63 protein-coding genes, 2 pseudogenes and 1 other annotated feature (1 of these 66 running past the window's edge) are annotated in these 57,671 nt (G+C 34.2%); of the genes and pseudogenes, 11 read left to right on the plus strand and 54 right to left on the minus strand.

What is annotated here, in order from left to right:
* Window positions 1-377: 377 nt before the first annotated feature.
* From ACH0B5_RS05730 to ACH0B5_RS05745, 4 genes are all read right to left on the minus strand, one after another.
* On the minus strand, window positions 378-839 hold the full coding sequence (locus ACH0B5_RS05730) for a hypothetical protein (RefSeq protein WP_406927530.1): 462 nt from the start codon (window positions 837-839) through the stop codon (window positions 378-380).
* 134 nt (window positions 840-973) lie between these two features.
* Window positions 974-1,381 (minus strand): hypothetical protein, encoded by a 408-nt coding sequence (locus ACH0B5_RS05735; protein WP_122973108.1) that lies wholly within the window; start codon window positions 1,379-1,381, stop codon window positions 974-976.
* Window positions 1,382-1,545: 164 nt separating this feature from the next.
* Window positions 1,546-2,109: a hypothetical protein gene (locus ACH0B5_RS05740; RefSeq protein ID WP_241559366.1), complete on the minus strand. Its 564-nt coding sequence runs from the start codon at window positions 2,107-2,109 to the stop codon at window positions 1,546-1,548.
* 115 nt (window positions 2,110-2,224) lie between these two features.
* Window positions 2,225-2,692, minus strand: coding sequence for a carboxymuconolactone decarboxylase family protein (locus ACH0B5_RS05745; RefSeq protein ID WP_122973109.1), 468 nt, complete (start codon window positions 2,690-2,692; stop codon window positions 2,225-2,227).
* Window positions 2,693-2,824: 132 nt separating this feature from the next.
* On the opposite strand from ACH0B5_RS05745, the gene ACH0B5_RS05750 reads away from it, so the two are divergent.
* Together ACH0B5_RS05750 and ACH0B5_RS05755 are read left to right on the plus strand one after the other, a co-directional pair.
* Entirely contained in the window at window positions 2,825-3,268 is a 444-nt protein-coding gene (locus tag ACH0B5_RS05750) for an Lrp/AsnC family transcriptional regulator (RefSeq protein ID WP_122973111.1), read from the plus strand.
* Between the two features lie 119 nt (window positions 3,269-3,387).
* Window positions 3,388-3,939 carry a metal-dependent hydrolase gene (locus tag ACH0B5_RS05755; RefSeq protein WP_406927531.1) on the plus strand — a complete coding sequence of 184 codons (552 nt, stop codon included), beginning with the start codon at window positions 3,388-3,390 and terminating at the stop codon, window positions 3,937-3,939.
* Between the two features lie 94 nt (window positions 3,940-4,033).
* On the opposite strand, the gene ACH0B5_RS05760 is transcribed toward ACH0B5_RS05755, so the two are convergent.
* The 14 genes and pseudogenes from ACH0B5_RS05760 to sirA form a co-directional block, all read right to left on the minus strand.
* Window positions 4,034-4,885: an RCC1 domain-containing protein gene (locus ACH0B5_RS05760; protein WP_406927532.1), complete on the minus strand. Its 852-nt coding sequence runs from the start codon at window positions 4,883-4,885 to the stop codon at window positions 4,034-4,036.
* A 148-nt stretch (window positions 4,886-5,033) separates the two neighbouring features.
* The gene (locus ACH0B5_RS05765) at window positions 5,034-5,183 is read right to left on the minus strand and encodes a hypothetical protein (protein WP_158599724.1); all 150 of its coding nucleotides are present in this window, start codon (window positions 5,181-5,183) and stop codon (window positions 5,034-5,036) included.
* Window positions 5,184-5,258: 75 nt separating this feature from the next.
* Window positions 5,259-5,546 (minus strand): hypothetical protein, encoded by a 288-nt coding sequence (locus tag ACH0B5_RS05770; RefSeq protein WP_406927533.1) that lies wholly within the window; start codon window positions 5,544-5,546, stop codon window positions 5,259-5,261.
* A 278-nt stretch (window positions 5,547-5,824) separates the two neighbouring features.
* Window positions 5,825-6,574: an ABC transporter permease gene (locus ACH0B5_RS05775; protein ID WP_341361961.1), complete on the minus strand. Its 750-nt coding sequence runs from the start codon at window positions 6,572-6,574 to the stop codon at window positions 5,825-5,827.
* Window positions 6,575-7,336 (minus strand): ABC transporter ATP-binding protein, encoded by a 762-nt coding sequence (locus ACH0B5_RS05780; RefSeq protein ID WP_406927534.1) that lies wholly within the window; start codon window positions 7,334-7,336, stop codon window positions 6,575-6,577.
* A gap of 348 nt (window positions 7,337-7,684) precedes the next feature.
* Complete coding sequence (locus tag ACH0B5_RS05785; protein WP_406927535.1) at window positions 7,685-8,035, minus strand: DUF1048 domain-containing protein; 351 nt, start codon at window positions 8,033-8,035, stop codon at window positions 7,685-7,687.
* Between the two features lie 11 nt (window positions 8,036-8,046).
* A pseudogene (locus ACH0B5_RS05790) lies at window positions 8,047-8,395 on the minus strand (DUF1048 domain-containing protein).
* 61 nt (window positions 8,396-8,456) lie between these two features.
* Window positions 8,457-8,777, minus strand: a complete 321-nt coding sequence (locus ACH0B5_RS05795; protein WP_122973126.1) for a PadR family transcriptional regulator — start codon at window positions 8,775-8,777, stop codon at window positions 8,457-8,459.
* A 424-nt stretch (window positions 8,778-9,201) separates the two neighbouring features.
* Window positions 9,202-9,507: a hypothetical protein gene (locus tag ACH0B5_RS05800; RefSeq protein ID WP_122973127.1), complete on the minus strand. Its 306-nt coding sequence runs from the start codon at window positions 9,505-9,507 to the stop codon at window positions 9,202-9,204.
* 223 nt (window positions 9,508-9,730) lie between these two features.
* A complete protein-coding gene (gene argS / locus ACH0B5_RS05805) occupies window positions 9,731-11,404 on the minus strand; it encodes an arginine--tRNA ligase (protein WP_122973129.1) in 1,674 nt (557 codons plus the stop codon).
* 41 nt (window positions 11,405-11,445) lie between these two features.
* Window positions 11,446-11,663: a binding site (T-box leader), on the minus strand.
* Between the two features lie 88 nt (window positions 11,664-11,751).
* Window positions 11,752-12,657 carry a TIGR03943 family putative permease subunit gene (locus tag ACH0B5_RS05810; RefSeq protein ID WP_406927536.1) on the minus strand — a complete coding sequence of 302 codons (906 nt, stop codon included), beginning with the start codon at window positions 12,655-12,657 and terminating at the stop codon, window positions 11,752-11,754.
* 10 nt (window positions 12,658-12,667) lie between these two features.
* Complete coding sequence (locus ACH0B5_RS05815; protein WP_122973133.1) at window positions 12,668-13,651, minus strand: permease; 984 nt, start codon at window positions 13,649-13,651, stop codon at window positions 12,668-12,670.
* A gap of 302 nt (window positions 13,652-13,953) precedes the next feature.
* Window positions 13,954-14,175, minus strand: a complete 222-nt coding sequence (locus ACH0B5_RS05820; protein WP_122973135.1) for a YneF family protein — start codon at window positions 14,173-14,175, stop codon at window positions 13,954-13,956.
* Between the two features lie 215 nt (window positions 14,176-14,390).
* Complete coding sequence (gene sirA / locus ACH0B5_RS05825) at window positions 14,391-14,819, minus strand: sporulation inhibitor of replication protein SirA (RefSeq protein ID WP_158599725.1); 429 nt, start codon at window positions 14,817-14,819, stop codon at window positions 14,391-14,393.
* A 230-nt stretch (window positions 14,820-15,049) separates the two neighbouring features.
* Here sirA and ACH0B5_RS05830 point away from each other — a divergent pair, with 230 nt between their 5' ends.
* The 5 genes from ACH0B5_RS05830 (at window position 15,050) to ACH0B5_RS05850 (ending at window position 18,608) form a co-directional block, all read left to right on the plus strand.
* Window positions 15,050-15,403 carry a lmo0954 family membrane protein gene (locus ACH0B5_RS05830; RefSeq protein ID WP_406927537.1) on the plus strand — a complete coding sequence of 118 codons (354 nt, stop codon included), beginning with the start codon at window positions 15,050-15,052 and terminating at the stop codon, window positions 15,401-15,403.
* A gap of 14 nt (window positions 15,404-15,417) precedes the next feature.
* Window positions 15,418-16,074: a PspA/IM30 family protein gene (locus ACH0B5_RS05835; protein WP_122973140.1), complete on the plus strand. Its 657-nt coding sequence runs from the start codon at window positions 15,418-15,420 to the stop codon at window positions 16,072-16,074.
* Between the two features lie 117 nt (window positions 16,075-16,191).
* Complete coding sequence (gene liaF / locus ACH0B5_RS05840) at window positions 16,192-16,869, plus strand: cell wall-active antibiotics response protein LiaF (RefSeq protein ID WP_341361957.1); 678 nt, start codon at window positions 16,192-16,194, stop codon at window positions 16,867-16,869.
* Window positions 16,866-17,945 carry a sensor histidine kinase gene (locus ACH0B5_RS05845; protein ID WP_122973144.1) on the plus strand — a complete coding sequence of 360 codons (1,080 nt, stop codon included), beginning with the start codon at window positions 16,866-16,868 and terminating at the stop codon, window positions 17,943-17,945. Before liaF ends, ACH0B5_RS05845 begins: the two co-directional genes overlap by 4 nt.
* 30 nt (window positions 17,946-17,975) lie before the next feature.
* Window positions 17,976-18,608 (plus strand): response regulator, encoded by a 633-nt coding sequence (locus tag ACH0B5_RS05850; protein WP_406927538.1) that lies wholly within the window; start codon window positions 17,976-17,978, stop codon window positions 18,606-18,608.
* A gap of 216 nt (window positions 18,609-18,824) precedes the next feature.
* Here ACH0B5_RS05850 and ACH0B5_RS05855 read toward each other — a convergent pair whose 3' ends face one another.
* The 8 genes from ACH0B5_RS05855 to yneA all read right to left on the minus strand — a co-directional run bounded on the left by ACH0B5_RS05855 (window position 18,825) and on the right by yneA (window position 25,296).
* Entirely contained in the window at window positions 18,825-19,070 is a 246-nt protein-coding gene (locus tag ACH0B5_RS05855) for a helix-turn-helix domain-containing protein (protein WP_406927539.1), read from the minus strand.
* A 77-nt stretch (window positions 19,071-19,147) separates the two neighbouring features.
* Window positions 19,148-19,804, minus strand: coding sequence for a 3-oxoacid CoA-transferase subunit B (locus ACH0B5_RS05860; RefSeq protein WP_406927540.1), 657 nt, complete (start codon window positions 19,802-19,804; stop codon window positions 19,148-19,150).
* A complete protein-coding gene (locus ACH0B5_RS05865; protein ID WP_406927541.1) occupies window positions 19,804-20,508 on the minus strand; it encodes a CoA transferase subunit A in 705 nt (234 codons plus the stop codon). The genes ACH0B5_RS05860 and ACH0B5_RS05865 overlap by 1 nt, the downstream gene beginning before the upstream one ends.
* Window positions 20,509-20,632: 124 nt before the next feature.
* A complete protein-coding gene (gene tkt, locus ACH0B5_RS05870) occupies window positions 20,633-22,627 on the minus strand; it encodes a transketolase (RefSeq protein WP_406927542.1) in 1,995 nt (664 codons plus the stop codon).
* A gap of 134 nt (window positions 22,628-22,761) precedes the next feature.
* Window positions 22,762-22,992 (minus strand): DUF896 domain-containing protein, encoded by a 231-nt coding sequence (locus ACH0B5_RS05875; RefSeq protein WP_122973155.1) that lies wholly within the window; start codon window positions 22,990-22,992, stop codon window positions 22,762-22,764.
* A 266-nt stretch (window positions 22,993-23,258) separates the two neighbouring features.
* Entirely contained in the window at window positions 23,259-24,125 is an 867-nt protein-coding gene (locus ACH0B5_RS05880; RefSeq protein ID WP_406927579.1) for a M23 family metallopeptidase, read from the minus strand.
* Between the two features lie 176 nt (window positions 24,126-24,301).
* Window positions 24,302-24,961, minus strand: a complete 660-nt coding sequence (locus ACH0B5_RS05885) for a YneB family resolvase-like protein (RefSeq protein WP_122973156.1) — start codon at window positions 24,959-24,961, stop codon at window positions 24,302-24,304.
* Window positions 24,958-25,296, minus strand: a complete 339-nt coding sequence (yneA, locus tag ACH0B5_RS05890) for a cell division suppressor protein YneA (protein WP_341361948.1) — start codon at window positions 25,294-25,296, stop codon at window positions 24,958-24,960. Before yneA ends, ACH0B5_RS05885 begins: the two co-directional genes overlap by 4 nt.
* Before the next feature lie 169 nt (window positions 25,297-25,465).
* On the opposite strand from yneA, the gene lexA reads away from it, so the two are divergent.
* Window positions 25,466-26,086, plus strand: a complete 621-nt coding sequence (lexA, locus tag ACH0B5_RS05895; RefSeq protein WP_122973160.1) for a transcriptional repressor LexA — start codon at window positions 25,466-25,468, stop codon at window positions 26,084-26,086.
* Between the two features lie 85 nt (window positions 26,087-26,171).
* Here lexA and ACH0B5_RS05900 read toward each other — a convergent pair whose 3' ends face one another.
* The 5 genes from ACH0B5_RS05900 to ACH0B5_RS05920 all read right to left on the minus strand — a co-directional run bounded on the left by ACH0B5_RS05900 (window position 26,172) and on the right by ACH0B5_RS05920 (window position 29,551).
* On the minus strand, window positions 26,172-26,879 hold the full coding sequence (locus ACH0B5_RS05900; protein ID WP_406927543.1) for a gamma-glutamyl-gamma-aminobutyrate hydrolase family protein: 708 nt from the start codon (window positions 26,877-26,879) through the stop codon (window positions 26,172-26,174).
* Between the two features lie 252 nt (window positions 26,880-27,131).
* Complete coding sequence (locus ACH0B5_RS05905) at window positions 27,132-27,683, minus strand: hypothetical protein (RefSeq protein WP_122970494.1); 552 nt, start codon at window positions 27,681-27,683, stop codon at window positions 27,132-27,134.
* 15 nt (window positions 27,684-27,698) lie between these two features.
* Complete coding sequence (locus ACH0B5_RS05910) at window positions 27,699-28,019, minus strand: hypothetical protein (protein WP_406927544.1); 321 nt, start codon at window positions 28,017-28,019, stop codon at window positions 27,699-27,701.
* Window positions 28,020-28,075: 56 nt separating this feature from the next.
* A complete protein-coding gene (locus ACH0B5_RS05915; protein WP_406927545.1) occupies window positions 28,076-28,435 on the minus strand; it encodes a hypothetical protein in 360 nt (119 codons plus the stop codon).
* A gap of 354 nt (window positions 28,436-28,789) precedes the next feature.
* Complete coding sequence (locus tag ACH0B5_RS05920; protein ID WP_122970491.1) at window positions 28,790-29,551, minus strand: prepilin peptidase; 762 nt, start codon at window positions 29,549-29,551, stop codon at window positions 28,790-28,792.
* Window positions 29,552-29,672: 121 nt separating this feature from the next.
* On the opposite strand from ACH0B5_RS05920, the gene ACH0B5_RS05925 reads away from it, so the two are divergent.
* Window positions 29,673-29,999 carry a hypothetical protein gene (locus tag ACH0B5_RS05925; RefSeq protein ID WP_122970490.1) on the plus strand — a complete coding sequence of 109 codons (327 nt, stop codon included), beginning with the start codon at window positions 29,673-29,675 and terminating at the stop codon, window positions 29,997-29,999.
* A gap of 118 nt (window positions 30,000-30,117) precedes the next feature.
* On the opposite strand, the gene glnA is transcribed toward ACH0B5_RS05925, so the two are convergent.
* The 5 genes from glnA to ACH0B5_RS05950 all read right to left on the minus strand — a co-directional run bounded on the left by glnA (window position 30,118) and on the right by ACH0B5_RS05950 (window position 34,628).
* Window positions 30,118-31,452, minus strand: coding sequence for a type I glutamate--ammonia ligase (gene glnA, locus ACH0B5_RS05930; protein ID WP_122970489.1), 1,335 nt, complete (start codon window positions 31,450-31,452; stop codon window positions 30,118-30,120).
* A gap of 64 nt (window positions 31,453-31,516) precedes the next feature.
* On the minus strand, window positions 31,517-31,918 hold the full coding sequence (locus tag ACH0B5_RS05935; RefSeq protein WP_122970488.1) for a MerR family transcriptional regulator: 402 nt from the start codon (window positions 31,916-31,918) through the stop codon (window positions 31,517-31,519).
* Between the two features lie 320 nt (window positions 31,919-32,238).
* Window positions 32,239-32,856 (minus strand): hypothetical protein, encoded by a 618-nt coding sequence (locus tag ACH0B5_RS05940; RefSeq protein ID WP_341361945.1) that lies wholly within the window; start codon window positions 32,854-32,856, stop codon window positions 32,239-32,241.
* Window positions 32,857-33,037: 181 nt separating this feature from the next.
* On the minus strand, window positions 33,038-34,285 hold the full coding sequence (locus tag ACH0B5_RS05945) for a methionine gamma-lyase family protein (protein ID WP_406927546.1): 1,248 nt from the start codon (window positions 34,283-34,285) through the stop codon (window positions 33,038-33,040).
* 139 nt (window positions 34,286-34,424) lie between these two features.
* Entirely contained in the window at window positions 34,425-34,628 is a 204-nt protein-coding gene (locus ACH0B5_RS05950; protein ID WP_122970485.1) for a zinc ribbon domain-containing protein, read from the minus strand.
* A gap of 228 nt (window positions 34,629-34,856) precedes the next feature.
* Between ACH0B5_RS05950 and ACH0B5_RS05955 the strand changes: the two genes are divergently transcribed.
* Window positions 34,857-35,510: a trimeric intracellular cation channel family protein gene (locus ACH0B5_RS05955; RefSeq protein WP_122970484.1), complete on the plus strand. Its 654-nt coding sequence runs from the start codon at window positions 34,857-34,859 to the stop codon at window positions 35,508-35,510.
* A gap of 83 nt (window positions 35,511-35,593) precedes the next feature.
* On the opposite strand, the gene ACH0B5_RS05960 is transcribed toward ACH0B5_RS05955, so the two are convergent.
* The 18 genes and pseudogenes from ACH0B5_RS05960 to ACH0B5_RS06045 form a co-directional block, all read right to left on the minus strand.
* Window positions 35,594-35,896 carry a rhodanese-like domain-containing protein gene (locus ACH0B5_RS05960; RefSeq protein ID WP_406927547.1) on the minus strand — a complete coding sequence of 101 codons (303 nt, stop codon included), beginning with the start codon at window positions 35,894-35,896 and terminating at the stop codon, window positions 35,594-35,596.
* Window positions 35,897-36,022: 126 nt separating this feature from the next.
* Complete coding sequence (hfq, locus tag ACH0B5_RS05965; protein WP_122970482.1) at window positions 36,023-36,259, minus strand: RNA chaperone Hfq; 237 nt, start codon at window positions 36,257-36,259, stop codon at window positions 36,023-36,025.
* A 65-nt stretch (window positions 36,260-36,324) separates the two neighbouring features.
* Window positions 36,325-37,254, minus strand: a complete 930-nt coding sequence (gene miaA, locus ACH0B5_RS05970) for a tRNA (adenosine(37)-N6)-dimethylallyltransferase MiaA (RefSeq protein WP_406927548.1) — start codon at window positions 37,252-37,254, stop codon at window positions 36,325-36,327.
* A complete protein-coding gene (locus ACH0B5_RS05975; RefSeq protein ID WP_241559243.1) occupies window positions 37,251-38,165 on the minus strand; it encodes an alpha/beta fold hydrolase in 915 nt (304 codons plus the stop codon). The genes miaA and ACH0B5_RS05975 overlap by 4 nt, the downstream gene beginning before the upstream one ends.
* 12 nt (window positions 38,166-38,177) lie before the next feature.
* Window positions 38,178-39,815: a glycerol-3-phosphate dehydrogenase/oxidase gene (locus ACH0B5_RS05980; RefSeq protein WP_122970480.1), complete on the minus strand. Its 1,638-nt coding sequence runs from the start codon at window positions 39,813-39,815 to the stop codon at window positions 38,178-38,180.
* 135 nt (window positions 39,816-39,950) lie between these two features.
* Entirely contained in the window at window positions 39,951-41,831 is a 1,881-nt protein-coding gene (mutL, locus tag ACH0B5_RS05985; protein WP_122970479.1) for a DNA mismatch repair endonuclease MutL, read from the minus strand.
* Window positions 41,832-41,887: 56 nt separating this feature from the next.
* Window positions 41,888-44,497: a DNA mismatch repair protein MutS gene (gene mutS / locus ACH0B5_RS05990; protein ID WP_406927549.1), complete on the minus strand. Its 2,610-nt coding sequence runs from the start codon at window positions 44,495-44,497 to the stop codon at window positions 41,888-41,890.
* Between the two features lie 291 nt (window positions 44,498-44,788).
* The gene (cotE, locus tag ACH0B5_RS05995; protein WP_122970477.1) at window positions 44,789-45,373 is read right to left on the minus strand and encodes an outer spore coat protein CotE; all 585 of its coding nucleotides are present in this window, start codon (window positions 45,371-45,373) and stop codon (window positions 44,789-44,791) included.
* Between the two features lie 402 nt (window positions 45,374-45,775).
* Window positions 45,776-46,213: a YlbF/YmcA family competence regulator gene (locus tag ACH0B5_RS06000; RefSeq protein WP_122970476.1), complete on the minus strand. Its 438-nt coding sequence runs from the start codon at window positions 46,211-46,213 to the stop codon at window positions 45,776-45,778.
* A complete protein-coding gene (gene miaB / locus ACH0B5_RS06005; protein ID WP_406927550.1) occupies window positions 46,213-47,760 on the minus strand; it encodes a tRNA (N6-isopentenyl adenosine(37)-C2)-methylthiotransferase MiaB in 1,548 nt (515 codons plus the stop codon). The genes ACH0B5_RS06000 and miaB overlap by 1 nt, the downstream gene beginning before the upstream one ends.
* A 198-nt stretch (window positions 47,761-47,958) precedes the next feature.
* Complete coding sequence (locus ACH0B5_RS06010; RefSeq protein ID WP_406927551.1) at window positions 47,959-48,315, minus strand: hypothetical protein; 357 nt, start codon at window positions 48,313-48,315, stop codon at window positions 47,959-47,961.
* 124 nt (window positions 48,316-48,439) lie between these two features.
* Window positions 48,440-49,609 (minus strand): annotated as a pseudogene (locus ACH0B5_RS06015) (CDP-glycerol glycerophosphotransferase family protein); the annotation flags it as partial.
* A gap of 69 nt (window positions 49,610-49,678) precedes the next feature.
* Window positions 49,679-50,845 (minus strand): CDP-glycerol glycerophosphotransferase family protein, encoded by a 1,167-nt coding sequence (locus tag ACH0B5_RS06020; RefSeq protein ID WP_406927552.1) that lies wholly within the window; start codon window positions 50,843-50,845, stop codon window positions 49,679-49,681.
* The gene (gene tagD, locus ACH0B5_RS06025) at window positions 50,838-51,236 is read right to left on the minus strand and encodes a glycerol-3-phosphate cytidylyltransferase (protein ID WP_406927553.1); all 399 of its coding nucleotides are present in this window, start codon (window positions 51,234-51,236) and stop codon (window positions 50,838-50,840) included. The genes ACH0B5_RS06020 and tagD overlap by 8 nt, the downstream gene beginning before the upstream one ends.
* A gap of 223 nt (window positions 51,237-51,459) precedes the next feature.
* The gene (gene tagH / locus ACH0B5_RS06030) at window positions 51,460-52,272 is read right to left on the minus strand and encodes a teichoic acids export ABC transporter ATP-binding subunit TagH (RefSeq protein ID WP_406927554.1); all 813 of its coding nucleotides are present in this window, start codon (window positions 52,270-52,272) and stop codon (window positions 51,460-51,462) included.
* Between the two features lie 15 nt (window positions 52,273-52,287).
* On the minus strand, window positions 52,288-53,115 hold the full coding sequence (locus ACH0B5_RS06035) for an ABC transporter permease (protein WP_406927555.1): 828 nt from the start codon (window positions 53,113-53,115) through the stop codon (window positions 52,288-52,290).
* Between the two features lie 141 nt (window positions 53,116-53,256).
* Window positions 53,257-55,800 (minus strand): CDP-glycerol glycerophosphotransferase family protein, encoded by a 2,544-nt coding sequence (locus ACH0B5_RS06040; RefSeq protein WP_406927556.1) that lies wholly within the window; start codon window positions 55,798-55,800, stop codon window positions 53,257-53,259.
* Between the two features lie 97 nt (window positions 55,801-55,897).
* Window positions 55,898-56,950 (minus strand): acyltransferase, encoded by a 1,053-nt coding sequence (locus ACH0B5_RS06045; protein WP_406927557.1) that lies wholly within the window; start codon window positions 56,948-56,950, stop codon window positions 55,898-55,900.
* A 544-nt stretch (window positions 56,951-57,494) separates the two neighbouring features.
* Between ACH0B5_RS06045 and ACH0B5_RS06050 the strand changes: the two genes are divergently transcribed.
* Window positions 57,495-57,671: the 5' portion of an SH3 domain-containing protein gene (locus ACH0B5_RS06050; protein WP_406927558.1), read on the plus strand. It continues 2,262 nt past the right edge of the window; 177 of the gene's 2,439 nt are visible here — the first part of the coding sequence; the start codon lies at window positions 57,495-57,497; its stop codon lies off the right edge, out of view.

A 57,671-nucleotide genomic window follows, 5' to 3' on the forward strand; every position in this document is an offset into this window, starting at 1 on the left:
AGTTAGGATTATTTTCATATAAAAGTGGCTCACTTTTCAACTGCGATGGTGGCTCAGTTTTAGCTTATCAAATACAATCATGATTACTTTAGGAAAATCAATTCATTATTGGATCATACAAATCTCTACTTTCGAAGTGTTCGGAATTGTTTCAGGAATGACATTTATTTTAAGTTTTTTTAATAATCAATCAAAAATTGAACATCAATAATAAGATTTTATTCTAAGTAGCGTCATAACATTTGAGAGTTTCTGATTTGAAAGAACCTTTAAAAAGGGTTAAAAATAAAAGCACTTAACGGGTTAAAATGTTTAAGTGCTTTTACTCATTTTCCTTCTATTTTGTTTCATATTCTATGGTTAACCTTTTATTTAAATCAATATTTAACAAATGTTGTGACTCCTTGATGGGTTATGTAATTAAGATGGCTTAGTTCTTCTATCCATTTTTTAGGGTTTAGTTGAAAGAAACCGTATACATTTTTATAAGTATATCTTTCTACATTGACCTCTATCGGCTCAGGGTGTTCTTCCATATCACGTCGATACTGTTCAAAATCATTTTTGCTTGGAACATAATAGATTTCGATTACATCCCCTATTTCCATATACTTTGCTAAATAGGTAAGAAATAATTGATTCCCCACTCCATTTGCTTCATAAATATAAGGCAACGAGAATAGCCCCTCAATTGACTTTTTCCATTCATTATCTATTTCTTGAACAGAAAAAAAGAAAACGTCTTCCTCTCGTTCAAATACAGTACGATGATTATATTCTTCAATTTCCTCGGGAATTTTAAACGGTTTCGAAGAAGCTAAAAAGGTAATTTCAGTCAATGATTCATCACATCCTAAAAATGATTTATTGTACTAGTTACCTCCCATTGGTAACCCTCTATCTCCTCTGACTTATTCAGTACTTAGCGGAAGATTCCTCTCAAGATCTTATTCCGTAATCCTTATTCGATAGCTTAATCACTATCACTTTTTCCGCTATAAAAAATACTTAGCATGAATGTTAACCCTGCAACAATTTCAATCATGCCAGAATGTATCACTTTTAGAAACCATACCCCTAGAAACGGTATAGAAATCGAAAAAGACGCTGATATTGGTACAATTAACGAAAAGGTAAAACAAGGAACAAATATGCAAATAAATAAGGGGAAATTAAATTTAATGGACCATTTTTTAATCAAAATGAGTGAAAGGTACATACCCCAAATAAAATAAATGATAAATTTAGACCAATATACAGGTGTAAAATTAAATTGTGAACTATCTTTAATTTGATTTTCAATATCAAAACTAATCATTGTTAATAGTAATAAGCCGATAACCCAAATAATTTTCCAAAAATAAACAGACGATTTTTTCATACATCAAAACCTCCCCTTTTTTCATACGTTTCAAAAGAAGATTAGTTCCAAAATTTTACTTACAAAATACATAAAACAGAGCGTTGACTTATAGATCAACGCCCTGCTAATGAATTATTATCCTATATTATGATGAAATGTATAGCAGTATTTCCTCAATAGAACTAGTACGTTTCAACTTTTGTAGTATAATCAATCGAATTGGCGATTTGAACAAGAACTTCTGGCGGTACTTTATCACCTACATCTGAATCAATACTTAATACATATTGCCAACCATCTCTTTCAAAAACGAATAAATTAAACCCAATACCTAGGCCCACAACATATGAAGCTTCACTTCCATTTTTCAACTTAAAGACTTCTGAAATATGTTTTACAAAAGGAATTTTATACTTGATTGGCCGAACTTCAATTTTGTAATGATGTTGGGGGGATTGATCACTGATCATCGTTAATTCAAAATGGTCGTTCATTTCACCATTCATATTTGAAAATCTTCCAAATTGATGGGTAAAACTAATTGGCGGTACTCTAAGGGGAAGCTTCAGTTCTTTTTTAAAATGTTTCTCAAAATCCTTTGTAGCAGCTTCTACTGTTTTGTACCCTATCTCAGGATAAAACTCTTCCATCGGTTGAGGAGAATCTTTTTTGGAATATACATTTTCATATTTCATTCCAAAAAAGAAGACACCTAATAACAATATAAGAGGAATCGTTTTTCGCAAATTGTATCGCTCCTAAATGATATTATTTAGGAATATTTTCTCCAAAATGGCTCTAACTATCCTCTTAAACTAAGAATATTGTGCAGAGATGGCGTGATCCGTTTATTACAGTTATTTATTTCATTTGCCTTCCATCTAACATTTGAAAAAGTAAGTTATTAAATGAAGAATCTTCTTGCGGTTTTAATTTCATTATTGCGCCAAAATATTGCTGTGCTGTTGTAAAAGTAATAAATGCACATAGTTCGCTAATTTCCTCTTCTGTAAAATATTCCTTCAATATATTAAAGTGGGCATCGGAAATATCACTTTTTTGTTTTAAAAATACTTCAGCAAACCCTACCGCGACCGATGTTTTTTCGTCAAACAAGTGGGGATCAGGTTTTCCTTTCGCTTTGCAATATTCACAGCCATTACTTTGAGCCAATGTTCTTCTAACTTGTTCTTTTAAATTTGCAGATAACAATCCATCCTTTTCTAAAACATCTCCTAATAGAGACCATTTTTCCATCACTTGTTGGTTATGTCCTAAAAGCTTTTGAAATGGGGTTTCCCCAAATTGGGACTCCATAATCCTTGTCATATAACGACCTCCTTGTTATATTAAATATGATTTAATTATAATGAAGAAAAAAATTAAATCACATTCAATTCAAAACAAAAAACAGAAAGGTTTTTTAAAAAATTAATTAATTTTGGAGGTTTTACTTTAAAAATGAAAATTGATGATATGGATAAAAAAATTTTAGATGAATTACTTCAAAACAGTCGTTTATCCATGAGTGAGCTTGGAAGAAGAGTGAATTTGTCTTCCCCATCTGTAACAGAACGAGTTAGACAAATGGAGTCATTCGGAATTATAAAGAAATATACGTTAGAAGTAGACTATGAAAAAATCGGCTTACCGATCCAATGTTTAATAGAAGCAACGATAAAAAATGGTGAATATCAATCTTTTAAACAATATATCGCTTCCCTCTCAAACGTAGAGTTTTGTTATCGGATTGCAGGAAGTGCCTGTTTTATGCTTAAAATGCAATTTGATACTCTTGCGAAAGCAGAAGAATTCATTGATGCAGTCGGTCCCTATGCCCAAACTGTAACCCACTTTATTTTTTCCAACGTTCCAACAAATTTAAAATTTAACTTGAACGAATAGAGCTTATTTGAATACAATGGATACATTGCCTATTAAAGGTGGCGTATATTGTCACCCTTGTTTAATCCTTCTTACCCCTTAGAAGATAAACAGCTATTAAAAGAAGGAGGAACATCAACATGAATAAACCGGCACATCTGATGGGTGGCTTAACAGCAGGAGTAGCTGTTTCAAAATACTTAGAACCAACAATAATAAATAGTGGAGCAGTAGATAGTATCGTAAATATTGGAGTAGTGCTTTGTGGAGCTCTACTAGGTTCCCTTTTGCCAGATATCGATCATCGAAAGAGCTATATTGGAAGAAAGCTTAGAGTTGCCTCTTTTATTATTAGTAAAACCTTAGGTCATCGAAGTATCGTACATACACCTATCGTCATTTTTGCATTTTCCGCATTACTTTACTCCCTTACAACCCAATTCACAGGTATTATTCATAGCTTGTCACGGTTATTTGTTATTGGAATGAGTTATGGGATGTTTAGTCATTTACTTTTGGATATGTTAACTAGAAGAGGTATTCCCTTACTTTATCCTTTCAGTTCGAAAAGTTTTCGTATTGCCAATTTTAAAGGGGGAGGCATCGGCGATTCCCTAACAATGATCATTGGTCCAATTTTAATTGGTTTAATGGTACTAGATTCTATCATTCCTTTTCTTTTCAGAACGTAACTTCAAAAAAAGACGTTACATATTTTCTCAGAAATATGTAATGTCCTTTTTCCACTATATTAATTCCTTTTAAAGGATATTATGGCAAAAGAAACTAAAGTTGAATATCATGCCAGTAGTTTACATCGCATTGACCATATTCATTATCACCTACAGCAACAACCGTGCCGTCCGATTTCAGTCCAACAGTATGGGCACAACTCGCCGATACTGCCACAATATCAATCCAATCACTTACATTACATTGGCCATACCCATTCCAACCTATAGCTACTACAGTACCATCCGATTTAAGCCCGACCGTATGATTACTTCCTACCGCAATTGACACAATATCACGCCAGCCATTTACTTCGCATTGTTCATGTTTATTGAAACCTACAGCCATCACCGTTCCATTTGATTTAAGAGCGATTGTATGAAGATAACCTGCTGCGACGGCTACGATATCATTCCAGTCGTTAACATTGCATTGGCGATAACGATTATTTCCTGTAGCCAATACGGTTCCGTCATTTTTAAGGCCGATTGTATGCCAGTCACCTGCAGCAACCGCCACTATATCATGCCAAGTATTTACATTGCATTCGCCTTCATTTTTTCGACCTACCGCTACTACCGTACCATCTGATTTCAGTCCAACGCTATGACGCCAACCCGTCGCAATCGCCACAATATCATCCCAACTGTTTACATTGCATTGATCATACGTATTCCAACCCACAGCCAACACGGTTCCGTCTGCTTTAAGACCAACTGTATGAACATTTCCCGTGTTCGTCGCCATATGAACATTACCAGCAGCAACCGCCACTATATCGGTCCATTCATTTACATCACATTGGCCCAATTTATTATCACCAACAGCTATTACCGTACCGTCTGATTTCAGTCCAACGGTATGCCGACGCCCTGCCGCAACGGTATCTTTTGGCCATCTTTTCATCTTTAAGATCACCTCTGTTTATGAAGTTACTTTTTTATCTCACCTTTTCCGCTATTCTCTCAAAATTATATAAAAAGCAGCCATCTCCTCAAATGACTGCTCTCCTAATAGATTAAATTAATTCAACTTTTTTGGCTAAGTGCTTTATTTATAAGAATGGATTATTTTGTTTAGATAACTTTTTAATTTCTTCTTCAGTTAATTTTCTAACTGTACCAGGTTGAGATGCCATTTTATCTATTAAATCCATTAATGATTCTTCATCCATTTTTTCCTCATTAATTTTTTCATCACGCATGACACCCTCTTAGATAAATAGTACTTTATGTAATAAATCAAAATTATTTCATTGCTTATACAAGAATATATAATATTATTGTAGAATTTTAAGTAAATTGTTATAAATTGTGTTATCGTATGATAACGAATATTCAGTAACGAAATTTGCCTCTCCTTCTACATCAAGTAAGTTAGTGTCATCAATACTAATAATACTTTCATTGTTAATTCTACTTTCTTCAAGTGCATCTTCACTATCTTGAATAGCATAATCAATATCATTACCTTTTAAATAATCAAGTACTATTAAAATAGACTTACCGGGAAAAACATTTCGATTTTTTAGTTCTCCATTCCTAAAAACATTAATAGTTACAGACATATATATCCCCCTTTATTACTATAATAAGTAAATTTCTATGATTTGTCTGTAATATATTTTTGATATAAAAAACGCACAACTCAATCGAATCATAACTTATTACATTATCTTATTCTATCAATTTACTACGTTTGTTTGTGAACTCGTCGCGACAATATAAACCGTCTGTAGTATCTTCCCACGATTAAACATTAGGTTAATAAATCAAAAAGGCACGAAAAAATTCTCCGTGCCTTCAAAACATCTAGTTACCCCTGGATACTGGGCAAATGGTGCAGTTACCCTAGCTGACGTTTAAATGCTCTATTTGCAAAAAAGTAAGCGATGATCATGATACCGACGCACCATGCAAGTGCAATCCAAATATCGTTGCCGACAGGGCCTTCATACAAGAGGGCACGAATCGCATTTACGATTGACGTTACCGGCTGGTTTTCAGCGAAAAGGCGGATAAGTTTTGGCATTGTTTCCGTCGGGACAAAAGCTGAACTGATAAACGGTAGGAAAATTAGCGGGTACGAGTAAGCTGTAGCTCCTTCCATCGACTTTGCTGTCAACCCTGGTATAACCGCCAACCATGTCAGTGCTAGCGTGAACAGACCGATTATTCCTGCTACAGCAAGCCAATCCAAGAAATTAGCGCTAGAACGAAAACCCATTAAAAGGGCTACAAGAATAACTACCACAAGCGTTAACCCATTGGAAACAAGAGAGGTCAAGACGTGAGCCCACATAATCGAGGAACGTTTAATGGGCATCGTAATGAAACGGGCCATTAATCCACTCTTTACATCTGTAAATAACCGCAAGGATGTGTAAGCGACACCGGATGCGATTCCCATCAATAAAATTCCCGGTAATAAATAATTAACGTAATTATCTGTCCCTGTTTCTATTGCGCCACCAAAAACGTAGACAAATAACAGCATCATCATAATCGGTGTAATTGCCACCGTAATAATCGTATCTGGACTACGCATGATATTACGCATTAAACGACCAAGTAAAACCCCTGTTCTATTTTTCATTTACATTTCCTCCTTTTTACCTATAATCGCGAGGAAAATATCCTCTAACGTCGGTTGGTTTTCGATGTACTCAACTTTTGCTGGTGGGAACATCTCTTTCAATTCCGTTAGGGTACCTGTTGTGATGATTTTCCCTTCATGTAAAATGGCGATTCGGTCCGCCAGATGTTCAGCTTCTTCTAAATATTGAGTCGTCAATAAAATCGTCGTACCACCATCTGCAAGCTCTTTAACGGTTTCCCACACTTCAATCCGTGCCTCTGGATCTAACCCTGTCGTTGGTTCATCGAGAAAAATGACTGCTGGAGTACCAATTAGACTCATGGCAATATCAAGCCGACGCTTCATCCCACCTGAATATTGGTCTGCCCGACGATTGGCCGCATCCGTCAAACTAAACCTTGTCAGTAGATTGTCAGCGACTTGAGTAGGATTGGAAACTCCCCGTAACTTGGCAATCATGATCAGATTTTCTCTACCAGTGAGCATGCCATCTAAAGCTGCGAACTGTCCTGTCAGACTAATGCTCTCGCGAACATAATCTGGTTGATGTTGAACGTCAAAGCCACAAATATTTACTTTACCACCATCAGATTTCATCAATGTCGAGAGGATGTTGATTGTCGTCGTCTTGCCTGCTCCATTTGAACCTAGCAAAGCGAAAATTTCACCACGCCGTACATCAAAATCCACTCCCTTTAATACTTCCTTGTCTTTATAAGATTTCTTTAACCCTTTTACTGATATCGCTACATTGCTCATATTTTTTCCTCCTTATATTAAGTGTAGAAAGATTGCTTTCGAAATCGAAAATTTCCTAGCTTAGTCTGAAAAGAGAGGTAGATACTCGTATACAGACAAAGCAGTATAAATATCCGATTAACGGCCTTAATTCTAGATTGCCAATACTCCCCTATTAAGTCTGACTTATAATAAGTATTACTTAGTACCAAGTCAAAAAATAACTGAATAGTGAAGGTGATAATTCACATTGGTTACCCACTATTCAGAACGGGATTATTGCTTCTACTTAATCGATTCTTGAACCTCTTATCCATCCTCAATATACTCGCTTTACCTCATATACATTTTCCTTCTCGGTACCTATTTTTACTTCTTTTTATCTGTAATCTTTTTCATTGCCTTAGCAACTTCTTTGTCTACAGATTCTTGGTAGATGTCAGCGTATGTTTTTGAATCTTTGATTAAATCGTCGCAGAAAGCTGCCACGTCATTACCTGTCACTTCGAGTACACCTTTCCCGGAGGCAGCACCTTCTTCAAAAAGATCAATAATTCCCGAAAGTAAACCAGTCCCTTCGGTTAACTCGACAGGGCCGACCTTAAAAAAATATTTTTGAATCTCCTTGTAAACAACACGATAATCTTGTGGGAGGGCTTTGACACGCGCCATGTGTGCTCTCCACTCTTTTTTACCCTCAATAATGTCTTGTATGCTCATTTTTATCCTCCTTATTTACCCAGTTTTTTAGCAACATTTCTGTTTAGTTGCTCACGCCACTTATCGCGATAAGATTTTGCTTCCTCTTCACCGCACAATGCCGAACAGAAGCCTTGAATATCATCGCCCAAAACCTCTTGAACACGCTGACCTTCCGCTGCCGTTTCTTCAAGTAGACCAAGTACACCGTCAAGAATTGGCATGAGGTTGCGACCAGTGAAATCTGAGTGCGACCAAAGATTAGCTTTAATTTTTTCCCATGCCGTTTGATAATCAGATGGCAATTTTTTGGCACGGGATTCAAAATTTTTCATTTCTTTCGTCATGTCACTACCTGTAATTTTTTTCCCAAAACCTCATTACTTTTCCTCCTTTTTTTATAAAGCTGAACCAAAAACACTGGACGATACAATTTATGAAACTAGATTGACTTTAAAGCATTAATTTTTGAAGATAAAAAATCCCATTTTTCCCAAAACAATTCAAGTTCCTGGCGCCCAGCTTCATTAAGTGTGTAAAACTTGCGGGGTGGACCCATATCTGACGGTTTCTTTTCTACATTAACTAGTTTTTTCTTTTCTAATCGTACTAGGATAGTGTATACAGTTCCTTCCACAACTTCAGTAAACCCAAGTTGGTTTAGGCGACGGGTAATTTCATAGCCATAGGTTTCATGACGACTAATAATTTCCAACACACACCCTTCCAGCGAACCCTTCAGCATCTCAGTTAAATTTTCCAAGTTCAGCGCCCCCCTATTCTGTCTGACTTATATTCTGTATTACTTAGTACCGAGAAAAAATTTTACTTAATAGCTTTGTGTAAAAAGGCTATTAAGTAATACTAACTACATCTATAATGTAGCACTAAGTAGTGAGGGTGTCAATTAAAATTTAGAAACTTTTTCAAAATTCACTACTAAGCACTACAAGTATCAAGTAACACTTACTACAAGTACATCGTAACACTAAGTAGATTGACTGTCAATTGGAATTTATAATTTTTTTTAATTCTTTTAATTCTGCTCATTATTTTTGAAATTATTAATTGTCCATATTTTATCCTTTGGATTACACACATAAAGAAAGAGCACAACTTCTACTCTGAATTGTGCTCGATTGTGGAAATATAAAAAATTTATTGTTAGCCTATTTCTATAACATCATTTATTCTTTTGGTAAAATTCCATTTGTAATTTTCAGTAACAATTTGTTTAAAATGGTTACACATAAATTGAGGATAATCAAGACGAAGGCAAGAAAAACTATATATTTAAAGATTATATTCGAAATTGATCCTACAATCCAATTCCCTCCAAAGTATATAAAAATAAAGCCCATTAATGTTGCTAAAAGATAGGATATCCCAACCCCTAAAATTTGGCGTTTTGTCAGTACCTTTAACGTTCCTCTATTTTTCATAATCCTGTAAATGATGATTACAATAGATATAGCAATAAATAAATACTCCATTATATAACCACTCCTACTTTTCATTCTTGACATAATGACGATAAAATTCTTTATGCTTTTACCGTATCAATAGGAATCAACGTTTTTTTGAAAGTGAATGATAAATTCGATATAAACATTCACTTGTAATTGACAAGTAAATAATATCCCAGTTTATTTTGATAATATCATTTTGTTTTATAATAAAACATACCCCCTTCTTGAATATTAAAAGGGTTTATTTTTACATCTCCTTAGGTGCTTTAATTCCTAATAATCGTAAAGATTCTTGCAAAAGTATCGAAACCGCATAAGCAACTTTCAAACGTTCTCTTTGTAATTCATCATTCGTTAAAAACTTCGTATTAGCATAATATTTATTAAAGCTTCTTGCTAGTTGCAAACTAAATTTCGCAATTGTTGAAGGATTTGCTTGAACAAAAGCCGTTTCGATTACATGAGGAAAAGTTTCAATAAGTTTTATTACTTCCCACGCTTCCCCATCTAAATAATTTAAATGCGATTCCGTAAATGAAAATTTGCCTTTGTTGAGTAAAGTTTGAATCCGCGCATTCGTATATTGAACATACGGTCCCGTTTCTCCTTCAAAAGTCACCATCTTTTCAATAGAAAATTCGATATCATTCATTCGTTCATTTTTTAAGTCGTTGAAAATAACTGCTCCAATTCCGACCTCATTTGCTACTTTTTCTTTATTTTTAAGTTGGGGATTTTTTTCTTCAATATTTTTTCTCGCAGCTTGCATCGTTTCTGCTAACACATCGGCTAGTAAAACGACCTTCCCTTTACGAGTAGACATTTTTTTCCCGTCCTTTAACATCATGCCAAATGGAACATGCATTAAATTTTCGGACCATTGATACCCCATTTTCTTCAACACTGCAAACAACTGTTTAAAATGGAGCGACTGTTCATGGCCGACCACATAAAAAATTTTAGCTGGTTCATATAAATTGTATCGATACATGGCCGCTGCTAAATCACGGGTCGCATATAAAGTGGCCCCATCTTTTTTCATCATTAAACAAGGTGGCATTTCTTCTAATTGAACGACCATCGCACCGTCGGATTCTTCAAGTAATCCTTTATTTATTAATTCTTCTACAACAGAACCCATTTTATCGTTATAAAAGGCTTCACCGTGATAGGAATTAAAGGAAACACCTAACATTTGATAAATGTCTTCAAACTCCTTTAACGAAGCATCTCGGAACCATTTCCATAATGCGTGAGCTTCCTCATTTCCATCTTCAAGGGCTTTAAAAGCTTCTCTTGCTTTGTCGTTTAACGACTCTTCTTTTTCTGCTTCTTCATGAAACTTTACATAAATTTTTAATAGCTCTTCAATAGGATTTTGTTCAATAGCCTGTAGATTGCCCCACAATTGGTAGGCAACGATCAATTTCCCAAATTGGGTACCCCAATCTCCTAGATGATTAATACGGATAGCTTCATAACCTAACTTCTCAGAAATGTTTGCTAACGCATTGCCAATTACCGTGGAACGAAGATGTCCCATCGAAAAGGGCTTCGCAATATTTGGTGATGAAAAATCTAAAACAACCTTTTGACCGTTTTTCTCTTTTGTTCCAAAATGATGTTTTTCCAATAAAACCTTTTCAATTACATTATTGGCCACTTGTAATTGATGAAAAAATACATTGACATAGGCCTGTTCTGCACGCACTTCTTGTATAAAATCACCTTGAATTTTTTCGGCTATTTCCTTCGCAATTAATTGAGGAGATTTTTTCAACTTTTTTGCTAGTGTAAAACAAGGAAAAGAAATATCTCCTAAGTGGGCATATTTAGGTATTTCCAACAATGATTCTATTTCCTCAACTGATAAACTTTCATTTAATGCCTTCGAAATAAGGAACGCTAATTTCGTTTTCATTTTTCATCCTCCTCTAAACAAAAAAGCTCCCGTCTCTATAAAAAAGAGACGAGAGCATAAATTCCCGTGGTACCACTCTAGTTGCCACAAATGTGACCGCTTTTTTCGTTCATAACGGGGTGCCTTCCCCGATCTTCTCTACTAAGTTTCAAGAAGTTTCTCCAAAGTGCGTTTCACTAATATTTTCAGTATTAGGCTCCCACCACCCCTAATTCGCTTACCCTTCCATATTAGCTACTGTCTTTTTCATCGAATTTCCCATTCATTAAATTAAAATTGATTCTACATAATCGTAAATTGAAATGCAAGAAAATTTTAATAAAACAGTTCAATGATTAAAACATAGTTTATTCAGCTAACGTTAATACCGGATAAACATATGGTTCAGTCGGCTCGTCTATTACTTTCCAGCCAGTTGCTTTAATAACTGGAATTTCATATCCCCCGTAATTTGTCACATCTAATACGCCTTCAATTTCAAGCCAAGTATCCTCTTTTAAAGTATTTGCCCCTTCAAATTCCGTTAAAATCCCTAAAATACTAGCGTCAGCTATACAATGGGTAATCATAAAACGAGATAATACGAGTTGATTGGAATTAAAGCCATCTTCTTTAAAAACAAACCCGCTCATTTGAATGGTTCTTCCTACATATTCCGTTGGATTTTCATTTAACGCTTCGTAATAAGAACCAAAAATATCATCTTGCATTTGAATCGTCTCGGATTGCTCAAGTAACGATAACTTTTTCTCATATTCTTCATTTGATAAATAATTGTTATTCACTAATGGAACGTGGTCACTTGAATAAATATCAATATTTTCTTTATCTGTAAGGGTTGTTTCATTCAAAGGGGAAGTTTCCTTTTGATTTACTTGGGAAAAAATCGCTCCTTTATTTGAAGCAATGGTGGAATTTAAAGTAGCTGGTTCAAAAGCAAATCCCGTAATAATAGGAAAAACCATCACACTGTAACTGAATAATCTTGATAAATTAAATTGTTCATTGCCATGGTCATGACCGTGATGACAACTTGGACCACAATGATGATGTCCTTTCCCTTTCCTTTGAAAAATACGAAACAGCTGTATAAAGAACAACAGGATAAAAATACCCGCTGCTAACTTACTAATATTTTCATATTTCGGGTTAATATATTTCATGATCGTCCCTGTCGAATGTAAATCAATGAAAAACAACACGAATACGCCTAAAATGACAGCTTTGATAAAATGTTGCAAGTGAAACTTCATGGAAACACCCCTATAGGAAACTAGTTAAACTTACAAATAAAAAGACAATTGTTGTAATTAGAAGGAATAATACGAATACAAACTTCGCCTTAAAGACACTTAGTAACATGATCGTATTTTTCAAATCAATCATAGGTCCATACACTAAAAAGGCAAGGATGGAAGTTGTGGGAAACAAGTTTCTAAAGGAAGCACCAATGAAGGCATCTGCCTCTGAACATAGGGATAAGAAGAATGCTAATGCCATCATTACAATCGTCGAATGGTAAACACTATCTCCGAAAGCTAGCAACGCTTGGGCAGCTACAAAGGTTTGTAAGCCAGCTGCGACAAAGGCACCAATAATTAAATATTTACTCATATCAAAAAATTCATCGATTGAATGTTCGAACATTCCTTTTACTCTTTGATATAAAGGGGGGTGTTTTACTTTTGATTTTGTGACGCTATGTTCCTTATGTTTTAATTGATTTGATTTAAATAAAAAGCTTATCACTAGTGCAATGGCTAATGCTGCGACAAACCCAACGCCCATTCGTAACAAAGCCATCCTTAAATCATTTCCAAAGGCCATATACGTTGAAAGGATAACAATTGGATTAATTAATGGACCGGTTAATAAAAAACCAACTCCTGCATATAAAGGAACGCCTTTATCAATTAATTTTCGAACAATAGGAACGATTCCACATTCACATGCTGGAAATAAAGCACCGACTATACAACTCATGAACACGGCTTTTACTTTACTTTTCGGAATCCATGACTTGATATGTTCTTCCGTAATAAATATTTGAATAAATCCAGCAATTAGGACACCTATTAAAACAAATGGAATGGCTTCGATTAAAATACTAAGGAAAATGGTATTTAACTGGGGTAAAGAACTCCATTCTTCCGTAACGAAAAATGGACTAAAAAAAATGAAACCAACGACTAAAAGGAGGAAAATGATTGTAGAAAGATTAAATGAAGATTTTTGGCTATAGGACATTGAAACTCACTCCTTCTCCATATTTTCATAGAACTACTTGTTCGATAACATTTCTATCTACCTTGTTCTAAATTTTCTATTATCAACAATACAAAATACTATTTTTTAAATCTCCTATAGTAATTTTAGTAAAGGAAGCATTAAAACATGCTAAAAAAATGATTATTTTTCAAACCATTACTTATAAAAAAGAAAAAGTGTAATTTCAGCTTAAAGCTAAAATTACACCTTTCGAAAAGTTTACTTAACCATAGAAAGTAAAACAACAGTTTAACGTATGCAAACTGTTGTTGAGATTACAATTATTTACTTTGTAATTTGTTCATTTGTGCCATCATTTGACGAACTTGCTTTTCAGATGGTTTACGTCCCATTTGAGCCATCATGACACGAATCATTTGTTCATTGATTGGTGGGTTTTCTTTTAAATATTTCATCATATATTGACGTGCTAAAAAGAAACCTAGTGCAACGCCCCCTACTAGAGCGATAATTACGATAAGAATCCAAGCCCATGTAGCCATTTTGTGCCAACCTCCTCCACTGCCGTTAATACCATGAATCAAACTTTGTTCAACCACTTTATACGAATGGAAAATCAAGTTTCACAATCATATAAAGAAAACAAAGATAAACTCTCCATGAAGGATTATACACTATAAACTGCTTAGATACTAGCTTTTCAATTGTTTTTTCTATAATCGTATCCCAAACCTACAATCCGTAAAACTATTCATTTCTAATAAGAAGCATGTTTAATCGGTTTTAACCATCCACATTCCGATTCTTCTGTATTAAAAGCAATAAAAGAATCATTCATTTGGCTCAAACTATGGAATAAATCCAAATCTAACATACGAGATCCCTCACAAATGGCCTCTATATGATAATTACATACTTTTATTTTTAAACCACCTTTAAGTTGGTGTTCAAATTTCAAATAATCATCTACCCATTGAATTGTCGGGAAACTCTTTTTTAAATGCTCGTAAATTACACCTTGTACCATTCTTCCTTCAATCGGTTCACAGAGATAGCTTAGCTGCTTATCCGCAGAGGACTCGAGAGCTTGCTCTTTAGTCGATACCATTTCAAGAAGCATTCTTTCCCTTCCAAATACAAAAGATTGGTACTGTTTTTTTATATGAAATATTGAATATGTTCTCATGTTACGTCCTCCTCTCATTACCAACATTATAAAGAATAGATTCTGAATATTTTGTCAAAGGGTGTCACGACTTTCCTTCTATTTTTGTCAAAATAGCATGAATGACTAATTTCGTTCACTTTTCCTAGATTCCCTCAGCCTCAAGACCTAGTGAAAAATGCAATCGGAGTCCGTTTTAGGAAATATCGTTAAGAGATAACATAAAGGTACAACAGAAAGGAGCAAGAGAAATGAAAAAATTATTTCTATTATTAGTCGGAGGTATTACTGCAATCGTCGCCCTTTGTATGGTTGGGCCACTACTTGGCTTTGCTTTTTCTGCATTACTAGTCTTCTTAGGTATGCATTATTACGTAAAAACAACATCAACAATGATGAAAGTAGTATGGGTTGCAATTGGTTTAATGGGAGTGTTTTCAGCTATTTCAAACGTGCCAGCAATTATCGGCTTAGCAGCATTAGTTGTTCTATATATCATTTATAAAAAATGGAACAATGAAGAAGTTTCTTTTAAACAAATTAAAGAAGATTCGAGCGATCCATTTACAAACTTTGAAAAAGAATGGGTAAAATTAACAAAATAAAGGAGAGATAGGAAATGGTAAGTTTATTAAAACGATTTAAATATACAGTAGAGGCAGATTTACACGAACTTTTCGATAAAAAGGAAAGAAAAAATCCTTTAGCCATGTTAAATCAATATATTCGAGAAGCTGAAAAACAAACTGAACAAACAGGTAAATTACTACAAAGACAGGAAAAATTAAAAGAGCAACTTGAAAGTGAATTAAAAGAAGCAAATGACATGCTAGAAAAACGTACTGCACAGCTACAATTAGCTGAACAAGCAATGGAAGAAGATTTAATCACCTTTGCCCGCTCTGAAGTTGAAACATATAAAACGCGTCAAATGACCTTATTACAAAGTCTTGAAACAACAAATAAGGAATTTATTGCACTGGAACAAAAATTTGAAACGATGAAGCACAAAATTAAAGATATGAAAGTACGTCAGCTTCAATTGATGGGAAAAGAAAACGTTACCCGTGCCCATCACAAAATGAATGCGGTCATCGAATCAAACAATGAATCGGACTTTGATGATTTATCTTCTTACATTGACAATCTTGCAAATAAAATCGAAAAGGATTATGAACGAACTCAATTGGAGGCGCGTTTAGCTGGGCTTGAAAAAACTCATCATAATAGCAATGTAAAAGAAATTGAAGAGAACACATCTAGTACAATCGACTAAACATGTTATAATAACCAATATTAGGAGAAGGCTTTTTCGAGTCTTCTCCTTACATTCTGTATAAAAGACTCATTTATTAAGGATTAGCAACTTAAATCGTAAAAAGGAGGAACCATCTTGAACAGATTAAGTACGGACCTATTAACGTTTATCACGATTACCGTGTTATTAATTGTGTTCGTTGAGCTAACGATTTTTAATAATGGTGGCGCCTTTTTACTTATTATTGGGGCTCTCCTACTCTATTATAGCTTTTCAAAAAATAAAAAACTGTTTTTCTGGATTGGTTGTTTATTTATCTTTTTTGCTATCTTATCCGTTTGGAGTTTACGACTACTCATCGTTGGGATATTAATCTATCTCTTATATAAACATATTACAAAGGAACAAAAAACGGTTACAATCGATTCCCAACTAGATCCAACTGCTCTAAAGAAAAACGATCTTTTTGGCAGTACTTCTTCTCCCCTCGAACAATATAAGTGGGAAGATGTCCATATCCAAAAATTAATTGGGGATATAACAATTGATGCGACGGAAACGATATTACCGACTGGCACTTCTGTCATTTCAATTCGGCAGTCCATCGGGAAAGTAACGATTGTATTACCATATGAAATTCCTTTCCGCATACAATATTCCACTATATTAGGGGAAGCGAAATTTTTAGGAAAATCAAAAAGGCTTATAAATGAAAAGCTTATTTTTGAAGATGGTCAACCTGAAGACGCTAAGCGTAAACTAATTATCCATGTGGCAACTTGGTTAGGAGATGTGGAGGTGATTCGAAAATGATATCGTTTGTTTTTCGCATCATCACCTTATTTTTATTATTAAGTAGTATGACGTTTGGCTTTATTTATTTATTCCTAGGCTCCCCCGATGAAGATTGGAGCTTTTTATGGGAGCAAGATGTTGAAAATTTCCCGATTCTTGCCATTATACTGATTGCTCTATCTATTATTAGTTTTATCATTAGCATATGGATAAGTGCCGTTGCAAAATCGAGGGAAGTATCTGCCACCCGGTATGTAAAACAATTAGTAGAACCTGATTTTTCATTAAAGAAAAAGAGAAATATTTCATATACATTAAAAAAGGCGTTAACCCAAGCAAATGAATTAATCGAAACTCAAAGAACAAGCTTACAACGGTTATCCAATGAAAAAGCAGAAGCAAATGATAAAATTATTCAAGAACGGATCATTGCAGAAAGGCAGCGATTAGCTCGAGAGTTACATGATTCTGTCTCACAGCAACTGTTTGCTGCATCTATGCTATTATCTTCTATTACAGAACGGGATGAAGATTTCGGTGCTTCGAAAACGACTTTAACTCAAGTGGAGAAAATTGTTCAGCAAGCCCAATTGGAAATGAGAGCATTATTACTTCATTTACGTCCGATTGCCCTAAGAAACAATACACTTGCTCAAGGGCTAACTGAGTTAATTCAAGAACTTCAACAAAAAGTTTATTTCAACATCGAATACCAAATTGAAGAAATTGTTCTTTCAAAGGCGGAGGAAGATCATTTATTCCGTATTGCCCAAGAGGCATTATCCAATACATTACGTCATGCAAAAGCAACTGAAGTAGAACTACTATTAATTGCTAGAGATAACGTGGGTATTTTACGTATTCAAGATAATGGTCAAGGTTTTAATATGGAAGAAGATAAAAACACTTCTTATGGATTGAAAAATATCGCAGAACGGGCAGTGGAAATCGGCTGTACTTATAAAATCGTTTCTGTTCCTGGGGAAGGAACGATTGTGGAAGTAAAGGTACCGATTAAGCATAAAGAACAAATCGAAGGAACGGAAAAAAGTTCTTCTAAAATGGAGCTAACAGAAGATGACGGAAATCAATAAAATTGAAAGTTTGAAATGGGAGATGGAAAAATGATAAGAATATTAATTGCCGATGATCATGAAATGGTACGGATTGGTGTATCGGCCTATCTTTCAGCACAACAGGATATGACCGTTGTCGGCGAGGCGTCAAATGGGGCAGAAGCGGTTGAGAAAGCCCTCGAACTAAAGCCTGATATTATTTTAATGGATAATGTTATGCCTGTTTTAACTGGTGCTGAGGCAACCGCTCAAATTTTACAAAAGTGGCCGACTGCAAAAATTATGATGGTAACAAGTTTCTTAGATGACGATAAAGTTTATCCGGCATTGGAAGCTGGTGCAGTCAGTTACATATTAAAAACATCCAACGCAAAACAAATTGCTGAAGCGATTCGTAAAACGATGAATGGTGAAACCGTATTAGAACCAGAAGTCACAACAAAAATGATGTCACGAATACGAAGTAACGCCTCCTCTCCCCTTTATGAACAACTGACGGAACGGGAAATGGAAGTATTACTCCTCGTAGCCCAAGGCAAAACAAACCAAGACATTGCCGATGAATTATTTATCGCCTTAAAAACGGTTAAAACCCACGTGAGTAACATTTTAGCGAAATTAGAAGTACAAGACCGTACACAAGCAGTTGTCTATGCATTTCAAAATGGATTAGTAAAATAATAACATAACATTGCATTTGTAGATGAAAAGGACTATTGTATGAACCCACTTTTCATCTTTTTATTTTGTTTTGCGGTTAGTGATTATTAACAATGCGACCGTAAAAAAACTACTACAAAAATCCTTGTAGTAGTTAAAAATTAAAAGTTTACCTAACTCCCCAAGAAATCCTTCCAGAAAAGTAATATAGTTTATGAAAATGGGAATGATTTCATACTAACCTTCTCTATTATTTTTAACATTTTTAGTAGATAATCTTATCAGTTCTGTTCCAATTTTATATCGTTTTGTCTGTTCATCGACAGATAATATATTTTCATCTCGTAAAACGGTTAATATACGATGTAATGTACTAGGTGGTAATTGTAAATATCGGGCTAATTCATTGACTCCCCACTGAGGTTGTTCATCGATGAAGGCACGGAGAACAGCAAAAGCTTTTGAAATTGAATTATTGTTCATAGATTACTCCTCAAGTGAAAAAGTAACAACAAAAACTTCGACGAATTTCTCCCTTATTTAAGTATTAATCGGCAAGTTTAACGAACTTCCATTTCAGCTAAATCTTCAGCAATCAAAAAGGATGCTTCAGTGTTATTTTTTATTTCTTCCACCGTTACACCAGGAGCAGTTTCTACTAAGACCATTCCTTCCTCCGTAAAATCAAACACTCCTAAATCTGTAATTAAACGATCTACTACCCCTTGACCAGTTAAAGGTAGCGTACAATCCTTTTTCACTTTCGATTCCCCATTTTTTGAAACATGTTCCATAATGACAACGACTCGTTTAGCACCATGTACTAAATCCATTGCACCGCCCATGCCTTTTACCATTTTCCCAGGAATCATCCAGTTCGCTAAATCACCCGTTTCCGAAACTTCCATTCCACCTAAAATCGCTATATCAACATGACCACCCCGAATCATTGCAAAGCTTTCGGCAGAATCAAAAAAGGAGGCACCTTTTACAATCGTAACCGTTTCTTTTCCTGCGTTAATTAAATCTGGATCTACCTCTTCCTCTGTTGGGTAGGCACCAATTCCTAATAACCCGTTTTCGGATTGTAAAAGCACTTGGTAATCAGATGGAATTTCATTCGCCACAAGTGTTGGCATCCCAATTCCTAAATTAACGACCATTCCATTTTGAATCTCTTTTACGGCCCTTTGTACAATTAATAGACGATTTGACATTAAACATTCACCTCTTTACGAGTGATTTTTCGTTCAACACGTTTTTCAAAGTTGGAACCAAGGAATACATGTTGAACGTAAACAGCAGGTGTATGAATATGATCAGGATCGAGACTACCTGCTTCCACAATTTCCTCTACTTCGGCAATCGTAATTTTCCCTGCCGTTGCAACAATCGGGTTAAAATTCCGTGCCGTTTTCCGATAGATAAGATTCCCTAAAGTATCAGCTTTCCACGCTTTAACAAACGCGAAATCTCCGACTATAGCCCTCTCTTCTATATAAGTTTTTCCGTAAAAAACTTTCGTCTCTTTTCCTTCAGCTACGAGTGTCCCTACCCCCGTAGCAGTATAAAAAGCAGGTATGCCAGCACCACCTGCACGAATTCGTTCCGCTAATGTTCCTTGTGGTGTTAATTCTACTTCCAGTTCCCCGTTTAATAGCTGTTGCTCAAAAATTTTGTTTTCGCCTACGTAGGAGCCGATCATTTTTTTTATTTGCTTATTTTTTAATAGTAAGCCTAATCCCCAATCATCGACACCACAATTGTTACTGACAACGGTTAAGTTTTTAACTCCCATCTTGGCAATTGTTTGGATTGCATGTTCAGGTATGCCACACAAACCAAAGCCGCCTACTAAAATCGTATCGTTATCTTTTAATCCTTCTAATGCTTTTTCCATTGATTCAATTACTTTTGACATTTTTCCACACCTCCTTTATCTATATATGATAGAAATAAAGCTATCATTCCACTATGTCGAATAGTTTTTCAATTTTTTTCATAAAAAAAGACCTATGAACAAAGTTCATAGGTCGAATTTTTGATTATAATGCTTTTACTCTTGCGACAACATTGTCGACTGTAAAGCCGTATTTCTCCATAATGATTTCCCCAGGAGCACTTGCACCAAATTGATCAATGGCAAGGATATCTCCTTCGAAACCAGTATATTTATGCCAACCGAATGAAGAACCCATTTCAATTGCTAAACGTTTTGTTACTGCTTTTGGCAGTACGGACTCTTTATATTCAGCTGATTGTTGTTCGAAACGATCCATAGACGGCATCGAAACAACCGACACGTCCATTCCATCAGCTAACAATTGTTTTTGTGCCTCTACTGCTAAAGATACTTCTGAACCAGTTGCAATTAAAATAGCATCTGGCGTTTCTTTAGTTGCTGGAGAAACAACATATGCCCCTTTAGCAACACCATCTTTTGCTAGGGTAGCTGTCGTTTCTAGCACCGGTAAGTTTTGACGAGAAAGAACAAGCGCTGTTGGTACATTTTTAGATGAAACAGCTAATTTCCATGCTTCTGCAGATTCATTAGCATCAGCTGGACGAATTACAGAAAGATTTGGCATAGCTCGTAAAGAAGCTAAATGTTCTACTGGTTCGTGCGTTGGTCCATCTTCCCCAACTGCAATCGAATCATGAGTAAATACATAAGTCACCGGTAATCCCATTAATGCAGATAAACGTACAGCTGGACGAACATAGTCAGAGAATACAAAGAATGTTCCACCAAATACATTTAATCCGCCATGTAATGCCATACCGTTTAAAGCTGCACCCATTGCAAATTCACGAACACCAAACCAAATATTGCGGCCTTCTGGTGTATCAGGGAAGAAATCGCCTGCACCTTTAATCGTTGTTTTGTTGGATCCCGCAAGGTCCGCACTACCACCGAAGAAGGAAGGAACTTTTTTCGCTAATGCATTGATCACTTCCCCTGATGATGAACGAGTAGCGATTGATTTTCCTGCTTCATAAACAGGAACTTCAGCATCAAAGTCTTCAGGTAGTTCATTGTTCATCGCTTTAATGAATTGTTCTGCTAACTCAGGGTATTCCGCTTTGTAGCTTTCAAATTTTGCATTCCATTCAGCTTCTGGTTGAACCCCTTGTTTGTCAGCTGCTTCTTTGAAAATGGAATACACTTCCTCAGGAATTTGGAATGGTTCATGTTCCCAACCGTAAGTAGCTTTTGTTAAAGCAACTTCGTCTGTACCAAGTGGTGCACCGTGGGAATCTGCTTTCCCTGATTTGTTAGGAGAACCATAACCAATGACCGTTTTTACCTCTATTAATGTTGGTTTACCTTTTGATTGTTTCGCTTTTTCAATTGCTTCATTGACTGCATCTACATCCGTACCGTCAGCAACATGTATATAGTTCCAACCATAAGATTCGAAGCGTTTTTGTACATTTTCAGAGAATGATTTCGCTAAATCACCATCTAAAGAAATATCATTGGAATCGTATAAAACGATTAATTTATCTAATTGTAAGTGTCCAGCTAAAGAAATCGCTTCAGCAGCTACCCCTTCCATTAAATCGCCATCACCACATAATGCATACGTATAATGATCTACGATTTCATGACCTGGTTTATTATATGTAGCAGCTAAATGACGTTCAGCCATAGCCATCCCTACTGACATTGCAATACCTTGTCCAAGGGGACCTGTCGTTGCCTCAACACCTACTGTATGACCGTATTCAGGATGTCCTGGAGTTTTAGAACCCCATTGACGGAAATTTTTAATTTCCTCCATGTCTAAACCATATCCACCAAGGTGTAATAAGCTATATAGTAACATTGAACCGTGACCAGCTGATAAAACAAAACGGTCGCGATTATACCATTTCGGATTTTGAGGATTATGACGCAATTGTTTTGTCCAAAGTGTGTATGCCATTGGAGCCGCACCCATTGGTAAACCTGGATGACCAGAGTTTGCTTTTTCGATTGCATCAATAGATAAAGTTCGGATTGCATTAATTGCTATTAGATCCGCGTTTTGTGCCATTATTTGACATCCTTTCTCGTGCTAATTATTGTTCTTATACAGTTTAGACAAGATTTTCTAATAAAACAATCCTATTCATAGACATTTTAGAATTATGTCATACTTTATTTAAATATGTCACATTAGTATCTTCTTTAATTCAGTTTATTTCGTTGAATTTCTTTAATTTTATCTGGTGTAACGTCATTTCCATCCGCATCATAGACTTGTACATTTTCGATTGTATTACGGAAAGAAGAACGGAATGATTCTAAATACTCTTTTCTAAGGGAAGTACGCTCTTTTGCCTCAGCTTCCGTTAATTTACCCTCTTTCGCCTTTTTTGACAGCTCATTAATACGAGCAATTTTTTCTTTTGATAACATCCTTTTCTCACCTTTCTATCTCAACCATTTAGCAATATGAAATATAAATCATCATAATAAATACTTACTATTATTTTAAACGCTAAACGAAGATATTCAATACTTCAAAGGTAAGGAAAAATGGAGAGAAGCGCAAGTAAAACACCTTTGCAAAATAATAACTATTTGTTAATCAAACATTTTATATTCCCTAACTTTGTTTCATTTAATACAAAAAAGTAAGCACCCTTTTAAGATGCTTAGATTGTCTATTCTATATTAAATTACTAATTAAAACTTGAGACCGTATCCCCTTGTATCGGTTCTTTCCCATCATGAAAACGAATTCGAATAGACTTCCCTTTTGTGAAATCTACAGTATCCATCACTTGGAAGTGTAAATGGGGTTCAGAAGAATTTCCTGAATTTCCACATAAACCGATAAATTGCCCCGCAGAGACAATTTCTCCTTCTTGAACTTGAATAGAGTGTTGTTTTAAGTGAGCAAGCATACTATATTCTTTATGTTTGTGTTCGATAATGACACAATTACCTTCCGGAACATCCGGATTCATTTCCCCAGGGACATTATCTTCTATATCCTTTATAATTTTCACGACTTTCCCATCAGCTGGAGCAAGTATTTCTTGATTAAAAGCGTAATAATTTTCATTTTTCGATGGGTTCTCTTTATAAGTTTTGTTATTTTGAACTTGAACTAAATCGTAAGCATATCGTTGGCTCTCATAGACATAATGATAATTGATAAACTCATTTAAACCACCCCAAAAAACAAACCATTCCCCTTTAATCGGCATATCGTAACGATTCTTTGTTAATCGTTTATCTGTTTTCGGATAGATGACGTATGGTTTCAAAATAAGTCTTTGAATTATACCCGTTTCATCGAAGGAAACGGAAATTGCTTTTTCCTCTCGCTCATCTAACCAAACATAATGAATGGAATCTAACATATTGGTACGAAACTTAATGTGGTAACTAGTTACACCTTCATTAAATGAACGGGCTAATTCTGTAAACTGCTCAATGGAAATTAAGTTTTGAAATTCCTCAGTCGTTTGTCGATAAATCGTTTCATATTCTCCTGAGTGAAAATAAGTACCAAACTCCTCGGGCGTAATAACTTTAAACATTTCCACCACTCCACCTCCGTCATTTTGTTAGAACTTTCTATATTAATAGATACGAACAAATTGTAAAAACGTTTCAATTTCTTCTGTTTATAAACATTCATTTTCTGCAGTTAGACTTCTAGATTTAAATATAAAATGGGACAAGTTCCACAGAACATGCCCCACCTATTATTTAACTAGTCTTCAAGTTCTTCCATATACTCAGTATATCGTCGGTGCACTGTCGCTTTACTTACTTGGAAGCCTAATCCTCTTAGCGTTGATGCAATTTCATGAAATGTTAGCCCCTTATTTCGTAGGTTAACAATTTCTTCGATTGGTACATCGATCCGTTCTCGTCCTTCGTGTAAATGACGATTTTTAATATTTTTTTCTGGTCGATATCCATTTTCAACCGCCCGTTTCATTCCTCTTTTAATTTTAGCGTTATGTATTTTCCGTTGATATTCCTCTACAATCGCTAAAATTTCTAGCAACATCGTATCCATTTCATTTAAAGAAAGGGGCCCGGCATTATTTAATGAATAAACGATTGTCCCATTTTTTTGAAGCAAATGTAAAACTGCCATTCGCGCATTACCACGTCCTAAACGTGTTTCGTCTTGAACAAATAAAGCAGGTACATTGTTTTCTTTTATATAGTCTAACATTTCAAGAAGCCCTTCCCGTTCTACTTCATATCCACTATGCTGATCTTGAAATGCTCGCAATACTTGATAATTCATTTTTTCAGCATAGTTGCGTAATTCTTCTTCTTGACGAACCAAGGACGTTTCTTGCGTATTTTTTTCTGTACTTACCCGTGTATAGATGACGGCTTTGTTATTTTTACTCATTTATTTTTAATCGCTACCTCTACTGAATGAAGATCGTCTTCATTCTCTATTTTTGCCATATAAACGCTATCTTCATTAACCAATATCGTTAAATCATGGCCTGCAACAATGTTTTCTCCAATAAGATTGTTTTCATTTTTAACTTTTTGGATCCACTCTTGTTTAGTCATTTTACCACGATATTGTTCTGCTAACGTCCATAGAGTATCACCGTGTTGAATTTCAATTTGTTCGTATGTTATATCGCCATTGTCTGTAATCAATAAAATTGCTCCCATAACGAAGAAAGCGACGAATAATACTACAATATAGCTGTTTTTTTGTAACCATTTCATAACTCTCAACCTCTTTTCGAATGTTTGTTCGGAATGTATGTTCTTAATTTAATACGAACACATGTTTTTGTCAACACTATTTTCGAACCTATGTTTGCTTTTTTGTTCTATCACTGATATACTATATGTAATTAATAGAGATACATATTCACTTAAAGAGGTGAGAGAATTGAAAAAAATATCAAAAAGACAGGAAGATATTTTAGCATTCATAAAAGAAGAAGTTCGCACGAAAGGATATCCACCATCGGTTCGTGAAATTGGCGAAGCGGTAGGTCTAGCATCCAGTTCCACTGTGCATGGGCATTTAGCTCGTTTAGAAAGTAAAGGACTTATCCGACGCGACCCTACAAAACCGCGCGCTATTGAAATTTTAGATGGGGAAACGGATACCGTTCAAAAACAATCCGTCGTACATGTTCCTCTTGTAGGGAAAGTAACAGCTGGTTTGCCAATAACTGCAATTGAAAATATTGAAGAATATTTCCCACTACCAGATACTTATGGTACGAGCGAAGAAAAATTATTTATGTTAGAAGTAATGGGTGAATCCATGATTGAAGCAGGTATTTTAGATGGAGATTACGTAGTCGTAAAACAAACTTCTACTGCGAATAATGGAGATATCGTCGTTGCTATGACAGAAGATGATGAAGCAACTGTAAAACGCTTCTTTAAAGAAAAAACTCATTTCCGCTTACAGCCTGAAAATTCTAGCATGGATCCAATTCTAGTGAACCAAGTGAGCATATTAGGTAAAGTAGTAGGCTTATATCGTCGAATTCATTAAAAAAGGTTGTCTCGTAGTCTAATCGACTGAGGCACAACCTTGTTTCGTATATTGATTATAGTTTCATTAATACGAACACGAACAATTAATTTGTTTTACTACTCGCATCAATAAAGGCTTTAAATAATTTTTGAGAATGTTCTTCTTGTGTAACTGCCATTTCTTCAGGGTGCCACTGAACCCCTATACAAAATGGATAATCTTTTAACTCTATCGCTTCAATAATTCCATCCGTTGCCTTTGCGGAAATCGAAAAAGAATCTGGAACATTTTTAACTGACTGGTGATGGAAAGAGTTTACGGCAATTTTTTCTTTACCTATGATTTGGTGCAAATGACTATTTGACTTTATTTCAATATAGTGGGATGGTACATATCTACTTGCCCTTTGTTGATGAAGGATGGGCGTAGATTCATATTGGGAATTGATATCTTGATAAAGATTTCCTCCCATTGCGATATTCAACAATTGGATTCCACGACAAATACCGAAAATCGGTATTTTTCTTTCTAAAGCGACTTTAGTAAGTGCCATCTCCATTTGATCCCTTTCTAACATCACATGCCCTAAGTTTAAATGAGGCTCTTCATGAAAATAATGAGGGTGAACATCTACCCCACCTGTTAGTAATAAGCCATCGATTTTTGTAATAAATTGGACCGCATCTTTTTCTACACCAAAGGGTAGCACAAATGGAATGCCACCTGCGTTTAAAATCGACTTCACATACGCTTCATTTATACAATACTGTCCATTGCTCTCCGTCATTGTCACACCAATAATCGGTTTCATCTAAGCACCTCCAGAATCAATCTATTACAAATAAAACTGTTATAGAATATTCTAGATAGGGTTAATTATCTCCTTTAAAAGGATTTATCTTTTCTGTTAAAGTACCTTCAAAATAAATAGATTAATTTACATTTAGACTTTGAACGAACATATAAATAGCGCCTACAAAAACACGCGGGCGCTATTAGATGATTAAGTAAAAGTGTAGCTATCAGCTATGTTTTAAACTATTAAAAAATCTAAGTTAAACTCTTAATATAATGGATTTTTTAAAAAAGTTTCTAAATCCATTTTTAAATTTTGCTTTACATCTTCATTTTCACAGTAGGTCGCATATGTTTTATAATATTTTATTAGCCCTTCATACATGGCTTTCATAAATGCTTTCTTTGGTAAGATAAAATCTTTACGAAATTCTAAGTCGTTAGGAAAAACTGATAATTCAAGTTGGGAGGGATTTTTTTTATCAGTGTTTAAAGAGATTGCTATTATTTCACCTTCAGGATGAAATACGTTAGCATATCCTTTTTCAAATGTTTCTTTTAATAAACTTTGGTAAGTTGCCCAAACATGGTCAATTAAAGAAAATATTGTTTGGCCAAAAATTTCACGACCGTTATATGTTACTTGAACGAACCCTCTAAATGGATATGGTGATTCTTCTATACTTGGGTTCATTAGCTTTCGAAGAATTTCTTCATTCTCCGGTTCATCAAATACATAGAAATTTTTCTCAATTTCATTTATTGGTTGTGGATCACTAAGCCAAGTGTCATAGCTTACCCAGGTTTTTACATTAAACAAGCATAATTCTCCTTCCTAATAAGGATTAACATAAGTTTTTTTAGGATAAATCTGTGTAACCCTTTTTGTGGTTCCATTAACCCCAATAACATAAGTTATATTATTATAAGTATAGTTAAATTGTTTAAATCCACTAGATGGTAACTTACTAGCATTTTGTTTTAAACCATTTAAAATAATTGTATCTAAACGTTGTATTGTCATTCCTTGATAAAAAAATGTTTGACTTGTTTTTCCCGGTGCCCAACTTCCATTCCAATGATTCATTGAATGGCGTTCTAAAAAATGTTTCATATCTGTTTTGGTAACACTGTAAGTTCTACCATTTGCTTTCACACTCTTTGTAGTATAATTCTTAACTGCATTTGCCGCAGCATTTTTAGGAGCAGGTACTAAAGTTTTAATAGTTTTACCTGCTGAATTTTTAAAATTGCTCTTGATACACCACTTACTATTGCTCTTGTAGCAATAACAGCAATTAATCCACATAAAGGTCCACACATAGGTTGAATGTCTGGGATATTAGAAAATTCCGTTTCTTCTAATGCTAGTTCAGGATATATAATGTTATGTTCTGGTTTTTGTACCTCTAATTCTGATTCGACAAACTTAGTATTAATATCAATTGCTTCAATAGAATTATCCTTTATTTCTCCATCTGAAAATGTATTTGCACTGGAGTGGATAGGTCCGATTAAACTAAATATAAGGGTTATTACAGTTAATATGGAAATACTTTTTTTAAAGTTCATTTCATTAATCTCCCATTGATTATTAGTAGTATTAATGACATGTCAATTTTTTACACTCGAGCTATTTTTAGTCTAACATCCATTTACTGACATTATAACATTTATACAAAATTCACCATTAAAAAACCAAAATTATATCAAATTAGAACACGTTCTCATGGTTCCAATTTATATTTAAGTTAAAGAACTAAAGTATATTAAGCTGTTTCTTTTAAACTATAAAACCAGATTTTCAGAGCAAGCTTTAGTTTGGAGTAATCTTTAACTATAGTGGAACTAACTAACAATTATATTTTATTAACCGTACTAAATTCAAAATTGAACTATTATAATTCTTTATTTTAAATTTAACCATTATTCTTTCAAAAGGAGAATAATATACCACTTAACAATCAAGTCCCCATAGAAATAAACAGTAATAGCGGAAATAGCAATTGCCGGACCAAAAGGAAACGGAGTCTTTTTACCCTCTGCTCTTACTTTTAACGTTATAATCCCTATAATTAGTCCAATTATTGAAGCTAAAAACAATGTTAAAATCGTATTCTTCCATCCTAGAACAAGTCCAATTAAAAAGAAAAGTTTAATATCTCCCCCACCTATACCACCTTTTGACACAAATGCGATGAAGTAAAGCATCCCAAAACCTATAATGGCACCTACAACACTATCCCACCATGGATCAAGAGGCACTAATATTCTGCCTAAAATTAAAAAAGGTAAAAAGAAAAGGAGTATTTTATCAGGGATAATCATGTAAACAATGTCGGAAACAACAATAATGATTAATAGAGAGATAAATAGGAGAACTACTGCTAATTCCGAAGTAAAACCGATTTTGTATGTAGCCATCGTGAAGAGAATGCCAGTTAAAAGTTCAATCCATAAATAGAGCGGAGAAATTTTCGTACCACATGTCCGACATCTCCCTCTTAAACATAAGTATGAAACTACAGGTATTAAGTCGAGGGGTGTTAATCGCCGTTTACATTTTGAACAATGGGAAGGTGGTTCGACGATTGATTCATTTTTCGGGACTCTTAATCCTACTACATTGAAAAAGGAACCTAAAACAAGCCCGATGATGAATGGGAATACTACAAAACTAATTTCCATTTACAACACCTCTAAAACTTGTTGAATCAATATATGTTATAGCTGTTAATAATTTTTAAGTATATTTCATAAAATTGGAATTTTTGTTAATATGAAGATGAGTCGGAAGGAGGTAATTTTAATGCTAGTAGAAGTGGAATTTCCAAGCTTATTAACTATTGGTTTTACCTTTGTTCTATTCATTTTTGCATTATCTACTATCATGTTGTGGGTTAAAAACAGAAAAAATAGTATAGCATATGCTTTTATTTTATTACACTTATTGTTATTATCAATTAGTTTTTATTTCTTTATGAATGGCTTTAATTTAGAAATCGATCAATATCATCCAATGGCTTCAGAAGAAAACTCTGCTCAAATTGGAATGGCAAGTATCTTTTGGGCGATCAGTATGATTAGCCTATTAATCGCCATATTTCAATTTACACGTTATACGAAAAATCGTTAATTGAAACCAAAAACTTTCCCCTCTGTGACCACCCTTTACGAAGAAATTTTATATTAATTTCCTTCATAATTCAAAAACCCGGTATACATCAATGCATACCGGGTAGAGAAAATGACGATTAGTACATTTTCATATATTGTTCGCGTTCCCAAGGGTGAACAGCTGTACGGAACATATCAAATTCGATTTCTTTTGCTTCTCTAAAGTTCGCATAAATATGTTCACCTAGTGCACGTTTCACAACTTCATCGTTTTCTAATGCAACAAGTGCATCACTTAGTGAAGCTGGTAAGTTGTCAATACCATTTGCTTTACGCTCTTCTTCACTCATAATATAGATGTTACGGTTGATTGCAGCTGGTGGTGTCATTTTTTGACGAATACCTTCTAAACCAGATTCTAAAATTACAGCTAATGCTAAATAAGGGTTAGCAGAAGGGTCTACTGAACGTAATTCGATACGAGTCGATAAACCACGAGAAGCTGGTACACGAATTAAAGGTGAACGGTTTTGAGCTGACCAAGCTACGTAACATGGTGCTTCATAACCAGGTACTAAACGTTTATAAGAGTTTACAGTTGGATTTGTAATCGCTGTAAATCCTTGTACGTGAGCTAATACACCTGCCATGAATTGCATCGCCGTTTCAGATAAACCGATTTCAGCTTTTTCATCGAAGAACGCGTTTTCTTTTCCTCTGAATAAAGAAACGTTACAGTGCATACCAGAACCGTTTACACCGTAAAGTGGTTTTGGCATAAATGTCGCATGTAAACCGTGTTTACGAGCGATTGTTTTTACAACCAATTTGAATGTTTGGATGTTATCACATGCTTCTACAACATTTGCATATTTGAAGTCAATTTCGTGTTGTCCTGGAGCCACTTCATGGTGAGAAGCTTCAATTTCAAAGCCCATTTCTTCTAATTCTAATACGATATCACGACGGCAGTTCTCACCAAGGTCTGTTGGTGCTAAGTCGAAGTATCCACCATCATCATTTAATTCTAATGTTGGTTCACCTTTTTGATCTAATTTGAATAGGAAGAATTCTGGTTCTGGCCCTAAGTTAAAGCTAGTGAATCCTAGCTCTTCCATATTCGCTAATACACGTTTTAAGTTTGAACGTGGGTCACCAGCAAATGGTGTTCCATCTGGATTTACGATATCACAGATGAATCGTGCCACTTTCCCTTTTTCAGCAGTCCATGGGAATACCATGAATGTATCAAGATCAGGATATAAATACATATCTGATTCTTCAATTCGAACAAAACCTTCAATAGAAGAACCATCAAACATCATTTTGTTATCTAATGCTTTGTCTAATTGACTTACTGGAATTTCAACGTTTTTAATTGTTCCTAGAATGTCCGTAAATTGTAGACGAATATATTTTACTTCTTTTTCTTCTACAAGACGCTTAATATCATCTCTTGTATATTTTGCCACAGTATTCCACACTCCTACTTTTCCCTTATTTAGCAATTTTATTTTTTATAATTCACGCGTTTTTTTATTGATAGAAACGCGATAAATCCCCTTGTCGTAAAGAAGTTTTTTGATGACGTCCTGCCATACGCATTTCTTCGCGTAATATACGACGTAACTCTGAATCTGAAATTTCTTCTTTTGCTTTTACAGCTTGAACCGCAGGATTATTTTTCATTTCAAATACTTTCTTAATACCTGCCATGTTCACGCCTTGCTCTAACATATCTTTTATATCTAGAAGCGTATCGACATCATTTAAAGAAAACATTCTTCGATTCCCTTCCGTACGGTGTGGCTGAATTAAATCGTGTTCTTCATAGTAGCGAATTTGACGCGCTGACAGTTCGGTTAACTGCATAACCGTACCAATCGGTAAAAGCGGCATCGATCTTCGTAATTCACTTGATCTTCTTTCACTTCCCATTTAATTCACCTCCCTTACTTCATATCATACCTTCAGTAAGGTAGCTTGTCAATTCTACGTTAGAAAAACTAACATTATAGAGAAAACAGGCAAAACTTCATTTATTTTAGTTAGAATTTGCTTAAAATTGATTATTTTTAGTTTCTTTATAATGACACGAACTGTTAAAAAGAATGAAAAAATAGGTTAAAATACATAAAAATTTTTTTCATCATGTAAGTCAATTTTAAAAAATAGCCATAAAAAAAATGCAGAAACTATTGATATCAACGGTTTCTGCAGAATAACGTACCATTCTACATAAAAATGTGAGGTTTTTCTTAATAGCGGAATTTTTTAGAGGATAGTCCGATTTCAATGACAACATAAAGTAAATTTAAATATAACCTAAGGGCGAATAGAATAATTTCACTTTCCCGAATATAATGACTGCGCATTACATCAATTTCGTACACTGTGTAAAGTGCGAAAGCTAATACAAAAATACCCGCAACGACAAGGAAGAACGTACTGCTTACTGGAATGAATATATATATAAATCCAAAGACTACGAACACAATGAGAACGGTAAAAAAGTAAATTAGCACATCGGAAATAACGATGACAAATCGCATTCCGATTAAAGCAATTAATAAAAAAATAAGAATAGTACCTATAAATACCGAGACGACAAGTGCTGCACCAAGCCATTCAATTAAAATCACAAGAAATAAGAAATGGAGAACCCCCATTAAAAAGGGAATAATAAAAATAATGACACTCCCAAGCCGCATTATAAACGTAAAAACAATCATTCCAATACAAATAATTGATAAAAGAATAACGACTGATATCGGTAATAAAAGAGCAAACAATACGCCGACGACGGTAAGAATCCACATCAATATAAAAAGTTTTAAAATGAGGTCGTAGTTCCGATTTCTACTAATTTGCCCCATACACAACCCCAATCATGGAAAGTTTTATTAACACTATATTTTTCAAACGGAAAGTATATTAATAAATTCCTTAAAGTTTCCTCCTTATTTTAAGTGTTAAAATCAAAAAAATATCATCTACAGAATACTTCCTCTATTTCCAACTAAAAAAGACGACTTAAAATAAGCCGCCTTTCATTTATTATTTTAATTTTTGTACCGCACTACAAACAGCATATTTCACATGTTCGTAAGTAAGTCCACCTTGAATATAAGCTGTATATGGCGGTCGAATGGGTCCGTCTGCTGTTAACTCAATACTGGACCCTTGTACAAAGGTACCGGCTGCCATAATGACATCATCTTCATATCCTGGCATATAAGCTGGAACTGGTGCAAAGTGGGCATTAATTGGTGAAGCTGCTTGAATCTCCTGACAAAACGCTACCATTTGATCGGCCGTTTGGAAGGAAACTGATTGAATTAAATCCGTACGTTTCGCTGTAAAGTGAGGATACGTCGTCATGCCAATTTCCTCTAGCATTGCTGAAGTAAAGACAGCTCCTTTTAAACTTTGTGCTACTACATGTGGCGCTAAAAAGAATCCTTGGTAAAAGTCAGCTAACGTATTTAAAGAAGCACCTGCTTCTGCTCCAATACCTGGTGAAGTCATTCGATAAGCACATTTCTCTACTAAATCTGCACGACCTGCAATATACCCACCAATTTTTGCAAGACCGCCACCTGGATTTTTAATTAATGATCCTGCCATTAAATCCGCTCCTACTTCCGTAGGCTCCATTGCTTCTACAAATTCTCCATAGCAGTTGTCCACAAAAATGACCACATCAGACTTGATTTCGCGAATTTTTTGACACATTTCTTGAATTTCTTCTATTGTAAAGGAAGGACGTGTAGCATAACCTTTCGAACGTTGAATCGCGACCATTTTTGTTTTGTCACCAATCGCAGCTCCCACTCCTTCCCAATCGATAAATTGATCCTCAATTAAATCAACATGGGAATAACCGATGCCAAAATCCTTAAGGGAGCCTGTGTCTTTGTCTCCCCCATCGACAATCGATTGAAGGGTATCATACGGTTTTCCTGTAATGTAGACTAATTCATCTCCAGGTCTTAACACACCAAATAAACTTAACGTAATGGCGTGAGTACCTGAAATAATTTGACCCCGAACAATGGCAGCTTCTGCTCCAAATGTTTCTGCATAGACCCTTTCTAAATTATCCCGGCCTTCATCGTCATAGCCATAACCAGTCGATGGATGCAAATGAAAGTCACTTACTTGATGTTTTCGAAAAGCGGCCAATACTTTTTGTTGGTTATAAAATGCCATTTCATCGATTTTTTTATGAAATGGCTGTATTTTATCTTCCACTTTTTTTGCTAATTGCAACGTCTCTGGCTGCAATGTTGAAATAAATGCCATGTTTAAAACTCCGTTTCTTTTTACTGCAATAACTAAATATCCTATATCATCTTATCAATTCTCGGAAGCATTTCAACTATTTTAGAACGGATAGTAGAAAGAAACGTTCAATAACACCCTTTATAAAGTTTGTTTTCTATTAACCAAAAAATAAATCGAGGATATTGGAAGTAGTGGAAACCTGTTTATTATAAAATTCCGAATATCCACAGTTATTACAATAAACAACGATAAATTCATTCTTTTGGACATCAAACATTTTCGATAATCCTGTTCCCGTCATTGCTACTTCCTTTTTCCCTGCATCTTGACTACCACATTTTATACATCCATTTTTAGTCATGTATCGATTCCCCTTTCAAATTTAATTGATATACGACAATAAATGGAAATGGTTTCATATGTACTTTTATTTTACCTTTAAAAAGCTGGTTTCATGCTATCTCCATCCCAACCAATCATCCTATAATTCGAGGAAAAAAGATTTTCTTTAAATTAAAAATTTTCCCTTTACTATCCTCTATGAAACTGCTATTCTCAATGTTGCATGTTAAGTTAAGGAGGCAATTTTATGGCATGGGAAGTATTTAGTATCATTGGGACCATTGCCTTTGCAATTTCTGGTGCGATTGTAGCCATGGAAGAAGAATATGATCTTTTTGGTGTGTATTTACTAGGGATTGTCACAGCATTTGGTGGAGGAGCTGTTCGAAATTTATTAATTGGTTTGCCAGTTTCTACCCTTTGGAGCCAAGAAATGATGTTTCAAATTGCCATTGCAGCAATTACTATCTTTTTCCTTGTTCCACATCATTTAATTAAACATTGGAATCGTTGGGGCAATTTTACGGATGCAATCGGGTTGTCTGCCTTTGCCATTCAAGGCGCAATTTATGCCGTATCATTAGAACTTCCGATTAGTGCCGTCATTGTTGCAGCCGTTTTAACTGGTTCCGGTGGTGGAATTATTCGAGATTTATTAGCACGGAGAAAACCATTAGTACTTCGTGATGAAATATACGCTGTATGGGCAGCAGGTGCAGGTTTAATGATCGGGTTAGAATTAGTTGAAGGAGATCTTTTCCTATACGCTTTATTTGTCGTCATTACAACTTTACGTATACTATCTTATATGAAGCATTGGAGACTTCCAGTAAGGACTTTAAAAAAGACTGAAGAAAGCCCAACTTTTAAACTTTCAACAAATAACAAAGCACATAGATAATCTATTTAAATAAACGACCCCGTAAACTCAAGTGCACAGTTTACGGGGTTTATTTATTTATCATTGAAAAATTGGAATACTTATTATTTAAATTCTAATTCACCATCGTAGGCCATCATACCGCCTTCTAAGTTAACCACTTTGAAACCTTGGGATTCTAAATACTCCCCAGCATTGGCACTACGGACGCCACCTTTACAAACCATAATATATTCCTTTGATTTATCTAATTCAGGTGCACGTTCTGGAATAAAGCCTAGTGGAATATGAATTGCCCCTGGAATCATTCCATGTTCTACTTCAAAATCTTCGCGCACATCGATAATATTTAAATCTTCATTTGCATCTAATAAATCGATTAACTCATCCGTTGTCATTGTTTTCATCATTGAAACCTCCAAATTTAAAACTATTGTCATTATAATGAAAAATTAGGTTCCCCGCAATTTACTGGATTGTGATATGTAACTTGAATAAGAAAAAAACCGGCAAGTAATTAACTGCCGATTTTGTTACGATTGTCCTTCTCCTTCTGGCGTAAGTGAAACATGCTTAGAAGGTGTGAAAGTTGATATTGCGTGTTTATAAATTAGATGTTGTTTTCCGTCCACTTCTAATAAAACGGTAAAATTATCATAAGACTTCACTAACCCTTTTAGTTGGAAGCCATTTAATAAAAATACTGTAACAAATGTGTTGTTTTTCCGTAAATTATTTAGAAAAGTATCTTGAAGATTGATTGATTTCACGCCCAATACACCTCATCTATTTCTATTTTGGATAGTCATATAGTAATGTATTCGGCAACTCGACATTATTTTCCTTCTTCATTATTGAAAAATTTAGAATATTTTTCAATGGCATGCCAATCTGTTCCAATCCATTGAACATCCATTTTATTTCGGAAGTATGTTAATTGACGTTTGGCGTAGCGTCTCGAATTTTGTTTTAATTGTTCGATTGCCTCTGCTAACGTTGTTCGCCCGTCCAAATAATCATAGAGCTCTTTATATCCAATAGCCTGAACAGATTGTACATTTCGGATTCCACGTTCCCACAATCCACGAACCTCTTCAAGCAACCCATTTTCCATCATAAGGTCAACCCTTAAATTAATGCGTTCATATAATTTTTCTCGATCCATGTCTATTCCAATGATTAAATGATTGTATAAAGGAATTGTCCCCCGATTATGTTCTTCGCTTGCCTTAGAAACACCGTGAAGTTCGATCATTTCTAATGCTCGAATAACACGGCGAGTGTTATTCGGATGGATTGTTTTCGCTGTTTCTGGATCTAGCTCGGCTAACTTAGCATGCATAGCATCGGGTCCAATTTCCATCAACTGATCATAATATTTTTTCCGCGCTTCTTCATCGACTTCTTCTTTCGTAAATTGAAAATCGTAAAGAACCGCTTGTACATAAAGGCCTGTTCCACCAACGATAATCGGTAACTTTCCACGCCCTTGTATTTCAGCGATTTTTTCTCGAACTAACGATTGATATTCCGCAACGGAAAAACTTTCTGTCGGCTCTTTAAAGCTCAATAAATGATGGGGAACACCTTCCATCTCTTCTTCCGTAACTTTGGCCGTCCCAATATCGAGTCCTTTATATATTTGCATCGAATCGCCGTTTATAATTTCGCCATTAAATGCCTTTGCCATTTTAATACTTAAAGCTGTTTTTCCTGAAGCAGTTGGGCCAACAATGGCCACTACTTCGATTGTGTCTTCCTTCATCTACTTAACCACCGTGTTATCACATGAAACACATGTTCATTATTTTTTTCCTTTAAAATTTCATGTCGCATCCCCTCAAAGAGATAGACGACAACATCCGTTAAACCAGCATTTTTAAGTTCCTTAGCAACTTTAAATACACCAGAACCACTACTACCAACGGGATCTTCACTTCCGCTTATTAAAAGTATCGGTAAGTCCTTTCGGATGTTCATGAGTTCCTTTTTCCGATGAATTAACAATAATCCATCGGTTAAGTCTACAAAAAATTGATTGGTCGGCACAAAGCCACAGTAAGGGTCTTGAATATATTTTTCTACTTCCTCATCATTATTACAAAGCCAATCATAAAGAGTTTTCGCATTCAATACATTCCGATTAAAACTACCGAAACTTAAATCATTCATTAATTGACTAGGCATATTTTTTCCCTTTACGACACAAAGGGATTTCGCAAGGGCATTTCCCAGTTTATGCACCGTAGTCGTCATTCCGGTACCACATAAAATGCATTTATCAATCATGCCGCTATAGAGCTGAATAAAACGACGAGCGATAAAAGACCCCATACTATGTCCAAAAAGTATCGTTTCTTGAACATTTTGGCCAACACTATAATGCTGAATGACTTCGAATACATCTTCGACTACACGATTGAACCCATTATCATCGCCAAAATAGCCAAGTTGTCCATTTAATTCAGCCGTTTGCCCATGACCGCGATGATCATGGGCTGTAACGAAATAACCTTGAGCTGCTAATGCTAAAGCAAAGGATTCATATCGACCTCCATGCTCTGCCATTCCATGCAAAATATGAAAATGTCCCTTCGGTTTGTTCTTCGGTTCAAATTTACGGACAAAAATTTTATGTCCATCATCCATTTGAAGAACTTCTGTTAGCTTTTCCAATCAAGTTTCACCCTATTTCATTGGATTTTTCGCATCTTCAATATATTGTTCTAGTTGCATTTTATAAAAGACTTTTTCACTGTCCGAATAGCCTAAAATGTTGCTCATAATTTCAATAATTTGTTCCCGATATTGCTCCACTAATTCAATATTGAAGAATAGATAGCCCGTTCTACGAATAAAGAAATCACTTGGTGTCATCGCCATTTCATAATAAATAGAATAAAGCAGTTCCGCATAGAGAGAAAGGGGAATTGTTATTTCACTCGTATTGACAGATTTCGCATATTGGAACACTTCATCGACATTTGTACCGTATCTTTCAACTAACTTTTTCGCTTCATCAAAAGGAATACCTAACTCAATTCCTGTTCTCGATTTGTTCGCTACATAATCTTTGAAATTGAAAGAATTTAAACCTTTTGCTCCCGATATTGATAATTCCTTCGTAACACATTCGGATGCATGTTTAAATTTATGGATTTTCACGATTTTATCGACAATTGTTTCGGCCATTTGTCGATAGCCCGTTAATTTCCCTCCCGCAACAGTTAAAAGACCACTTGGAGCGACCCAAATTTCATCTTTACGGGAAATTTCAGACGGATCCTTTCCTTCTTGGGAAATTAAAGGACGTACTCCAGCCCAAGTCGATTCGATGTCACTTGTATTAATTGTTACTTTCGGGAATATATAATGAATGGACTTAATTAAATACTCAATATCTTCTTTCGTTGCAACTGGCTGTACTAAATCATCTTCGAAAAATGTATCCGTCGTTCCTACATAAGTCTTACCATCTCGAGGAATGGCAAAAACCATACGGCCATCTTCTGTATCAAAATATACTGCTTGTTGTAATGGCAGTTTAGATTGATCGATTACAATATGAACCCCTTTAGTATGACGAATATTTTTCTTATTATGGATTTTATCCATTTTTCGCACTTCGTCTACCCATGGACCTGTCGCATTTACAATTTGGTGAGCATGGATTGTAATGCGTTCGCCCGTTATTTCATCTCGTACATTTGCCCCAACTATTTTTTTCTTTTTATATTCAAAATCCGTTACCCGTGCGTAGTTAAGACATACACATTGGTATTCTACTGCTTTTTTCAATACTTCCATCGTTAGTCGGGCATCATCTGTTTTATACTCAACGTAATATCCTGCACCGAGTAATCCTTCCGTTTTCAATAAAGGTACTTTATCAAGGGCTTCTTTTGATGAAAGCATTTTGCGGCGTTCTTCTTTACGTACTTGGGCTAACCGATCGTAAAGGGTAAGGGCAGCTCTAGTCGTCATTTTCCCTAAAGTTCCTTCTTTATAAAGCGGAAGCAACATCCACTCTGGACGTGTAACATGGACTCCATTTTCATAAACGATTTCCCGCTCACGGCCCACTTCCGCCACAAGTCCGACTTCCAATTGTTTTAAATATCTTAATCCTCCATGGACAAGCTTTGTAGAACGACTGGAAGTACCTGCTGCAAAATCTTGCATCTCTACAAGGGCAACAGACAGTCCACGGGAAGCAGCATCTAAGGCGATGCCTGCTCCTGTAATGCCACCGCCAATAACAAGAACATCAAAAGAATAACGATTTAATGTATTTAATATGTTCGAACGCTCTTTAAATGAAAACATGATGAATTCCCCTTTACAAAAGATTTGTTGATAAAACATATTTAATGATTTATAAAACTTGTATTTTATTCGATTATAACTAAATAGTATCCAATGTGAAATAACGCCTATCCACTATCTTGAAATAATCCGTTACTACATAACCCGTTTAAACATTTTCTCGACTTCATAAGTAGAAAAATGAATCATAACCGGTCGACCGTGGGGACATGTAAAAGGATTATCGGCTTTCCGTAAATCATTTAATAATACGACCATTTGCTCTTTCGTCAAATAGTAATTGGCTTTAATAGACTTCTTACAGCTCATCATAATGGCCGCATCTTCCCGAAGTTTTTTCACATCAGCTTTCCGTGTTTTTAACACTTGTTCAATCAATTCTTCAATAATTTCCTGCTCAAAGCCCTTTGGGAACCAAGTTGGGTGCTCCCGTACGACAAAGGAAGACTGTCCAAAGTCTTCTAAAAAGACACCGACTTCTTGCAAGGCTTGTAAATTTTCTTTTAAAATGATTGCTTCGTCTGCTGAATAATGGAAAGTTAAAGGAAGTAACAAAGATTGTCGTTCGTTTGGATTCACTTCCCCAACCTTTTCCCGGAAATATTCATATTTAATTCGCTCTTGGGCTGCATGCTGATCAATTAAATAAAAGCCATCTTCCATTTGGGCAACAATATAAGTACCGTGAATTTGCCCGACGATTTCCAGCTCTGGGAATGGTTCTTTCTTTTCCACTACTTCCTCATTAGAAGGTGGAGCTGATAGTTGTTCCTCTTGTTGAATCGGTGGTACTTCCCATTGTTCCTCAATTTCCGTCGGCTTCTCTACGAACAAGTCCTCTTCCGATTCTTCTTCATTTTGAAGAGGTTGTGTACTTTCTTTGACAATTGATTGTTCCCCATTCAGTTTGTCCACAATCGCGTTGATTTTAGCCTCATCAAAGGTAGGAGAAGGAGCCGGTTTCCAAAGATTCATTTGCTCAGTAGGAATGCGTACTGGTTTTTCTTTCTTTTCAGCAACCGGTACATGAATAGCCGAACGAATCGCTTTATTAATCGCCTCTTGAATGAGTGGTAGTAGCTCTTGTTCTTTACTTAATCGGATTTGTAATTTCGCCGGATGAACATTGACGTCCGTTAAATAGGGATCCCCTTCAATGTACAATACAACTAGCGGATAACGTTCAATCGGTAAATACGTATGATAGGCATCAACAATCGTTTTTTGCACTAAATAATGTTTTACCCATCTGCCGTTTACAAAGATGGACATATAATTTTTATTTGCCCGTGTCACTTCTGGTAAACTAGCGAATCCATGTACTTTATAGTCTTTCGATTCCGCGCTAAAGGGAATCATTTTTTTCGCATTTTGAACTCCATAAATTGCCGCAATGACTTGTTGAACATTTCCCCTACCATTCGTTTGAAGGAGCGTTCCACCATTATGTACAAGTTTAAAGGCAATTTCCGGATAGGCGAGGGCTAACCGGTTCATAAAATCAATGGAATGACCTAGCTCGGTTTGAATCGTTTTTAAATACTTTAATCGAGCTGGGGTATTATAAAATAATTGAGCTATCGTAATATCTGTACCTCTTCGGAAAGCGGTTGGTTTTTTGGAAACGACGTGGCCACCTTCCAATTGAATTTCTAACCCATTGTGTTCTCCATCGGATGTTTTCAACGTTACTTTCGACACAGAAGCAATGGATGCCAAAGCCTCTCCACGGAAACCTAACGTACGAATACGAAACAAATCTTGTTCCTTCGAAATTTTTGAAGTTGCATGGCGTGAGAAGGATTTTAATGCATCCTCCTCATCCATACCACTTCCATTATCCGTAACTTGAATGGAGGTTAACCCGGCTTCTTCAAGAAAAACTTCAATTGATGTACTTCCTGCATCAATGGCATTCTCGACTAATTCCTTTACAACAGACGACGGACGTTCTACTACTTCACCTGCCGCTATTTTATTCGATAACCATTCATCCATTATTTGAATTTTTCCCATGTTGAAGTACCTCCTTTTATTGCTTTCATCCGCATTAAAAAGAGTGCGAATTGATTTTATTTTTTACTTAATAACATTTGTTGTAGTTCATATAGAACATTCATTGCTTGAATTGGTGATGTTCCCATAATGTTCATTTTCTCAAGACGTTCCAAAACTTCTTGTTCCGCTTGCGTTAAAGAGTGACTTTCTTCCTTGTTGCCTGCATTCCCTTTCTCTTCTTCAAATAATGACAACTGAAGTCCATCTTCTGCTGGCACGTCTTCGAAAGATGCTACCACTTCTTGCCCCGAGTCTTTCGATTCGAATTGTTGGAGCAACACTCTTGCCCTTTCGATAATATCCTCTGGCATTTCAGCAAGTTGGGCTACGTGAACGCCATAACTTTTATCTGCAGCACCTTGTCGCACTTTATGTAAAAAGACTACTTTGCCGTCTTTTTCTGTAGCACTAACATGAACATTTTGAAGTCGTTGTAATTGTTGTTCAAGAGCCGTCAATTCATGATAATGGGTAGAAAATAACGTATTGGCACCAATTTTATCGTGAATATATTCCATCATCGATTGGGCTAAAGCCATTCCATCGTAGGTAGATGTTCCACGGCCAATTTCATCGAATAATAGTAAACTGTTCGCTGTTGCATTCGTGATGGCATGTTGCGATTCCAACATCTCCACCATAAAGGTTGATTGACCCGCAACTAAATCATCCGCTGCACCAATACGTGTGAAAATTTGATCCGTTATTGGCAAGTAAGCTTCATCAGCTGGAACATAACAACCCATTTGGGCTAATACAACGATTAACGCCACTTGACGCATGAAGGTACTTTTACCGGACATATTTGGCCCAGTAATTAACATCATGTTTTTATCCTCTGTTAAAATGCAATCGTTCGGTACATACATTTGTTTATTTAACATTTTTTCCACGACCGGATGACGACCACCAACAATTTTTAATGCCCGACCTTCATGGAAAGCAGGTTTGACAAATCGGTACTTTTCAGAAACGACAGCGAAACTTATATAAACATCTAATTCACTTATGCTAGAAGTTAAAGCTTGTACTCGAGGAATAAAGGATTTTAATTGCTCCCGTAGTTCTACAAATAAATCATATTCCAATGCTAAACTTTGTTCTTCTGCATTTAAAATGATTGCTTCTTTTTCTTTTAACTCTTCCGTAATATAACGTTCCGCATTCGCTAACGTCTGTTTTCTTTCATAACGGGATAAATCCGCATTCGCCACATTTGATTTTGTAATTTCAATATAATAACCAAAAACACGATTGTATCCAATTTTCAAGTTTTTAATGCCGGTGATTTCCCGTTCTTTTTGTTCTAGTTGGGCAATCCAATCTTTTCCGTTGCGAGCAGCAAAACGTAACTCATCGAGCTTATCATTATAGCCTTCCCGAATGACGTCCCCTTCTTTAATGGCAATCGGCGGATGATCGGTAATCGCTTTTGATAAAAGCTGTTCCACATCGGTACATTCATCAAGCTTTTCACCTAAACTGCTTAATGTTTCTTTTCCAGACTGAAGAAGTTGTTCTTTAATGAAGGGCACTTGGCGCAATGATTCACGAAGTTGTGCTAAATCTCGCCCCCCCACATTTCCAAAGGCAACCCGGCCAGCTAAACGTTCTAAATCATAGACTTTTTTCAACAATTCTCGAAGTTCATTACGAACAAAAAACTCATCTAGAAAATCTGTCACAATCGCTAGACGTCGTTCAATCCCATTACGATTCGCTAAAGGTTGATGAAGCCATTGTTTTAACTTACGTCCCCCCATCGCTGTGACTGTTTCATCTAATAACCAAAGAAGTGTTCCCTTTTCGTCGCCACCACGAATTGATTGGAGGAGTTCTAAATTTCGTTGGGAATTTGTATCAATTCGTAAATGTTGCTTAGTCTCGGTATATGTAAATGGTTGAATATGGGATAAAGAACGCATTTGAGTACGTTCTACATATTGCAATAAACTTTTTGCTACACCATGTAAGTCTTTTGGCAAGTTAACAATGTATTTTCCGGACTTTTCCTCTGGCATTTCTTGTTTTTCTAATGAAAGAACAATCCCTAAGTTACTCGCTTGTTCAGCTAATAAAATTTGTAATTGCTCAGTCACAACAAGTTCACGAATATGTAAGGCCATTAATTGTTGAAGTAAAGCTTTTGAGCCGCCTTCTATAATAGCTGTGGCCGCTTCCCCAGTCGAAATATCTAAATAAGCAAGGGCAAATTGATTTTCTCCCAGTTGTTCCGCGCTCGCAATGAAATGATTAGACTTTCCGTCAATCGTTTTTCCTTCCATTAACGTACCTGGCGTAATCAGTTGAACAACTTCCCGCTTCACTACACCTTTCGCCTGTTTAGGATCCTCCGTTTGCTCACAGATGGCTACTTTATAACCTTTTGATACTAAAGTTTCAATATATCCTTTTGCCGAATGATGGGGTACACCACACATCGGAATTCGCTCTTTTGTTCCCGCATCTCTACTCGTTAACGTAATTTCTAAAATTTGCGATGCTTTAACGGCATCCTCAAAGAACATTTCATAAAAGTCACCGAGTCTATAAAAAAGAAAAGCATCTTCATATTCTGACTTGATTAATAAATATTGTTGGATCATTGGAGTATATGTCGTCATTTTGTTACCTCTCTATACTACTGTTTACTCTTAATGATTGGAAAAACATCTTGTTTTACTAGAAATAGCGAAAACGACATCTTTCCCATTCTAATTTTGTTTAAAATTTATTTTCTCCTTTAGTATAACAAAAATCTACTAACAATTAACGTTTCCCAATTTTAATTAAAGGAAACTTTATATTTGAAACATTAGAGGATACAAAACTTACGGCATTTTATAGATTGCTTGAAAATAAAGAAGAGCGCCGATGGGTTCTACTATTATTTAGTAGATGGCGCTCTCACTTTATTAATGAAATGATGACGATTCGTCACTTATTTTGTAGCCACTGCTAGAAGAAGACGAGGATGAAGATGAACTGCTTGAGCTAGAACTTGAGCTGGAAGAAGAGCTTTCTTCTTCAAATGTCCATTCTTCTTCAACTTCAGTTGTATGAACAGAGACAACAACTTTTGTTTCACCGATCACTTCTACTAGGAATTCACGTTCAATGACGACATTGAAGCAATCACCATTTGGTGTAATGACCGCTTCGATACAGTTAGGTTGTTGTAATACACGTACATGACAGTCGTTTGAATCGATTACTTCTTCATCGCGGTAATGAAGTTTGATGCGATCTTTGTATTGAACTGTCTCAGTGTGTACAGCTGTTTTAGAGTGATTATTGTACGCGTACCACACGTTTACATCGAACTTACCTGAAACCTCTACATATTTCCCAACTTTCTTTGCATTGTAGTGGTGGTTAATAACCCAGCACCCTAAAATGCTTGTTGGAGTAAATGAAGGACGTAACACTTCACTACTTTCAACTCGTTTTTTACCTTTAGCGACAACCGCTTTTGTCACAATTTGACGCAAACGTTTCAACGCATTTTTCCTCCTTTACATCTTGTCGAACTATAGTATGCGGCTTCTGCCTAATTGGTGAAATGTCACGGATTCGTTTTACGATTATTTTTGAAGTAACGTTTTCTTGTCACATGTTACTGGTCCTTAGAAGTGCCGAAAAAAGTATTAAAGACTAGAGCTATCGCTTTTCTCAACAAACAGTGGGATATCTAAGGTATGCTTTTTTAGAAAACGTAAGTGTTATTGTACTTTGAACTTTCGAATCTTTTGCTGCTGACAACTTATAGTATTAAAGATGGGCAAATAGTGTTCCTAAAAATTTGGGTTGCCTAGGAAAGTTTTGGTGAGTAGTAAAAAAATGTGGTATGGACATCATGCATAAGAAAAACGCCTCAAAAATTGAGGCGTTTACTAAAAATATTATGAACAACTACCAGGTGTACTATTGCGAACCTTTGAACCAGTTTCACCACGTAATAGATCTCCACCCGTTGATTCGATAATTTCGTTTGTTACGTTGTTAGCAATGGCATTTGATACTAATTGTAGTAAGCCGTTTACATCCATTTGGGATTGCTTAAACTGTTGAACAATTGGAAGCTCATCGATTTCTTCTTCGATTTTCGCAATTTTTTCTTCGATTAGTTTTAATGCTTTTTCTTTTCCTAAGTGCTGGAAATTAACCGCTTGTTTTTGTAATGTTTTTAAGCTCGCAATTTTTTCACGAACATGTTGATTTTCGTTAATTTGCTCTTCAGCCTTTTTGAAAAATTCCACTTCTTCCGTGTTGGCAATCATATGGGCAATTTCTTTTGCTTTTTCTACGATTTCATCTTTTGTATAAAGCTTTGTTGTCATTATACTTCCACCTCATGTCGATTAACTACTTCTACAAACTCACCGCGTAGGGAGTAAGATTTCGCCTCGAGTATTTTTACTTTCACAATATGGCCAACTAATTCCTTTGGACCAGCAAAGTTTACCAATTTATTTCTTCTTGTATAACCGGCTAAAACGTCATCTCGTTTTTTACTGCTACCTTCAACTAACACTTCGACCGTTTGACCTTCGTATTTTTTTAATGCTGCAGAGGAAAATTCTTCAACAACTGCATTCAAACGTTGTAATCGTTCCTTTTTTACTTCTTGTGGAACGTTGTCGTTCATTTTAGCAGCTGGTGTCCCTTCCCGTGGAGAGTAAATATACGTAAAGGCTGTTTCAAATCCAACTTCACGATATAAATCGAGCGTTTCTTGGAATTGTTCTTCCGTTTCGTTTGGATAACCGACAATAATGTCTGTTGTAAGAGCAACATCTGGAATGGCAGCTTTAATTTTTTGTACTAATTGTAAGAAATGTTCACGAGTATATTTACGTGCCATAATTTTTAAAATTTCATTAGAACCCGATTGAACCGGTAAATGAATATGTTCTACTAAGTTCCCTTTTTTCGCTAATACTTCGATTAAATGATCATCAAAGTCTCGTGGATGACTCGTTGTGAAACGGATACGTGGAATATCAATTTTACGTAACTCGTCCATTAAATCACCAAGACCGTACTCTATATCTGTAAAGTCTTTTCCGTATGCATTTACGTTTTGACCTAACAACATGATTTCTTGATAGCCTTGGGCAGCTAACTCACGTACTTCTTGGATAATTTCTTCGGGACGACGACTACGTTCTTTCCCGCGGGTATAAGGAACGATACAATATGTACAGAACTTATCACAACCGTACATAATGTTAACCCAAGCTTTAATGGCACCGTTACGTTGTTTTGGAAGGTTTTCAATTACGTCCCCTTCTTTTGACCAAACTTCAATCACCATTTCCTTCGACATGTACGCTTCTTTTAAAATGTTTGGTAAACGGTGAATATTATGTGTTCCGAATACCATATCGACATGTTGATATGTTGTTAAAATTTTATTTACAACCGACTCTTCTTGTGACATACAACCACATACGCCGATTAACATTTCTGGATTTTGTCGTTTATATTTTACTAAGAAACCAAGTTCTCCAAATACTTTATTTTCAGCATTTTCACGGATTGCACAAGTGTTTAATAATACGACATCTGCTTCTTCAATTTTATCAGTTGGGTCATACCCTAGCTGCATGAAGATACCAGCCATTACTTCTGAGTCATGTTCGTTCATTTGGCATCCGTACGTACGAATAAAAAATTTACGACCTTCGCCCATTTTTAAGAACTCTTCATCAATGGCGAAATCTTTATGATATCTAACTTCTTCTTTCCCACGTTTTTTCGCATCTTTTAATGAAGGTGCCGTAATGACACGTTCGAAATATTTACTATAATCCTTTTCGGGCTTAGCATTTGTAGGTTTTGGTTGATTAACTTGCTGACTAGCTAGTCGTTGTTCCTCATTCATTGAATCTAGAAACTCCTTTCAAGATTGGTTTCGCACATTCGAATCCCATTTTAATATTATAACGAATTATAGCGAGAAAGAACAATATGGCGTATTAAAAGTTTTGAAATATTTTGATGAAGAAAAAGTTAAAAAGATGCATTTCTTCGGCTATAATTGAAGTTTTCAATTTCAAAATATCATTTGTCCAAACTTGCCTTAATTCGATTGAATAAAATCAATATATTGTTCCGGATTATTTTCTTTTAAAATGGCAAGGAAGGTAAAGCACAATTGGACCACGGACTGCCAATTCATTCGATAGCGCTCTTCAAACTGATGTTTCGGTAGTTGTAAAACATCTTTAAAAACCGTTTCAGGGTTCATATCTTTTCCTTCTAAATATTTTAAAAATGCTAAGAAAAGCTTATGATCCTGCAAAACAAGGGTTTTATCAGTTACTAATTTGTCAATTTCTTTAGCATCTTGCAAGGAATTGGCCTTACGAAACATCCTATGTAATTTCTCATTGTTCTTCTTTTGTTTAATAGAAATGAAATCGATAATATCATGCAATGGAAAGACCCTCTTTCCTCATAGGATAACTTTCATAATAGTTATGATAACTCATCTTTAACTTAACGTCATAGTGAAAGCATAAAAAAAGAGACTGATCAAATGTCATCAGTCTCTTTTACATTTAAGGTTTTATCACTTCATCTATAACTCGTTTGGAAGCATGGCCATCTTCCCATTCACAAAAACGGTTATAAAACTCATCAAAATTCGGTGGTAAGGCAAATCCATTGGCATCGAATTTTTGAATTTCTGAGATAACTTCTTCAGTCGTTTTCACGAGTGGACCTGGCGCCTTTTTCTCAAAATCGAAATAGAAACCGCGCAAACGATCTCGATAATCGTCTATATCATATACAAAGAAAATCATCGGTCGTTTCAAGTTCGCAAAGTCAAAGAAAACCGAAGAATAATCGGTAATTAATAAATCCGACATCATATAAAGCTCTCGAATATCTTCATGTTGTGAAAAATCACATACGAATCCTTCATAACCTGATAGTTCCAATTTCGATGCAACTAAATAATGGAGACGTAGTAAGATAATGTACTCATCACCTAACGCTTCTTTTAAACGGGCTAAATCTAATTCTAACTCGAATTTGTATTTTCCCTTTTCATAAAATTGATCATCCCGCCACGTAGGTGCATATAATATGATCTTTTTATCAGTTGGTAAGCCATAACGTTCCTTCAAATCCCAAATATCTTTTTCATTGTTTGCTGTATATAAAAAGTCATTTCGCGGATATCCCGATTCTACCATCTTCCCTTTAAAAGCAAATGCTCGACGGAAAATTTCAGTCGAATACCGATTTGGTGAGATTAAATAATCCCAATTGGCACTTTCGTTTGTAAAGTTTTGTTTATACTTCTCTGTATCAGTACCAGGCATATGTACTTCTTCAATATCAACACCTAGTTTTTTTAATGGCGTCCCATGCCACGTTTGTAAATAGGTCGTATGTTTTGGTTTTGGAATCCAAGCAGGCATCCGGCTATTAGAAATCCAATATTTCGCCGTAGCCATCACTAAAAGCCATTTTACTGAAAACCGAGGGACTATATTGATATCTTTCCCTTTAAAATTATGCATGAATCGAGGGTCAACACTCCAATATAGTTGGTATTCCGGATATTCCTTTTTGATATACTCATATATCGCCCGTGGATTATCACTGTATTGTTTTCCTAAAAAACTTTCAAAAATGATTATTTCCTTTGCAGGTAATAGCCCTACAAATTGAAAAATTAATTTATATAATTTTTTAATTAAATATGAACTTTTAATTTTTTTAAAAAGTCGTTTCATAACAAAACCTTCTTTTATTAAAACTCCCGTACTTTATCGATACGAGGTAATCTAGGAATGTCTTTGCATTATATATTGAACTATTTTTTGTGTAGAAATTCCATCTGAATATTCATTCCATTTCTCATTAAATAGTTCATACATCCCTTCGTGGAAAGGATACGATTCGATTAATTTAATAATTTCTTCTGTATTATAAGCAATTGGTCCAGGTACAATATTTTCATACTTGTCCCATAATCCTGGATTTTCCATATAATTTTGCAAATCATAAGGATAGAAAATCATCGGTTTTTTCAAAAATGCAAATTCGAAAGGAATGGAAGAATAATCAGTAATTAAATAATCAGCTACTATTAATAACTGATTGATTGTTGCCTCTCTTGAAAAATCATACACAAAATTTTCCCGTCCAATTGTATCAAGCTCGGTTAAATTTACTGAAGGATGCATGCGAACAAATAATACATATTCTTCCTGTAATTGATTTGCAAGTTTATCAATATCTAGCTTCAACTGATTTGCTTCCGAATTCGGACGGTATGTAGGAGCGTATAAAATAATTTTTTTCCCTTTAAAGTGTGGGTACTTAGCATAAAACATTTCGCACACCTTTTTATGCAGTGATTTCTGAAAGAAGAAATCTGTTCTAGGATATCCAAATGGCAAGAACGGCTTCCCTTCTAATTGAAATGCCTCTTCAAAAATATCAGCAAATTTTTGAGAATTCACGACAACTTTATGAAATCTTTTGTACACAGCCAATATCCGTTTTTTTTCACGAATACTACGGTTTTGTACGGTTGGGTCAAGAAAACCAAAATTTTTAATTGCACCAGCAGCGTGCCATATTTGAATACATTCTACATTATCACGGAAATCAGCCACGGCTAAAAAGCCATAATAATTATCTACAACTACCGTCCTAGCTGTCATCAGATGATAGGCAGCTTTTAATTCATGGATTAATTTACCTGATTCAATCAAATAGACAGGATCTCCTATAAAAGTCTTCATATTTTGATAACAGCTTTTTTTACAAAGTAATATGACTTCTCCTGAAAATCCAACATTATTTAACTCTTTATGAATGTATTGACAATTATCTTTAAAACTTGCTATCAAAACAATTTTATTTTTTTGTGGAAATAATTTAAATAAAGTAAAGAAACACTTATAGAAAAACAAGTATATTATAACGGATATTTCTCTAACCATTTTTCACATTACTTAACTCACTTTTAATTTTTGTTGTTGATACACCAACGGTTCTAGGTAAATAGACAACTTCACAGTAGTCTTTTAAAAAATCAAACTTTCCTTCCCAATCATTTCCCATTACAAAAATATCTATATCATATTCTTGTATATCTTGGATTTTTTGTTCCCAAGAATTCTCCGGAATAACTTCATCTACATAACGAATAGCCTCAAGGATCATTTTTCTTTCTTCATAACTATAATATGATTTTTTATTTTTTAATCTATTAAATTCGTCAGTTGATACTGCAACTACCAAATAGTCGCCCATTTCTTTGGCTCTTTTTAAAATGTTAATGTGACCATGATGGAGCAAATCAAATGTTCCATATGTTATTACTTTTTTCATAACACTCACCCCTACCAGTATTATTTTTATATCCAATACAACAATTCTTTTATATTAAAAATCCATTATTTAAATTGAAATTTATTTTCATAAATAAAATAATTAATAAAAAACATTATTTATTAGTATACCATAATTACAACCTAATATCTTTTTGGGTCAATATCATAATTAAAGGAATACCCTTCAAAAAAGAAGAATATCCCTTAGTATAGGTAATATTTTATCTACTCGATAAGTTAGTTAGTACTTCTTTCTTTCGATTTTGTACTTCTGCTCGATATTCAGCTCTTTCTTTATTCGATAGTTTTTGCCACCACTTTAAAAATTTTTCATATTTTGGAATTATTTCTTCAGTAGTTCCATAGTCTTTAACCATTCCGAATTCTAACCAAAGAATTTTATCACAAAATTCCTTCATTTGACCGATGGAATGGCTAACAAAAATCATTGTCTTTCCCAATTTCTTAAATTCTTTCATTTTTTCTAGACTTTTTTTAGCAAATGCTTTATCTCCAACTGATAAAGCCTCATCTATTATTAGGATATCTGGGTTAACTGTTACGCTGATTGCAAATCCAAGTCTAGATTTCATACCACTCGAGTAAGATTTTACCGGTTGATCAATAAAATTCCCCAGTTCAGAAAACTCGATAATTTCGGGTTCCATTTTTTTGATTTCTTCTTTACTAAAGCCTAACATTAAACATTTTAATTCGATGTTATCTCTTCCCGTTAAATTTTTTTTCAAACCTGTAGAAACAGCTATAAAAGCTGTTTCACCTTTAACGTTTAATGACCCAGATGATGGTGGAAGAATTCCAGCAATTATACTTGATAAAGTAGACTTACCTGAGCCATTAATTCCTACAAAACCAATAACATCTCCCTTTTCAGCTTCAAAATTCACATCCGCTAAAGCATAAAACTCTTCACCGTAATTTTTAGGGAGAATAAGATCCAAAATTCTTTCTTTTGTATTACTATATAGTTGATATTTTTTAGTTATATTTTTAGCAACAATTGCTTTTTCCATAATTTTCACAAACCTTTATAAATAGTCAATAAAATGTCTTCTGAATTTTACATGTAAAGAAGAGCCGATAAAAAATAGAACAAATACAAGTAACCAAAAATATAAGGTATACTCCCAATTTGTTATAAAATACCATCCACTTCCGAAAAATGCTGCTCTATATCCTTCTATTAGGTAGAAAAGTGGATTCAGTTTCATGATAAAGATGATACTTGCGTTTTGTATAATTGAAGTAATCGGCCACAAAACTGGACTTAAATATAAAAACATTCTCAATGTGGCATTTATAAATAGATGAACATCCCGTATTATTGTTGATAATGTAGATGTTATCAATGAAATTGAAAATATTAAACAAAACGTAGCAAAGATAAAATATATTAACTGCAAATAATAAATATTAATATATATTCCTGCTAAATTAAGTAATACAATAGTTATAATAAGCATAAATAAATGAACATATAATTGAGAAAAAATAACATAGTTAGGGACTACACTCATAGGAAATTTCATCTTTGATAACATCCCTAATCTGGAAAATATTGATTTAGAGCCTGCTATTATCGATTGATAAAAATAATTCCATAAAATAAACCCTACAATAAGCCATGTTATATAAGAGACATCTTTCCCTGGCACAACTTCTATATCTGCTCTTTGATTTATTGTTCCAAAAACAAACCAATAAATACAAATTTGAATCATTGGGTTAATAATTTCCCATGTCATACCTAAATAATTGCTCTTATTTTTACTTTTCAATTCATACAATGATAATCTTCTAATTAAATAAAAATTCTTTATTTGTTCTTTAATAACTGTTCCAGCATAATTATTCATAAAAAATATTTCCTTTCAAGTCAACCATCAGAACTTCACTACTTTTGTTCTTTTGTATTATACCTATAAAAAATATAAATAACAATATAAGAGAGCCTATAGTAAAATAAGCTCTCTTATTGTAATAAATCATTTATAATTTTAATCTTTAAGTAAAGATATTATTTCATCATAAATTCTTCTGCAATTATTTTTATCTATATAATCAAATATTAAATCTTTCTTTTCTGTAATTGTTTCTTTTTCTTCAAAATTGTTTTCAATATAATACTCAATAGTATCAACAATTTCATTCTCATTAGTACAAATATCACCTAAAAAAGTTTCATTTATTGGTCTAAGTATACCATTTCCAAAAAATGAATCTTGATCAAAATGATAGAAAATAATTGGTTTCGACATATAGTTAAAATCAAAAGAAACGGAAGAAAAGTCTGTAATCATTAGACTGCTCTCTATCAATAATTGTTGAACAGGTTTTTCGCCTAATTTAATTACACTGACATTTTTATTTTCTAACTCACCAAAATGTTCGATAAATTGTTGCATTCTATAATGGGGATATAATTTTAATTTCACATTATACTTTTCTAATATCTCCCTTAATCTTGTACTCTGTAACAAACCTCTATATCTTTCGAAGTATTCAGAGTGAATAAATAATTCTTCATTATTCAACCACTCTCTCCAAGTTGGTATAACAATTATGGAACGCTCTACCGGATGTTGTTTTAATAAATTATCGAATCTTGATAATCCTGTAATTTTAACTTCTTGAGAAGAATATTTCATACTATCCATCACTAATTGCTTTTCAGGAGTTGAACTTACACAAAAAATATTAAATGGATATTTGTAATATTTTTTATGATATTCTACATTTTTACGACCTAATACTCCATGCTGTAGAAAAACCCTTTTTCCTTTTTTATACGAATATAGTTCAAATGGTTTTGCTGGTAAAAAATATTCGATATCGTGTGAACCAATGAAAACTTTTGTTATAGCCGCTATTTTAAGATGTTCTTCGCTACCTAACAAAATTACATTACCTAAATCTTCAATATTTCTTATATCTTTTGAAGATGAATCTATTACATAATAAACTTCTTTTTCTGGGAAGTTTTCACGACAATATTTAAAGAAATGATATCCTGTGTCTTGGGCTGTATCAGGTCTTTCACCAATTAACCAAACATCTTTATTTTTATTTTTAAACCAATCTATATATTGACCAAATTTAATGTATTTATAACTAGACTGTGAATAGTTGGTTGTTTCAATTTTAAAATTACCCCTTGGCGTAATTGTTAAAAAATGTCTATAATAATTTTTACCTGAAATTACAGTACCGCTAGCAAGAGCATGATCTTTATAGTATTTATATTTTTGAACTCCTAATTTTCTTTCGTATATTCGATCATTTAATTTAATTTCTACATAAAAATCAAAAATTTCTTTAGTATTTTGTATAAGATTATTTAAAGAATTTAATGGAATTTTCAACTCAAAAATAGAATTATCTTTAAGGAATTTAACTTCATCTTCAACTTCCCCTTTATTAAAGACAATGCTCTCTAAAGGAAAACTAATTGTTTCCTCAGTTTCTCTATTTTTTATTTTAATCTCCCGTTTTTGAACAAAATCGCGTTCAAAATTATATGTCTCAATAAAGGAATACCCTTTCAGTTGTAACATATTATTTTTTATTATTTCGTAGTTAACTATATCTCGTTTGATCGTTAAATTTGTTAGCGCAAAGGAAAGATTCTTATATTTAGTCGAATAAAAATACAGTTGATAGTTAATATCTTTTTCAACTTGTAACATCGTTTTTTTCATCAAATCATTCGTATCAACTTTAAACCGAAATTTGTGCTTAACACCATCGACTAAAAATTGAAGATAAACATCCCATCTGGAAGGTTTAAAATCTTCTTCATCTACAAAATCAAAATAGTCTAACGTAAATTTAAAATATTTCATTCCGTCATTACGGTTATATATGTAAATAGGATATTCCTTAAATATACCAGTATTTCTTTGTCTAAAAACAATCTTAAGTGATCCAGTATATTCTAATGATAAATCCTTAATAACATCTCCCTCATACGAAAAAATCGATCCATTACTGTTTACTTCATTCATTGAGACTCTAAAAATATCAGTATTACTTATAAAAGAAAAACCATTATTTAATGTAATATAAAAATCAAGGAAACGAGATTCTTTTTCAGTATTATAGATAAATGTAGAATGATCATTTAATAGATTCTCATTGCCAACTCGTACTCTATACTTTACTTTCGTTTCCTCTTCAAGTATATAAAAATCCCATAATCCTCCTGAAAATACAGTTTCCATATTTGACAAATTTATTTTAAAACTCCATCGATTCCTAACTGTTCTATTTAAAGGATAAGTATAACTTTTGTTCCTTTTCCGAAGTTTTATTACTATACTTATATTTTTATCAATTAACTTTTCATCTAATTGTCCCTCAATAAAAATAATATTGTCTTTTGTGTGAAAAGTATCAATTAAATTTATAACACCATCTTTTGAAACATTCTTATATGGATTATTAACAACTTGACCTCTCATTTTTTTTCTAATAATAATTCCTTTTTTCAAAACTTTAGTTATTATATTTTTCCCTATTTTTTTACTAAATTCATACAACATTTAAAAGTTCCTTTCTTCTATTCGTAAAAAGCGATTAAATTTTTCTATAGTTATTTCTAATTTCCTGATATTTCATAACAAGTTAATTCTAAATTAATTATTTCTTTAATAACTTTAGTGGAATAAATTTATTTCTTAATAAGGAAATCAAATAGGCCAATATAAACGAAGAAAAAATGATTATTGGCGCATATAGAATAGCATATTTTTGTGTCGTAAAGTAATTTTCCGTAAAGTAACTATAAATAACTTTATCTGTTATAAATGAAGCTAAATAGATATCCAAAGTTAGACTCGAAATGGATACAATAGGATAACTAATGAATTTACCAAAAGTAGTTTGTGGAATTGTAGCCTTATAAATCGAAATAAATAATGCTACAGATTGTAAGGTAACCAATAGAGATGCATAGCCCCCTACGTTACTTGAAAATTCATTTCCACTATTGTTTAAATAAACAAAAAGACCATTTAAAAAAGTTAATATACAAAATAAGATAAAAGCGTTTACACTTGAAATATTAATACTAAATCGTCGTAAATATACACCAATAAAATAATAAGTAATAGGATAAAACTCTACCCAGAATGTTGGGAATTCGATCGCTGAAAGAATCGGTATATCATTAGAAAAATTATTCCAAAAATTTGGGATAGCTGTTAATAATAATAAAGCTAATAAAAAAAGTTGAAATTCCTTTTTTGTAGAAATACTTTGTGCGACTCTATTAAAGAAGGGAATTAACAATACTAAACCGATATACATTTCCACATACCAAGAATATCCATTTGAACTAAATGTAAAAATAGAATGTATCCACTCTAAAACTGACTTATTCTCATCAAAGAGAAAAATTCTTAGTATAATACTTAAAATAGAATATATAAAATAAGTTCCTAGCACTACATATATTCCAACCAAATACTTCTTATCAAAAGAAATTTTTCTCCAATTAAGAAAACCCGTAACAAATAAAAAAAGTGGAACACAAATAATAAAAAGTTGTCTGTAAAATACTTGAAAGGATAAAGATGTTCCAATGATAGGTGAATTATAAAATTCAGTATTTAGTAAAAAATGTACACTCAATACACTTAGAATTGCTATTGTTTTTAATATATCAATTCCATAAAACTTTATTTTTTCCATTATTCCCTCCAAAATATAACTGACAAAACTTATTAGGCCTAATTTATGTCAATAAATTTATTTTAAGTTTTATCTAGTTATTCTATCATAAAAAATATCATTGATTTTTTAAAAAAATTATTTTACCAAAATGATTATATTAATACTCCTTCTCCATTATAAAAAATACACAAAAATGGAGCCCCGTATTTTAAAAATTGTATTGTATTCACTTAAAAATCAATAATATAGCTCAATATTTATAATCGTCCTCTCACTTTAAGGAAATCCCAAATTGTTATCAATCCTTATTAATTTAATTTGTTTTAATTTTCATGCCAGGACATATTATATAAAACTTAGCTAAAAAGGAAAAGTTCCAAAAAATATTCTAATTTGTAAAATCAAATAAATATCATATTACAAAAAAATTAAACACATTACTTTTTTATAACTTTCTATCAACAAATGTAAATTTCTGATATATTTAGAAAAAGGACTACACACTATTAACGTTTTTCATTTATTATAAATGTTGTAGTCTCATTAAATAAAATACATAGAGGTGATAACAGTTATTAAAAAAGTAAAATTTGTAATAGTACTAGTTTTATTTCTCCAATTATTTGTATTATCTAGTAACAACTATACAAAGGCTAGTACTAGCGAAAACATAGTAGGTATCGCGCTCAAAGAACCCACAAAAGTTTATTCAAGCACTTCTACTAATTCCACTATATTA

The organism is Ureibacillus sp. 179-F W5.1 NHS (assembly GCF_045369345.1).
Taxonomy (GTDB): domain Bacteria; phylum Bacillota; class Bacilli; order Bacillales_A; family Planococcaceae; genus Ureibacillus; species Ureibacillus halotolerans.

Coding starts and splice junctions, on each gene's coding strand:
- ACH0B5_RS05865 (WP_406927541.1), bottom strand. CDS start 20,508: ATGTCAAAAGTAATTGAATCAATGGAAAAAGCATTAGAAGGATTAAAA.
- ACH0B5_RS05780 (WP_406927534.1), bottom strand. CDS start 7,336: ATGAGCAATGTAGCGATATCAGTAAAAGGGTTAAAGAAATCTTATAAA.
- ACH0B5_RS05885 (WP_122973156.1), bottom strand. CDS start 24,961: ATGAGTAAAAATAACAAAGCCGTCATCTATACACGGGTAAGTACAGAA.
- ACH0B5_RS05945 (WP_406927546.1), bottom strand. CDS start 34,285: ATGGCATTTATTTCAACATTGCAGCCAGAGACGTTGCAATTAGCAAAA.
- ACH0B5_RS05855 (WP_406927539.1), bottom strand. CDS start 19,070: ATGAACAATAATTCAATTTCAAAAGCTTTTGCTGTTCTCCGTGCCTTC.
- yneA (WP_341361948.1), bottom strand. CDS start 25,296: ATGAAATGGTTACAAAAAAACAGCTATATTGTAGTATTATTCGTCGCT.
- ACH0B5_RS05755 (WP_406927531.1), top strand. CDS start 3,388: ATGAATAAACCGGCACATCTGATGGGTGGCTTAACAGCAGGAGTAGCT.
- ACH0B5_RS05940 (WP_341361945.1), bottom strand. CDS start 32,856: ATGGGGCAAATTAGTAGAAATCGGAACTACGACCTCATTTTAAAACTT.
- ACH0B5_RS05735 (WP_122973108.1), bottom strand. CDS start 1,381: ATGAAAAAATCGTCTGTTTATTTTTGGAAAATTATTTGGGTTATCGGC.
- ACH0B5_RS06035 (WP_406927555.1), bottom strand. CDS start 53,115: ATGAATAATTATGCTGGAACAGTTATTAAAGAACAAATAAAGAATTTT.
- ACH0B5_RS05950 (WP_122970485.1), bottom strand. CDS start 34,628: ATGACTAAAAATGGATGTATAAAATGTGGTAGTCAAGATGCAGGGAAA.
- tkt (WP_406927542.1), bottom strand. CDS start 22,627: ATGGCACAAAACGCGGATCTAATAGCAATTAATGCAATCCGAACTTTA.
- ACH0B5_RS05935 (WP_122970488.1), bottom strand. CDS start 31,918: ATGGGAAGTGAAAGAAGATCAAGTGAATTACGAAGATCGATGCCGCTT.
- ACH0B5_RS05900 (WP_406927543.1), bottom strand. CDS start 26,879: ATGAAACCGATTATTGGTGTGACAATGACGGAGAGCAATGGACAGTAT.
- ACH0B5_RS05880 (WP_406927579.1), bottom strand. CDS start 24,125: ATGTTTAAAGTTATTACGCCCGAGGAGTTTGGTACTTATTTTCACTCA.
- ACH0B5_RS05980 (WP_122970480.1), bottom strand. CDS start 39,815: ATGTTTTCATTTAAAGAGCGTTCGAACATATTAAATACATTAAATCGT.
- ACH0B5_RS06000 (WP_122970476.1), bottom strand. CDS start 46,213: ATGACAACAAAGCTTTATACAAAAGATGAAATCGTAGAAAAAGCAAAA.
- ACH0B5_RS05845 (WP_122973144.1), top strand. CDS start 16,866: ATGATATCGTTTGTTTTTCGCATCATCACCTTATTTTTATTATTAAGT.
- ACH0B5_RS05745 (WP_122973109.1), bottom strand. CDS start 2,692: ATGACAAGGATTATGGAGTCCCAATTTGGGGAAACCCCATTTCAAAAG.
- ACH0B5_RS05815 (WP_122973133.1), bottom strand. CDS start 13,651: ATGTCCTATAGCCAAAAATCTTCATTTAATCTTTCTACAATCATTTTC.
- ACH0B5_RS05920 (WP_122970491.1), bottom strand. CDS start 29,551: ATGGAAATTAGTTTTGTAGTATTCCCATTCATCATCGGGCTTGTTTTA.
- mutS (WP_406927549.1), bottom strand. CDS start 44,497: ATGACGACATATACTCCAATGATCCAACAATATTTATTAATCAAGTCA.
- ACH0B5_RS06020 (WP_406927552.1), bottom strand. CDS start 50,845: ATGGTTAGAGAAATATCCGTTATAATATACTTGTTTTTCTATAAGTGT.
- ACH0B5_RS06045 (WP_406927557.1), bottom strand. CDS start 56,950: ATGGAAAAAATAAAGTTTTATGGAATTGATATATTAAAAACAATAGCA.
- ACH0B5_RS05925 (WP_122970490.1), top strand. CDS start 29,673: ATGCTAGTAGAAGTGGAATTTCCAAGCTTATTAACTATTGGTTTTACC.
- ACH0B5_RS05820 (WP_122973135.1), bottom strand. CDS start 14,175: ATGGCTACATGGGCTTGGATTCTTATCGTAATTATCGCTCTAGTAGGG.
- ACH0B5_RS05800 (WP_122973127.1), bottom strand. CDS start 9,507: ATGGAGTATTTATTTATTGCTATATCTATTGTAATCATCATTTACAGG.
- tagH (WP_406927554.1), bottom strand. CDS start 52,272: ATGGAAAAAGCAATTGTTGCTAAAAATATAACTAAAAAATATCAACTA.
- miaB (WP_406927550.1), bottom strand. CDS start 47,760: ATGAATGAGGAACAACGACTAGCTAGTCAGCAAGTTAATCAACCAAAA.
- ACH0B5_RS05915 (WP_406927545.1), bottom strand. CDS start 28,435: ATGAACTTTAAAAAAAGTATTTCCATATTAACTGTAATAACCCTTATA.
- sirA (WP_158599725.1), bottom strand. CDS start 14,819: ATGAGAACATATTCAATATTTCATATAAAAAAACAGTACCAATCTTTT.
- ACH0B5_RS06040 (WP_406927556.1), bottom strand. CDS start 55,800: ATGTTGTATGAATTTAGTAAAAAAATAGGGAAAAATATAATAACTAAA.
- ACH0B5_RS05955 (WP_122970484.1), top strand. CDS start 34,857: ATGGCATGGGAAGTATTTAGTATCATTGGGACCATTGCCTTTGCAATT.
- argS (WP_122973129.1), bottom strand. CDS start 11,404: ATGAAAACGAAATTAGCGTTCCTTATTTCGAAGGCATTAAATGAAAGT.
- ACH0B5_RS05760 (WP_406927532.1), bottom strand. CDS start 4,885: ATGAAAAGATGGCCAAAAGATACCGTTGCGGCAGGGCGTCGGCATACC.
- ACH0B5_RS05750 (WP_122973111.1), top strand. CDS start 2,825: ATGAAAATTGATGATATGGATAAAAAAATTTTAGATGAATTACTTCAA.
- mutL (WP_122970479.1), bottom strand. CDS start 41,831: ATGGGAAAAATTCAAATAATGGATGAATGGTTATCGAATAAAATAGCG.
- ACH0B5_RS05860 (WP_406927540.1), bottom strand. CDS start 19,804: ATGTCAAATCGTCTATTAATTGTACAAAGGGCCGTAAAAGAGATTCAA.
- ACH0B5_RS05830 (WP_406927537.1), top strand. CDS start 15,050: ATGAAAAAATTATTTCTATTATTAGTCGGAGGTATTACTGCAATCGTC.
- ACH0B5_RS05850 (WP_406927538.1), top strand. CDS start 17,976: ATGATAAGAATATTAATTGCCGATGATCATGAAATGGTACGGATTGGT.
- ACH0B5_RS05960 (WP_406927547.1), bottom strand. CDS start 35,896: ATGAAAACAATGACAACGGATGAGTTAATCGATTTATTAGATGCAAAT.
- miaA (WP_406927548.1), bottom strand. CDS start 37,254: ATGAAGGAAGACACAATCGAAGTAGTGGCCATTGTTGGCCCAACTGCT.
- ACH0B5_RS05835 (WP_122973140.1), top strand. CDS start 15,418: ATGGTAAGTTTATTAAAACGATTTAAATATACAGTAGAGGCAGATTTA.
- ACH0B5_RS05810 (WP_406927536.1), bottom strand. CDS start 12,657: ATGAAGTTTCACTTGCAACATTTTATCAAAGCTGTCATTTTAGGCGTA.
- ACH0B5_RS05765 (WP_158599724.1), bottom strand. CDS start 5,183: ATGCGTGATGAAAAAATTAATGAGGAAAAAATGGATGAAGAATCATTA.
- ACH0B5_RS05785 (WP_406927535.1), bottom strand. CDS start 8,035: ATGAGCATACAAGACATTATTGAGGGTAAAAAAGAGTGGAGAGCACAC.
- tagD (WP_406927553.1), bottom strand. CDS start 51,236: ATGAAAAAAGTAATAACATATGGAACATTTGATTTGCTCCATCATGGT.
- ACH0B5_RS05770 (WP_406927533.1), bottom strand. CDS start 5,546: ATGTCTGTAACTATTAATGTTTTTAGGAATGGAGAACTAAAAAATCGA.
- ACH0B5_RS05775 (WP_341361961.1), bottom strand. CDS start 6,574: ATGAAAAATAGAACAGGGGTTTTACTTGGTCGTTTAATGCGTAATATC.
- ACH0B5_RS05875 (WP_122973155.1), bottom strand. CDS start 22,992: ATGTTATCAAAAGAAAAAATTGCTCGTATTAATGAGCTGTCAAAAAAG.